This window comes from Kineosporia sp. A_224, from assembly GCF_002198655.1.
In the GTDB taxonomy this organism is placed as follows: domain Bacteria; phylum Actinomycetota; class Actinomycetes; order Actinomycetales; family Kineosporiaceae; genus R-H-3.
Genome location: NZ_MWLN01000194.1, coordinates 1 through 55910, shown reverse-complemented (window position 1 = coordinate 55910; position 55910 = coordinate 1). Strand labels below are relative to the sequence as shown.

Genomic DNA, 55910 nt, shown 5'->3' with positions numbered 1-55910 from the left:
GGCGGCATCACCGTGACGGTCGACTCGATCTCGGCGGGGGTGCTCACGTCTCACATCGTCGGTCGCCGCCGCGCGGATGTGACAGCAGCCTGGCGGGGGACCCCTGACCGGCCCAACGCGCACCGTGCGGCCGTCGCGCAGCGTCGCCGCGTCACCCGGCGGCCGGGTGAGGCCGCGCCGTCCCGGCCGCACCGGGTGACGGCCGCTCAGTGGTGCGCGGCGTGCTCGTGGTCGGCGTGCGCGGCGGACTCGAACTGGAACGTCGAGTGCTCGACGTCGAAGTGCCCGGCGAGGCACGCCTGCACCTCGTCGAGCAGCCGCGGGACGTGGCCGTCGTGGAAGCAGGCGTCGTCGACGACGACGTGCGCGGAGAGCACCGGCAGGCCGGTGGCCACCGTCGAGGCGTGCAGGTCGTGGACACCGAGCACGTGCGGCAGCCCGAGCACGTGGCTGCGCACCTCGGCGAGGTCGACGCCCTTCGGGGTCGTCTCGAGGAGCACGTCGACGGTCTCCCGCAGGAGCTTCCACGTGCGGGGCAGGATGAGCAGGCCGATGACGAGGGAGGCGGCGCCGTCCGCCCGCAGCCAGCCCCCGGCGAGGACCGCGAGCGCCGCGAGGACGACGGCGACCGAGCCCAGCGCGTCGTTGAGCACCTCGAGGAACGCCGCGCGGGTGTTGAGGTTCTCGCCGCGGCGCCCGACGAGCAGCGCGAGCCCGACGAGGTTGCCGAGCAGCCCGACACCGCCGAAGGCGAGCATGAGCGGCGCGTCGACGGCCGGCGGGTCGACGAGCCGCCGCAGCGCCTCGACGACGACGAAGACGCCGACGGCGAGCAGGACGGCGGCCTGCGCGGCGGCCGCGAGCACCTCGGCGCGCCGGAACCCCCACGTGCGCCGGTCGGTCGCCGGCCGGCGCGCCAGCGTCGCCGCGGCGACGGCGAGCCCGAGCCCGGCGACGTCGGTGAGCACGTGCCCGGCATCGGCGAGCAGCGCGAGGCTGCCCGAGACGACGGCCCCGACGACCTCGACCGCGAGGATCGTCACCGACACCGCGAGGACGGCGACCAGCCGGCCGCGCGCGCCGTCCGGCGGCAGGTGGCTGTGGCCGTGCGCGTGCCCGCCGACGGCGCCCCCGCCGTGCCCGCGGTCGGTGCCGTCGTGCTCGTGCCCGTGCTCGTACCCCTGAGCGCCCACCCAGGCATGCTAGGTCGGCTAGCGTCCGTGACCATGACCCGCCGGGGGAGTGTCCTCGTCGTCGAGGACGACACGCGGCTCGCCGCGTCGATCCGGCGTGCCCTCACCTACGACGGGCACCGGGTCCGGGTGGCCGCGGACGGCCCGGCGGGCCTCGCGGCGATCCGCGACGACCCGCCCGACCTCGTCGTCCTCGACGTCATGCTCCCGGGCGTCGACGGCGTGGAGATCTGCCGGCGGGTCCGCGCGGCGGGGGACGACGTCGCGATCCTCATGGTCACCGCGCGGGACGCCGTCCGGGACCGGGTCACCGGGCTCGACGCCGGCGCCGACGACTACCTCGTCAAGCCGTTCGACCACGACGAGCTGCTCGCGCGGGTACGGGCGCTCCTGCGCCGGCGGACGACGTCCGCCGGGCCGGACGCCCCGGACGCCGCGGGTGCCGTCGTCCTGCGGCTGGCCGACCTCGAGCTCGACCCGGCCGCGATGACGGTGCGGCGGGCCGGCGAACCGGTCGACCTCACGACGCAGGAGTTCCGGCTCCTCGAGCACTTCGTCCGGCACCCGCGGGTCGTGCTCTCCCGCGAGCGGCTGCTCGACGCGGTGTGGGGGCTGGACGCGCGGACGGCCTCCAACGTCGTCGACGTGTACGTCGGCTACCTGCGCCGCAAGATCGACGACGGGCACCCGGTGCGGCTGCTGCACACCGTCCGCGGGGCCGGCTACGTGCTGCGGGAGGGCGGGTGAGTGCGCGGTGGCGGCTCGCGGCGCTCGGCACCGTGCTCGCCGCGGGGACGGTCCTGCTCTTCGCGCTGCTCCTCGTGGCGCTCGCCACCGCGGCCGGCCCGCAGGACCAGGACGACGCCCTCGACGCCCTCGCCACGGCGGCCGCCGCCGGGTTCGAGCCCGGCGGCTCGGCGTCCCCGGCGATCGTCACCGACCTCGGGACGTCCCTCGACCCCGCTGTCGTCGTCACCGACCGGACCGGGGAGGTCGTCTACAGCCAGGCCAGGATCGGCGGCAGGCCGCCCCGGGTGCCGCTCTCGCTCGTCGAGGACGCCCTCGCCCGGCAGGTCTCGAAGGCGACCGTGAGCCTGGCCGGGGTCGAGGTCCGGATGGTCGGGCGGGCCCGCCCGGACGGCGTCGCGGTCGCCGTCCAGCAGACGGCCTACGTCGCCGGTCAGCGTCGGGGCCTCTGGGGCGTGGTGCTCCTCGCCGCGGTCTTCACGGCCCTGGCCGGGGCGGTCGCCTCGTGGGTCGTGAGCGGCCGGGCGCTGCGGCCGCTGCGCGACCTCGCGACGACCGTCGGGGAGGTGGCGAGGACCGGCGACCTCGGCCGCCGCCTCGACGTCCCCCGCCGCAGCGACGAGGTCGGGCGGCTGGCCCGCGAGTTCAACGCGATGATGGACCGGATCGCCGACGGCCGGGCCCGGCTCGCCGCCGCGCTGGAGGAGCAGAAGCGCTTCGTCGCGGACGCCTCGCACGAGCTGCGGACCCCGCTCACGACGATCCGCAGCAACGCGGGCTTCCTCGCCGAGCGGCCCGACGCCGAACCCTCCGACCGCGCCGAGGCCGTCGCCGACGTCCGGGCCGAGGCCGACCGGATGAGCCGGCTCGTCGACGACCTCCTCGTGCTCGCCCGGACCGACGCCGTCCCGGAGCCGGCCCGGCGCCCGGTCGACCTCGGGACGCTCGCCGCGGACGTCGCCCGGGTCGCCGGTGCGGCCTGCGAGGTCCGGGTGCCGCCCGGGGCGCCGGCCGTCGTCGTCCTCGGCGACGCGGACCTGCTGCGGCGCGCGGTCGGCTGCGTCGTCGACAACGCGGTCCTCCACGGCGGCGGCGCGCCGGTGCTCGTCACCGTGGCCCGGCCCGACGGGCCGGGCGGCCCCGGGCACTGGGCGGTCGTCACCGTCCGGGACCACGGCCCGGGCTTCCCGCCGGACGCCGTGGGCCGGGTGTTCGAGCGCTTCTACCGCGCCGACCCGGCCCGCTCCGGGCGCGGCAGCGGGCTGGGGCTGTCGATCACGAGCGCGGTGGCCGGGCTGCACGGCGGCGGGGTCGCGGCGCAGAACGCCCCGGACGGCGGGGCCGTCGTCACACTGCACCTGCCGGCCGCGTAGCGGCTCCGGGGGCCGGCCGCCGGCTCTCATCGTCGTCTCATGCCGGCCCAACAGTCGGTTCACCGGCCCCCGCGACCGTCCCGGTATGACCACGACTCCCACCGTTCCCCTCGCGCCGCCGCCGACGGCGCCGCTGCCCCTCGCCGGGCCCGCGCCCTCCGACCGGATGCGCGTCGTCCGGGTGCTCCTCCTCCTCGAGCTCGTCGTCGCCCTCGTGACGACGCTCGAGGCGCTGATCGTCGCCGCGGTCGGCTTCGGCACCCCGGTGCCGGCGGTGCTCACCGGTGCGGTCGCCGTCGTCCTCGCCGTGGCCGCGCGGGACGCCGGCCGCGGCACACCCGGCGCCGTCCGGCGGCGGTGGCTCGTGCTCGCCGTCCAGGTCGTCTTCCTCGCCGCGGCCGGCGTCGACGTCGTCATCGCGATGTTCGAGGGAGTGGCGCCGCTGCTGCTCCCGGCGCTCGTCCGGATCGCGCTCCCCGCAACGGTTCTCGTGCTCCTGCGCGGTGAACGGTGAACCGGCTGGCGCACGGCGGGGGGCACGCGGAGGGCGCGCCCGGCAGCTACGTCGGGTCGCTGCTCTACGACGTCGCCCCCGAGCACGTGCCCGCGCTGGTGGTGCTCGGGCTGCTCCCGCTCGTCGCGGTGCTCGTCCACCGGCTGCCCGCGGCGCTGCCGCCGGTGCCGTGGCTCGGCCGGCGCCGCGCGCTGCCGGCCGAACGGGCGCTCGCGGTGTGGGCGCTCGTCGCGTCGGCCGCCGTCCACGTCGCGCTCGTGCCGACGCACGGGCTCTCGGGCTGGTCCTTCGCCTTCGCCCTCGACGCCGGGCTGCTCGGCTGGGCGGCCCACCGGCTCGTCACGGGCCGCCGGCGGGCCGGCCTGACAGCGGCCCTCGTCCTCGGCGGGTCGCTGCTCGGCCTGCTCGCGGGGCTCGCCGCCGGGCACATGCCGGACCAGGTCGCCATGGCGTGCAAGGTCGTCGAGGTGACCGGGCTGCTCGCCCTCGGCGCACCGATCGGGGCGGGCCGGGCCCGCCGGGTGCTCACGACGTCGGGCGTGGCGGCGGGGACCGCGCTCGTCGTCGTGGGGGTCTGGGCGCTCGGGCTGAGCGCCGGCCACGGGGACGACGGGGACGGGCACCACGCCGGCTCGCCCGCCCTCGGGGTCGCCATGCCGGCCGGGGACGGCGAGGACCCGACGGTCGCGCAGACCGCGGCGGCCGAGGACCTGTACCGCAGCACGGTCCGCTCGCTCGCGCGGTACGCCGACCCGGCGGCCGCGGTCGCCGCCGGGTACAAGGCCACGGGCATCCGGGGCCGCGACTTCCACGCCGACAACCCGGCGTACACCAAGGACGACGCCACGCTCGACCCGGACCGCCCCGAGACGCTCGTCTACGCGGTGCGCGACGACGGCACCCCGGTCCTGCTCGGGGCGATGTACCAGGCCCAGGGGCTGCGCACGCACGGGCCGGCGGTCGGCGGGCCGCTGACGACGTGGCACGCCCACGAGCAGGTCTGCTTCGGGCTGCTGCCGCCGTCGCTCGCCGGCCTCACGTCGCCGCTCGGGGTGTGCCCGGCGGGCTCGGTCACCGTCGCGCTGACCAACGAGATGATCCACGTCTGGACGGTTCCCGGTGCGCCGCAACGGTTCGGGGACCTCGACGAGGGCTGGCTGAAGCAGCACGTCCTCGCGGTGCCGGCGCCCTGACGGGCCGGGACGCGGACGGGCGGTGCACCCTCGGGGTGCGCCGCCCGCCCGTGCGGTCGTCCGGGATCAGCCGGCGGAGATCACCGGCTCAGTGCCCAGGTCGTCCGGGCCAGGGTGTTCTCCTGGCCCGTGAAGCCCTCGAACAGGTCGAACGTGTCGGTGACGAAGTCGACGTCCCGGTCGTCCGCCGTGCCGCCGACACCGTCCGCGCCGACGCCGAAGAGGTTCCCGTAGCCGAAGCCGCCGGCGTCCATGAGCGACGCCTGGTCGTCGGTGTTGTCGGTGTGGAAGCTCCCGAGCGTGTGGCCGACCTCGTGCGAGACGACGTTGCCGACCGCCTGGCCGACGAACCGGACCCGGTTGCTCCGCGGGCCCATGTAGGTGTTGAGCGAGTACGGCGGGCTGTTCTCGACGTCCCCGAGGGTGCCGGGCTCGCTCAGCGCGTCGAGGAGCACGAGTGCGCTCTCCTCGCGGGCGAAGTTGCCCGGGTCGATGGACGGCGCGATGCCGATCGTCGCGACGCCGGCCTCGTCGATCGTGCCGCCGACGACGACCCGCATGACGCCCTTGCGGCCGTACGGGTCCTGCTTCACCTCGTCGCTCGTGACGACGTCGACCGAGACGGTCCGGCTCAGGCCGGAGGCGACGAGGTCCTTCTTCAGGTTCTCGACCACCGTCGCCTTGATCGCGCGGCCCAGCGCCTTGCGGTCACCGGCCTTGATCCCCCAGCTCGACAGGAAGCTCGACAGCGGCGAGAGCGTCGTGACGCCCCGCCCGAAGACCGCGTTCGTGTTGAGCCGCTGACCGTCGTAGTCGAGGAAGAGCGTCTGCCGGACCTTCCCCGTCCCGCCGGGCCGGTACGCCTCGATCTGCAGCGTGTACGGCCCGTCGCCACCGGCGACCTGGACGTAGTACGTGCCCTTCTTCGGCGCGACGGTCTCCGCGACCGCGTTGCCGCCGCCGGGCAGCGGGGTGTTCGTCGGGTAGATCCCCGACGCGTCCTGCGAGGAGCCCATGAGCTCGGTGCCCTTGGCGTCGAGGAGCGTGACGACCTTGCCCGAGCCCGCGACGTTCGTGCCGAGCACGTCGCCGGCGGCCAGGGCGACCTTGTACGTGTCGGTGTCACCCGCGCGGCCGGAGAGGTCGAGCTCGTACTTGCCCTTGGTCACCGTGACCTGGCCGGTGCCGAGGTCGATGATCGTGAAGCCCTGGACGCCGAGGTAGTAGCGGCCGGTGGCCTTGATCGGCGTCTCGATCGACGGGTTGAGGAAGTCCGGGTCGAAGAAGCTGTCGGCCAGGAAGTTCCCCTGCTCGTCGAGGAGGAAGAGGATCGGCTCCAGGTCGCCGCTCGTCGTCCGGAAGTCGGCGTCGAAGATCTGCCCCGCCGTGAGGTCGAGCGCGTAGAGGTCGGCGTCGGTCGCCCCGGGGTCGTCCGGGTTCGGCGGGTTGTCGCCGACGAAGCCGGTCGTCGTCGCGCCGGCGCGGACGTCCGAGACGCCGGTGACGCCGGCGGTCTCGAAGGTGCTGTCGTCCTCGACGTTGGGCTTGATCTTCTCCAGCGTCGGCCTGGGGACCGCAGCCTGGTCGCCGGTGACGTCGGCGGCGTTCTTCGCGGGCCGGCGGGTCCCGAAGCCGGGGATCCGCTGGGCCGTCGCGCGGGTGTCGTTGCCGCCGCGGGTGCCGGCCGGCTCGGACTCGGTGACCGCGCGCCGACCGGAGCCGGTCGGCGGCTTCACGGTGCCCGAGGACCGCCGGCTCTGGGTGGAGACGCCGCCGCCGGTGCCCGCCTGCGCGGCCTCCTTCTCGAGGGCCTCCCTGCGGGCCCAGCCCGCGACGTCCCGGACGCCGGGGCCGGTCGCCAGGCGGGGGTCCGGCCCGACCGTGACGACCTGGCCGTGCCGCGTGTGGATGACGGCCTGCGCGCGCATGGTCTTGAGCCATGCGGGCGCCGGGCCGGCCTTGCGGGCCGCGACGGCCTGGGCCTTCGCCAGGCCCGCTGTGGTGACCCCGTCGGCGGGTGCGCCGGCCGCGGCCAGCGCGACGACCACCAGGGCGCCGACCGTCGTGCCGACGGCGGCGCGCCGTCTGCTGGATCCGATCTTCATGTGTGGTTCCCCCGAGTCCTTCCCCGAGTCCGGACCCGCCCGGGCGAGCGGGCTGCCCGATCCTCCCGTGCGGCGGTGGTCCGGGGGGTGAGAACCGGCGAAGACCTGTCACTGATCGTTCATGTAGGCCTACGTACGGTCGTCTACCGGTGGAGGGTGCCGACCGGTGCCGCAACGTCGAGGGAGAGGGTCGTGCCGAGCCTGCGGACGGCGGCCAGCGGCGCGAGGTCCGGTGCCTCGGCCGCGACCGCCTCGCGGAACCGGTGCTCGGCCAGGGGTGCGAGGGCGTCGAGGAGACGGACGAAGACCGTTGTCGCCTCTGCGCGGGGCCAGTCCGCCGGGAGGAGCGCGGCGGGCAGCGACGGCTCGTCGTCGACGAGACCGCGCCAGGCCTCGAGCGCCTCGGCCCGCAGCCTGAGCGCGGTCCGCGGGGTGACCGTGCCGCCCGCGAGGTCGTCGAGGACGGGGCCGTACGTGCGGGTGAAGCCGCGGTACCGGTCGGCGAGCGTCTCGAGGTTCCAGACCGCCGCCGGGTGCCCGGCGCCGTCCCCGGGGTGCAGGACGGACGAGCGCATGACGGTCGCCTGCTCGACGCCGAGGTCGGCGAGCAGGCGGACGAGTGCGTCGTAGGAGGCGTTGGGCGAGGCCCAGACGCCGTCGTAGAGCGGCCCGAACCCGAGCCTGCGCAGCCCGCCGCGCAGCGCGTGGCGCACCTCGCGCCGGTCCTCCGAGACGGAGAAGGCCACGACGAGCCACAGGCCGTCCCAGGGCTCCTCGACGGGTGCCGTCGACGCGACGAGCGCGTCACGGGTCGCCGCGAGGCCGGCCCGGGCGGGGGGCGACAGGCGGTAGAAGGTGTTCCGGCCGCTCTTGCGCGCGTCGAGCGTGCCGCGCCGCAGCAGCCGGCTCAGAGCCGCCCGGGCGCTCGCCGTCGTCACGTCGAAGTCGCACACGAGGTCCACGAGGCTGGCCGACGGCAGGTGCTCGTCGCGGTCGAGCCAGTAGTCGCCGAGCAGGGTCGCCATGACGTGCTGGGGGTTCGCGCCGCTCTGGCTGCGCGGGAGGCCTCCCGCGTCCTCGCCGGATCCCGGGGACAGCATGGCGGTGCCTCCCTCGACGCGACGGGCCATGTCGCGCGACGGGTTCTGCGGCGAGGAGGGCCGGCCCCGCCGCCGAGCCGTGCTTCTCACGCCTCTGCGGCCTGATGGTAGGCACGGATGATCGTCGTCACGTGGCGCGACCCCTGATATATCTGTCGGCGCCCATGCCGCCGGGCGGGTGCGGGCGCCGGTCACGCCCGGCGGGCGACCTCGTCGACCGCCCAGTGCGCGACCTCGTCGAGCGCCGCGGCGTAGCGGTCGGCGTCGGTGCGCGCCCGCTCCTGGTCCCGCTCCGCGAAGAGCCGCGCCCAGTCCAGCGGCGCCGCACGGACCGGGCTCGCCGGGCCGGTCAGCAGCCGCGCGAACAGGCGTGAGAGCGCGCCGTCCACGAGCCCTACGACGTCGCCGAGGACCACGTTGCGCCCGGCCTGCGCGACGAGCCGCCAGCCCTGGGACCGGTTCTCCGTGAGGGTGACCGGGTCGTCGGCCGGTGCCGTCATGAGGGCGACGATGCGCCGGGCCTCGGCGGGTGTCGCGTGCCGGACCGCGAGCCCGACGAGCGTCGGTGCCAGGTAGGCCCACACCTGGACGGTGTCGAGGACGTCCTGCGGCGTCGTGTCGGTCACGACGTAGCCCGTCCGGGGCAGGGTGAGCACGAGGCGCTCGTGGTCGAGCCGGGCGAGCGCCTCGCGCACGGGCGTGATCCCGAGACCCAGCTCCGCCGACAGCGCGCGCTCGGTGAGCCGTGCGCCGGGCGGGAGCCGGCCGTCGATGATCCGCCGCCGCAGCGCGGCCCAGGCCGCGTCGGTCAGCGAACCGGCGCCCGCGCCGTCCGGCTCGTCGACGCCGGGGCCGGCGTCCTCCAGGCGGGCCAGCAACGGCCGGACGGCGGCCCGGAAGGCCTCGATCTCGGCCGCCGCCCGGCGCGTGGCGCGTTCGGCGTCCCGGGTCGCGAAGAGCTCGGCCCAGGCCGGTGCGGGCAGCGCCGGCAGCGGGGTGCCGTCCGGCAGGACCGCGCGCAGGCGCAGGAGCCCGCCGTCGAGGAGCCGGTACACGTCGGCGAGCAGCCCGTTGCCGGCCTCGGCGGTGATGAGGCTCCAGGCCCGGCTCCGGTTCTCGAGCCCCGCGTGCACGGTCGGCGTGTCCGCCCAGGTGTCGAGGCCGTCGTCCATCAGGGCGCAGATCCGCCGCGCCGCCTCGGCGGACGCGCGGGTCACCGCGAGCGCGACGATCCGCGGCCGGACGACGGCCCACACCTCGAGGCAGTCCCGGACGCCTGTCGCGGTGACCGGGGCGACCCGGTAGCCGCGCCGGGGCATCGTCACGACGAGCCGCTCCCGGTGGAGCTGGGTCAGCGCCTCCCGGACCGGTGTCAGTCCGAGGCCCAGGTCGTCGGCGAGCTCGCGGGCCGTGACGGCCGTACCGGGGGCCAGCTCGCACCGGGTGATCCGCTGCCGCAGCAGTGCGTACGCCTCGTCCGCCCGGGAGAGCGTCGTGCTGCGGCGGTTCGGCACGTGTCGCGCTCCCTGGTCGGCGGTCCGTTGCCGGCTGATGATCAAGGTTATCGAGCCGGGGTGTCGGTGACGGGTCCACCCGGCGCCCGGGCGCAGAATGTGATCGCAAGTTCACCTTCTGTCACAGGCGCGGGCAGGATCGCGCATCGCTGCGCGGGATGTCCTGCGCGGCGGCGTGCAGGCGGCCGGGATCCCGCCTCCTGCTGCGCGGCCCGCGGTGCGGTCTGCGCGGTGGTGTGCCGGCGATCCTGCACCCGGGTGTGTCGCCGGAGCACCCTGACGGCAGTTGCACGGGGCTGTGCAACTGATCCTGCCGCTAGAGGTGGTGATTAACTTGCACATCCCTGTGCATCATTCTAGGGTGTCCGGCATGACGACCTCCCTCTCCGAGACGGCGGGGGCCGTCCTCGTCCGTCGGCGCGACGCGCTCGCGAACCGGATCGCGCTCCTCGACGCCGGGCTCGCGGCCCTCACCCGGGACCCCGACGCCAGCCTGGAGAGCGTCGCCCGTGCGGCGGGCCTGTCCCGCCGCACCGTCTACGGGCACTTCTCCTCGCGCGAGGAGCTCGTCGCGGCGATCGCGACCCGGGCCGGCGACCGGCTCGTCTCCGCCCTCGACGCCGTGGACACCTCCGCCGACGACCCGGCGACCGCACTGGCCCGGTTCGAGCTCGCTGTGTGGCGGGCCGCCGAGCCGTTCCGCTTCCTCGGGGCACTGGCCGCCCGCTCCGAGCACCGCGACCGGGCACTCGAGCGTCTCGACCCGCTGCGGCGCCGCCGGGCCGCCCTCGTCCGGACGGGGCAGGACGAGGGCGTCTTCCGGGGCGACACCGAGGCCGAGGTCCTGGCCCGGGTCGCCGGGCAGGTCGTGCTCGCCGTCCTCGAGGAGGTGCTCGAGGGCACCGTCGACGTCGCGGCCGCCGGCCGGCTCGTCGCGACGAGCGCGCTCGCCGTCGTCGGCGTCGCGCCGGCCAAGGCGGCCCGCTGCGCCGACGCCGCCGCGGACGCCGGCGCCTGACCGCTGCGGGTCAGAGCGCGCGCATCCGGTTGTTGCGCGGGTTGTGCTCGACCTCGGCGAGGCCGAGCTGCTCCATGAGCGGCGGCACGTACATCGCGAACCGGCCGCGCAGGCCCTTCTTGAGCCCGTACCAGCCGCCGACCGGGTTGTCGGCCGCCCGCCCCCAGGCCTCGACGGTCCCGGGCCTGGCGTCCTTCTGCTCGTCGGCGCTGCCCAGCTCCATCCAGTCCCCGTGGGCCTTGAGCATCGCCGCGAGGTCGTCGACGCAGCGCCGGTCGTAGTGCAGGACCGTCTTCCCCACCCGCACGACGACGACGTCGGTGCCGCCGACGGTGTCGAACCAGGCCTCGTACTCGGACGTCAGCGGCGGGGTCCGCAGGGTCCAGGGGTTCTCCGGCGTGCCGGCCTCGACGGTCATCGACGTCCTCTCGTCCGGTCGGGCCGCGACCGGCCCGGACGGACAGCCTGACAGCACGGACCTGACATCTTCTGTCATGTCCCTGCCCTGTTGATCTCCCTCGCGGCCGCTCACGCCATAGGGTCGTGGGGTGCGCGCGGCCCGGCTGCTGACGATGATGCTCACCCTGCAGCGGCGCGGCCGGATGACCGCCCAGGAGCTCGCCGACCTGCTCGAGGTGTCGCCGCGGACGGTGCTGCGCGACGTCGAGGCCCTGAGCGAGGCGGGCCTGCCCGTCGTCACGACGCAGGGCTACGGCGGCGGGATCGCGCTGCTGGACGGCGTCCGCGGGCTCCCCGCCCAGCTCTCCCACGACGCCGCGGAGGCGTTGTGGCTCGTGGGGTTCCCGGCTCTGGCCGCGGCGCTGGGGATGCGCGCCGGCGCGCAGGCGGCCCGGACAGCCGTCGGGGCCGCGCTGCCCGAGGCCGTCCTGCGGACGGCCGCAGCGCTCGAGACCTGGCTGCACGTCGACCTCACCGCGGCGGACGACGCGCTCGACGCGGCCCTCGCCGTCGTCGCCCGGGCCGCCCGGGAGGGGCTGGAGATCTCGGTGCCCGCCGCCGCGGGCGGGCGGGAGGTGCTCGCGCCGCTCGCCCTCGTCCACGCGGGCACCGGCTGGTGGCTGCTGCACACCGCGCGTGCGGGCAGCGTCGTCCGGGCGGTGCCGGTCGCCGGGCTCGGTGAGGTCCGGCTGCTCGGCACGACGTTCACCCGGCCGGAGGGCTTCGACCCGGCACAGGCCTGGGCCGCCCTGGGCCGTGGTCCGGCCGCCGTGCGACCCTGACCCGTATGGGACGTCGGCTCGAGGTCGTCGGGGCGTGCGCGCTCGACTGCCCGGATGCGTGCTCGTGGGTCGTCACCGTCGAGGAGGACGACGCCGGGGGCCGGCGCGCGGTGTCGCTGCGCGGCAACCCGGAGCACCCGTTCACCCGGGGCGGCCTGTGCGCCAAGGTGAACTCCTACCTGGAGTACGCCGCCTCCCCGCGGCGGCTGCTGCACCCGCTGCGCCGCGTCGGGCCCAAGGGCAGCAACGACTTCGAGCAGATCTCCTGGGACGACGCGCTCGACCTCATGGCGTCGAGGGTCCGGGACGCCGTCGAGCGGCACGGCGGCGAGTCGGTCTGGCCGTACTCGGCGACCGGCACGATCAGCGTCCTGCAGGGCTGCTCCGGCTCGGGCGCCCGGCTGTTCAACACCCTCGGCGCGAGCCGGCACGTCGGCAACATCTGCTCGCCCGCCGGCCACGCCGGGATGGGGTTCACCGTCGGTGCGGCCGCGAGCATGGACCCGGCCGACCTGCGGCACTCCGGCACGATCGTGCTCTGGGGCACGAACACCCTCACCTCGAACCTGCACCTGTGGCCCTTCGTCACGCAGGGCCGCGACGCCGGTGCCCCGCTCGTCGTCGTCGACCCGGTCCGCACCCGGACGGCGGCCCGGGCCGACCTGCACCTCGCCCCGCGGCCCGGCACGGACGGCGCCCTCGCGCTCGGCGTCATGGCCGGCCTCGTCGCGCGTGGCGCGGCCGACGAGGAGTACCTCGCGGCGCACGCGCTCGGCTGGGAGGAGTTCCGGGACACGGTGCTCGCGCGGTGGAGCCCGCAGCGCGCGGCCGAGGTCTGCGGCCTCGGTGCCGCCGAGGTCGACGCGTTCGCCGACCTCGTCGCCGCCCGCCGGCCGCTCGGCATCCGCACCCTCATGGGCGTGCAGCGGCACGGCGGTGCGGCGGCCGCCGTCCGGCTCGTGTCCTGCCTGCCGGCCGTCACCGGTGACTACGGCCGCCTCGGCGGCGGGACGGCGTACTCGACGGGCCGCTTCTACGGGTTCGACGACGACGCGCACCAACGGCCCGACCTACGCCCGGCCGGCCCGGGCCGCGGCCTGGTGATGTCCCGGCTCGGCCGCGAGCTGCTGACGCGGAGCGACCCGCCGGTGCAGGTGCTCGTCGTCTGGGCCGGCAACCCCGTCGTCTCCAACCCGGACCAGCGCACGACGCGCGCGGGCCTGGCCCGGGAGGACCTCTTCACCGTCGTCGTCGAGCACACCCTCACCGACACCACGGCGTACGCCGACCTCGTGCTGCCCGGCGCGATGCAGCACGAGCAGCTCGACCTCGTCGACTCCTACTCCCACCTGTACGTGCAGCTCGCCCGGCCCGCGGTGCCGCCGCCGGGGGAGTGCCTCCCGCACACCGAGATCTTCCGCCGGCTCGCCGCCCGGCTCGGCATCACCGACCCCGCGGTGCTCGCGAGCGACGAGGAGCTGCTCCGGGCCGCCATCGGCGACGAGACCCGAGGGATCCCCGGTGTCACGCTGGAGTCGTTGCAGGAGAAGGGCTTCCAGCGGATCGACGTGCCGGAGCCGTTCCTGCCGTTCGCCGAGACGTTCCCGACGCCGTCCGGGCGCTTCGAGTTCGCGAGCGCGACGGCCGAGACGGCAGGGGCCGGCCGGCTGCCGGACTACCGGCCGCCGCACGAGGCGCTGGGCGGCCTCGCGCTCGTCAGCGCGGCGAACCACTACCTCGTGAACTCGACGTTCACCGACTCCCCGAAGCACGCCCGGGCCGGCGACCCGGTCGTCCTCGTGCACCCGAAGGACGCCGCCGAGGCCGGGGTGGCCGACGGGGCGACGGTGCGGGTCGGCAACGACCGGGGCACCTTCGTCGCCGTCGTCACCGTGACGGACGCCGTCCGCCCGGGGGTCGCCGCGACGACGAAGGGGCTGTCCCGCGACCGTTTCCCCGACGGGTCGTCGGTCAACGCGACGACGTCGGACGCGTTGTCGGATCACGGCGGCGGCGCCACGTTCCACGACAACCGGGTGCGGCTCATGCCGCTGGAGGAGCCTGCCCGATAGACAACGGGTCGGGCTCGGCCCGTCCACAGACCGGGGCTGTGGACGACGGTCCCGGGGTGTCGGGAAGCGGTCGTACGGTCCGGCGCGTGACCGCAAAAGACGTAACCCCGGCGATGTGGCCGCGAGGCCAGGGATCGTTCCGGGGTTTTCCCTTCCAGGATCACGGGTCGGTCGGGGCCGGTCAAGCCGCGGTCCTTGCCGGGCCGTCGACATGACCGGCGCCGCGGCGCAGCACTGGGACCAGCAGGTCGTCCTGGAGCGTCTGACCCGCGCGCGGATGGAGTCGTACCTGCGCGCCGCGGGCGGCGGCCTGGGCCCGGCGTTCGCCCGCTACGAGTGGAACGTCGACGTCAGCGCCGCGTTCCTCGGGGTCGTCGGCTCCGCGGAGGTCGTCGTCCGCAACGCCCTGGACGCCCAGCTGTCCGCCTGGGCACGCGCGCGTCACGGCGAGGAGACCTGGTTCGACGTCCTCCCGCTGGACGTCCAGGGTCGTGCGACCCTCACCAAGGCGCGGGACCGGGCGTCCGGCCGGGGCCGGCGGCCGGAGTCCGCCGGGAGAGTCATCGCGGAGCTGCCGCTGGGGTTCTGGAGGTACCTCGTCGCGGTGCGCTACCTGACGACGTTGTGGGTGCCCGCGCTCCACGCGGCGTTCCGTGACGGCCCCGCCGACCTGCGCGCCCGCCGCCGGCTGGTGGAGCGGCACCTCGACCGCCTGCACTTCCTCCGCAACCGCGTGGCGCACCACGAGCCGGTGCACCGGCGCGACCTGCTCGCCGACCACCGGGCGGCCCTCGAGCTCGTCGGATGGGCCTGCCCGGACAGCTCTGCCTGGCTCGCCGCCCGCTCGACCGTCGAGGCGGCGGTCGAGCGGCGTCCGTCTCGGCCCGGCCCGCAGGGGCGGACGAGGGCTACAGGGGGTGGCCCGGCGTGCCGATCAGGGTCGGGATGAGCACCTCGACGACGACCCCTGCCTCGCCCGCCCGCCTGCTGCGTGCCGCGGCGCCGCTCCTCGTGCTCGGCGTGCTCGCCGCCGCCGTGGTGGTCCTGCAGCGGCACCTCGCCGACTACCCGTGGCACCGGCTCGGCGGGGACCTCGCCGCGCTCGGGGCCGGGCCGGTGCTGCTCGCGCTCGGGGCGACCGCGGTCTCGTACGGGGCGATGACCGGCTACGACGCCCTCGCGCTGCGCTACGTGGAGCACCCGCTGCCGTGGCGCCGCTACGCCGCGGCCTCGTTCGTCGCGACCGCGTTCGGCAACTCGCTCGGAGCCTCCGCCGTCGTCGGAGCCGCGCTGCGGGCCAGGGTCTACTCGGCCTGGGCCGTGCCCGGCTTCGCGGTGACCCGGATCATCGGCTTCAACCTCGTGACCCTCGGCCTCGGTTGCGCCCTCCTCCCGGGCGTCGGTGCCGTCGCCGACCCTGCGGTCGTCGGTGCGGCGCTCGGCACCTCGCGGCCGGTCGCGCTCGCCGGCGGGGCCGCGCTGCTCGCGGCCGTCGGCCTGTACGTCGCCTGGTCGGGCGCCGGGCGCCGTCCGGTGACCGTGCGGGACTGGCGGGTCGACCGGCCCTCCCGGCCGCTCGCCCTGGCCCAGGTCGCGCTGTCGACGCTCGAGTGGCTCGCGATGGCCGCCGTCCTCTTCGTGCTCCTGCCCGACGGCACCGGCATCGGCTTCGCGACGTTCGCCCCGCTCTTCGTCGTCGCGACGGTGGCCGGGCTCGTGAGCAACGTGCCCGGCGGCCTCGGTGTCTTCGAGACCGTCCTCCTGCTCGCCCTCGGCGGCGCCGTGCCGCCGGAGCGGCTCGTCACGGCCCTCGTCGCGTACCGGTTCGTCTACTTCCTCCTCCCGCTCGGGGCCGCCGCGGTCGTCCTCGCGGGCCTCGAGCACCGACGCGACCGGGCGGCGCTCGGCAGCCTGCTCGCCCGGGCCGGGCTCCTCACGCCGTCCGTGCTCGCCCTCGGGGTCGGCGGGCTCGGTCTCGTGCTCGTCGTCACCGGGGACGTCCCCGGTGACTCCGCCGCGCCGGACATGACGGCGTTCACCGCGAGCCTCGCGGGGGTGCTGCTCCTGCTCCTCGCCCGCGGGCTGCACCGCCGTCTGCACGGTGCGTGGGTGCTCTCGCTCTCGACCCTCGCCGCCGTGCTCGCCGTGGCGGCGACCCACGACGCACGGGGTGTCGCCGGCACCGCGGCGCTGCTCGTCGTCCTGCTCGTCATGGCCCGCGGAGCCTTCCACCGCACGATGTCCGTGCTCAGCGACCCGCGCGGCTGGGGGTGGTCGCTCACGGTCGCCGCAAGCGTCTCGGTCCTCGTCTGGTGGCACGACCTGTGGACCGGCAGCGCGCTCGTCGACGGCCGGACGGTCATCGCGGCGTCCGCCGCGGGCGACGCCCCCGTCCACGTCCGGGTCGGGCTCGCCGTCGGGCTGGTCGGGGTGGTCCTCGGCGGCAGCCGCCTGCAGGCCCCCGGGCGGGCGGCCCTCACGGCGACGGACGACGAGATGCGCCGGGCGGGGCAGGTGCTCACCCGGTCGACGCACGGCAACGCGTGCCTGCTGTGGACCGGCGACAAGCGGGTGCTCTTCTCCGGCGGCGGGAACGCCCTGCTCATGTACCAGGTGCGGGCCCGCAGCTGGGTCGTCATGTCCGACCCGGTCGGGGACGAGACCGAGTTCGACGACCTGCTCGCCCGCTTCGTCGACGAGGCCGACCGGGCGTGCGGGCGACCGGTGCTCTACAGCGTCCGCGAGGACCTCGCCGACCTCTACCGACGGCACGGCCTGACCCTCGTCAAGCTCGGCGAGGAGGCGACCGTCCCGCTCGCCGGGTTCTCCATGGAGGGCAAGCACCGCGCGAAGCTGCGCTCGGAGTGCCGGGCGAGCACCCGGGCGGGGGTCGAGATCGAGGTCGTGGAGCCGGCGGACGTCGAGGACCTGCTCCCCGAGCTCGCCGCGGTCTCGGACTCCTGGCTCGCCGAGCGCAACGCCCGCGAGAAGCGGTTCTCCCTCGGGGCCTTCGAGCCCGACTACGTCCGGCGCTTCCCCGTCGTCGTCGCCCGCCTCGAGGGCCGGGTCGTCGCGTTCGCGACGCTCTGGACGAGCGGTGCCCGGCACGAGGTGAAGATCGACCTCATGCGCCGGCTCCCCGACGCACCGCGGACCGTCATGAGCCACCTGTTCGTCGAGGCGATGACCTGGTCACGGGACGCGGGCTACGCCTCGTTCAGCCTCGGCATGGCGCCGTTGTCCGGGCTGCGCACCGACGGCACGGGCACGTTCTGGGACCGCGCCGGGCACTTCCTCTGGTCCCACGGCGAACACTTCTACAACTTCCAGGGCCTGCGGCAGTTCAAGGAGCGGTTCGACCCGGTCTGGGAGACCCGCTACGTCGCCTCGCCCGGCGGCCCCGCGCTGCCGGTCATGATGCTCGACGTCGCGGCGCTCGTCGCGGGCGGCGTCAAGGGCCTCGTCGCCCGCTGACCCGCGCCCGCTGACCCGCCCGCCGGCTCGCTCGCTCAGACCGACGACGGCCAGACCGGCGACCGCTTCTCGAGGAACGCGTCGATGCCCTCGGCCGAGTCGGCGCCCGCGAGGTCGGTGACCATGGCGCAGCCGGCGACCTCGTACGCCTCGCCGATCCCGGCGTCGATCTGCGCGTAGAAGGTGCGCTTGCCGTTGGCGACGACCGGCGCGCTGCGGGCCACGACGACGTCGGTGAACCGGGCCACCGCGGCGTCGAGGTCGGCCGCCGCGACGACCCGGTTCACCAGGCCCCAGTCGAGAGCCGTTGCGGCGTCGACCATCTCGCCGGTGAGCAGCAGCTCCATGGCGCGCTTGCGGCCGATGCTCCGGGCGACCCCGACGGCCGGCGTCGAGCAGAAGATCCCGATGTTCACCCCGGGCAGGCCGAAGCGTGCGTCGTCGGTGCACACGGCGAGGTCGCACATCGACACGAGTTGGCACCCGGCGGCGGTGGCGATGCCGTGCACCTTCGCGACGACGGGCTGCGGCAGCTGCGTGAGGCGCAGCATCATCGCGGTGCACGCGTCGAACAGGCCCTGCTGCCAGGCGTCGTCCCCGGTGTGCGCGCGCATCTCGGCGAGGTCGTGCCCGGCGCTGAAGCCCCGCCCGGACCCGGTGAGGACGACGGCCCGCACGCCTGCGTCGTCCGCGACGTCCCGCAGGTGCCCGTCGAGGGCGGCGATCATCGCCGCGGACAACGGGTTGAACCGGCTGCCGCGGTTCATCGCGAGGGTCGCGACACCCCCGGAGTCGGACCGCAGGACGTACGGCTCGTCGGTCGGGGTCTGGCTCATGCGCACCTCGCTGGACGGTTCACTGGAACGACTCGCTCGACCGCGCGCTCTCGCGCAGCACGTTCTTCTGGATCTTCCCCGTGCTCGTCTTCGGCAGCGCGCCGAAGACGACGCTGCGCGGCACCTTGAAGTGGGCGAGGTGCGCGCGGCAGTGCTCGACGAGCTCGTGCTCGGTGGCGGTCGCGCCGTCCCGCAGCTCGACGTACGCCCGCGGGGTCTCGCCCCACTTGGGGTCCGGGGTCGCGACGACGGCGGCGAACGCGACGGCGGTGTGCTGGTAGAGGACGTCCTCGACCTCGACGGAGGAGATGTTCTCGCCGCCGGAGATGATGACGTCCTTGGCCCGGTCCCGGATCTTCACGTACCCGTCCGGCTCACGGACCGCGAGGTCGCCCGAGTGGTACCAGCCGCCGGCGAAGGCCTCCTGCGTCGCGGCCGGGTTCTTCAGGTAGCCCTTCATGACAACGTTGCCGCGGAAGACGATCTCCCCCATCGTCTCGCCGTCCGCCGGGACCTCCTCGCCGGTGTCGGGGTCGAGCACCGTGACGGCGTCCTCGAGCAAGTACCGGACGCCCTGGCGGCCGTTGGCCCGGGCCCGCTCCTCGAGGTCGAGGTCGGCCCACGCGTCCTGCTTCGCCGCGACCGTCGCCGGTCCGTAGACCTCGGTGAGGCCGTACACGTGGGTGAGGTCGATGCCGATCCGCTCCATCGCCGCGATGAGCGAGGCGGGCGGCGGCGCGGCCGCGACCATGGCGCTGATCTGGTGGTCGATGCCGTCACGGAGCTCCGCGGGGGCGTCGACGAGCATCTTGTGCACGATCGGGGCCCCGCAGTAGTGCGTGACCTTCTCCTCCCGGACGAGGCGGTAGATCTCCCGCGCGTCGACCCGGCGCAGGCAGACGCTCGTGCCGGCGTTCGCCGCGAGGGTCCACGGGAAGCACCAGCCGTTGCAGTGGAACATCGGCAGCGTCCACAGGTAGACGCTGTGCCGGGGCATGCTCCACGTGAGGATGTTCCCGACGGCGTTGAGGTGCGCGCCGCGGTGGTGGTAGACGACGCCCTTCGGGTTGCCCGTCGTCCCGCTGGTGTAGTTGAGCGAGATCGCCTGCCACTCGTCGACGGGCTGGGTGCGGCGGTAGCCGGGGTCGCCGCCGGCGAGGAACGCCTCGTACTCGACCGTGCCGATCCGCTCGCCGGCGCCGGTGAACTCGCTGTCGTCGACGTCGACGACGAGCGGGGACACCGACGCGGCCTCGAGCGCCTGCCGGACGACGCCGGAGAACTCCCGGTCGACGAGCAGCACCGTCGCCTCGCCGTGGTCGAGGATGTGGGCGATCGTCGGGGCGTCGAGCCGGGTGTTCACCGCGTTGAGCACGGCCCCGGTCATCGGGACGCCGAAGTGCGCCTCGAGCATCTCCGGGGTGTTCGCGAGGACCGCCGCGACGGTGTCGCCGGGGCCGACGCCGTGCGCCTCGAGCGCGGAGGCGAGGCGGCGGCAGCGGTCGCGGTACTGCGTCCACGTGTAGCGGCGGGCGCCGTGGACGACGGCCGGGCGCTGCGGGTAGACGTCCGCGGCCCAGTCGAGGAAGACGAGCGGGGTGAGGGCCGCGAAGTTGGCGGCCGTCCGTTCGAGCCCGGTGTCGTAGATCCCGCTCATGCCTGCTGCCAGCTCCCGGTCCTCGTCGACGCCTCTGGCTGCGAACAGTAGGCGGCGTGCGAGGGTGGCGGAAGGACCGGCGGCCCGGCGTGGGTCACAGCCGTGGGCACCGCGCACGCGCAGCCGGTCGGTCTGGAGGGGACGTGCTCGACCTGCTCGACTGGCGCCGCCGGGTGGCGGCGCTCTACGCCGACGTGCGCTCCGCCGGCAGCCCGCGGACGGCGCACGACCGGTGGCGGCGCGGCCGGGACGACCTGTTCGCCCACCACCCGCAGAGCCCGCTCACCGACGACGCCCGGGCGGCCTTCACGGGGCTGCCAGTCGCGCCCTACGACCCGGACCTGCGGTTCGACGTCGCCGTCGAGCCCGCCCCCGAGGGGGCCGGGCCCGACGCGTGGACGGCGCGGACCGGCTCCGACGGGGACGTCCCGTTCACCCGGGTCGGCGTCGTCCGGCTGCCGGGCCTCGGCTCCCTCGACGTCTGGTGGCTCGCGTCGTACGGCGGCGGGATCTTCCTGCCGGTCCGGGACGCCGCGCCCGACACGTACGGCGGCGGCCGGTACGTCCTCGACACGGTGAAGGGCGCCGACCTCGGGGGCGACGTCCGGGCCGGCCGGCTCGTCGTCGACCTGAACTTCGCCTACAACCCGTCGTGCGCGTACTCGCCGGCGTGGACCTGCCCGCTGCCGCCGGCCGGCAACACCCTGACGGTGGCCCTCCCGGGCGGCGAGCGCACCCCGCCGTACGCCTGATCCGCGGTCGTGGACCGGATCCCGGGCACGGGCCCCGGATCCGGTCGACCGGGGCGGATCAGCCGCGGGCGAGCACGCGCGGGTGGTCGCGCCAGGCCGGCATCCGCGCCATGTAGGCGAGGGTGGCGGCCTCGAGGTCGGCACGGGGGGCGTCCGGCTCGCGCCGCGCCTGCCACGCGACCATCCGCTCGAAGCGCTCCTCGAACGCCTGGAGGTTGCCCTCGGCGTCCGTGCAGTGGGCGCAGTAGCGCCCGGTCTCGATGGGCATGCCGCAGCTCTCGCAGCCGGTGCTCGTCGTCATGTCGGGGTCCTCCTGCTGGTCGGGTTCTCGTCGGTGGTCTGCCGGTGCTCGTCGTCCGCGGCGACGAGGGCCCGGACGCCGCGCACGAGCGCGGCGCGGTCCTGCGGGGTCATCAAGGCGACGGCGCGGGCGAGCAGGTCGACCGACAGCACCTCGCGGTCCCGGTCGAGGAACGCCAGCCCGTCGTCGGTGAGCCAGACGAGCGTGCGCCGCCCGTTCGCCGGGTCCCGCTCGCGGGCGAGCAGACCCTTCCCGGCGAGCTGGGTGACGATGTCGCTGACGACCGACTGGGCCCGGTCCAGGTGCTGCGCCATCTCGCCCACGGTGAGCGGCCCGGTGTGCGCGAGATGGGTGAGGACGGCGCGCGAGGCCCCGCTGAGCTCGGCGTGCTTGCCGTCGCGCCGGTGGAACCGCAGGTAGGCCTGCTGGTAGGCGCGCTCGAACGCCCGGGCCACACGGACGGCGTCCCGCTCCTCGTCGGGCTCGTCGCCGGCGCCGTCGATCTCCACGGCCGCAAGCCAACGCCCGTGCCGACCCATCGTCAATCCCGATGGGTCGGCCGCCCGATCGGCAGACCTGTTCGGCAGCCCCGTTCGGCTGCCGCGAACGCCCCGCCCGGCGCCTGCCCGGGCCGACCTACCCTGCCCCGATGAGCACCGTCGACAGCGCAGACCTCACCGCACGGGCCGCGGCGATGGAGGCCCGGATCCGCACCTACTTCGACGGCTGCAACGCCGCCGACGTCGAGGGCATGGTCGCCTGCTTCGTCCCGGACGCCGTCCACTACTTCCCGCCGGGGATGTACGGCGGCGCGTGGCGCGGCGCCCGGGTCATCGCCGAGCGGTGGGCCGCGTCGGTCGCGACCCGCGGCTCGGCGTGGACGATCGACCGCCTCGTCTGCGACCCGGCGAGCCACCAGGCCGTCATCGAGTGGAGCCACTTCAAGACCGCCGAGGGCACCGTGCTGCGCGGTGACGAGTGGTACGTCTTCGAGCCGGAGTCCTTGCTCGTCAAGGAGATCCGGGCCTACTACGCCTCGCCGCAGGACCCGTCCCTGGCCCGCCTCGAGCTCGGTGACTTCGACTACGCGGGCCGCGGCTACGCACTGGAGTGCCCGGTCCTGCGGCCGCACCCGTCGCAGCAGGGCTGACGCGCCGCGCTGACGGGAGCGGCCCGGCGCGGCAGACTCGGCGGATGGCGACCTGGGACGACGTCCGCTCGATCGCGCTCGCGCTGCCGGAGGCGGTCGAGGAGACGAGCCGGCGGGGCACGCTGTCGTGGTCGGTGCGACGCAAGGGGTTCGTCTGGGAGCGGCCGCTCGGCAGGGCCGGCACGGCCGAGCTCGGGGACGCGGCCCCCACCGGTCCGGTGCTCGCCGCCATGGTCGACGACCTCGGCGTCCGGCAGGCGTGGATCCAGGCCGACCCGGCGGTGTTCTTCGTCATCGCCCACTTCGCCGGCTACCCCGCCGTCCTCGTCCGCCTCGACGAGATCGCGGTCGGCACCCTGCGCGAGGTCGTCGTCGAGGCCTGGCTCGCGGTGGCCCCGAAGCGGCTGGTGGACACGTTCCTGGCGGCCGGGGAGCACCCGGATGCCGTCGACGACCCCGGGGTCTAGCGTGGCGCGCATGAGCGACATGCGCTACCGCCCGCTCGGGGACAGCGGCCTCGTGGTGTCCGTGGTCGGGCTGGGCTGCAACAACTTCGGCCGCCGGATCGACCTCGAGGCGACCCGCGCCGTCGTCGACGCGGCGCAGGACAGCGGGATCACGCTGCTCGACACCGCCGACACCTACGGCGCGAGCGAGGAGTTCCTCGGCGAGGTGCTCGCGGGCCGTCGTGACGACTTCGTCCTCGCGACGAAGTTCGGCATGGACCTGCACGGCGCGCTCGGGAACGACGGCGGCGCGCGGGCGTCACGGCGGTACGTGCGCAGGGCCGTCGAGCGGTCGCTGCGCCGGCTGCGCACCGACCACGTCGACCTCTACCAGCTGCACCGCCCGGACCTCGTCACCCCGGTCGAGGAGACGCTCTCGGTGCTCACCGACCTCGTCCGAGAGGGCAAGGTCCGGTACATCGGGTCGTCGAACCTCACCGGGTGGGAGGTCGCGGACGCGGACTGGACGGCGCGCACGCACGGCTACGAACGGTTCGTCAGCGCGCAGAACGAGTACAGCCTCGTCGAGCGCGGCGCCGAGGACGACCTCGTCCCCGCGTGCGAGCACTTCGGCATCGGTCTGCTGCCGTACTACCCGCTGGCCAACGGCCTGCTCACGGGCAAGTACCGGCGCGACACCCCGGCCCCCGAGGGCACCCGGCTGCACGGCCGGCAGGACTACATCACCGACGAGCGGCTCGACACCGTGGAGGCGCTCACCGCCTTCGCGGGGCAGCGCGGGATCGGTCTGCTCGACGTCGCGATCGGCGGCCTCGCCGCCCGGCCCGCGGTCGCGTCGGTGATCGCCGGCGCGACCCGCCCCGAGCAGGTCCGGGCGAACGCCGCGGCCGGGGCCTGGCTGCCGACCGGCGACGACCTCGCCGCGCTCGACGCGCTGCTCGACGAGCACTGACGCGGGCCGTCGACCGGGGTGACGTCCGGATCCTGGGACGACCCGTACCGCCGGACGCACCAACGCGGCGGAACCGCGGCGTGTCGGCGCTGGGAGCGCTCTTGTGACGGCCTGCGGTACGGCGGTCCCACGATGCGGACGGCGGACGGCGGACGGCGGTCGGACGGTCGGACGGGCGGTACGGGGCCGCCGGCGGGGGCGGGTACGGCAGACTCGCCGGGTGGCTGACGACCGGGACGACGCGGCGGTCCGGCTCGACCGCCGGGTCGCCGAGGCCGCCGACGCCTGGTTGACCGACCCGCGCGACACCGGGGTGTACGCGCGGCTCGTCGCCGCGGTCACCGAGCGTCGCGCCGTGCTGGACGCCGCGCCCACGGCAGTCGAGGCCGCCGGGCCGGCCGAGGCGGTCGAGGTACCTGCGGACGCCGACCCCGACGACGACCCGGACGACGACCCGGACGACGAGCCCGCCGTCCCGCTGCGACCGGTCGGGGCCGACCTCGTCGGCGACCCGCGGGCGGTCCTCGACCGGCTGCGGCGGGGCTGACGCAACGTCCCGGACGGGTCGGGCGTCTCCTGGGGTGCAGGTGTCCGGCCGCCCTCGAGGCGGCCGGACACCTGACCAGTGGCCGTCCGCGGACTCGAACCGCGGGCCGTCCCGGGCGGGAGGCAGCTTCGAGAGGGTCGTTCTCGACGGGAGTTCTTTCTCCGCTGGACCTCTACGGCCTCCTCCGACGCTAGCCCGCCGGGCCCGGCCGCCGGAACGCGCGAAGGTCCCTGCCCGGGGCGTCCGCGGCTGTCTGGTCGGTCACGCCGGCTCGACGGGCACCCACAGCTCGGCCCGGGCCGTCGTGCCGTCCGCCGACAGCTCGCTGCGGAGCAGCTCCGGCCCCGGCCTGCTCCGCCACGGGTTCGACGGGAACCACTGGGTGAAGACATCCCGCCAGAGCTCCTGGACCACCGCCGGGAACGGGCCCGACGCCGCGAAGACCGCCCACGGCCCGGCCGGGACGTCGAGGCTGTCGAGCCCGGCCTCGGCGTCGGCCGGGCCGCCGTACCGGGCCGCGGCGAACCAGTAGTCGAGCTCGGTGCCCTCGCTGCGCTCCGCGCCGAGACCGTCGCTGACGTTCAGCGGCCCGGCCGGCTCCCCGTCCGCGAGCCCCGCGACCTGCTCCCGGACCTGCGGCGGCAGGCCCCGCAGGAAGGCGACGATCGCCGGGTTCATCCCCTCGTGCACGAGCGGGACCCGGGCCCGCCGCCCGACGAGCCTGAACGGCCCGGGCTCGACGATCCGGTACTCCATGACGGCACTCCCCTCGACGACGACGCGGAAGGAGAGCCGCTGCTGCGCCCGCAGGGCCGCCCCGGTCCGGCGCGCCTCGCCCGGCGTGACGCCGTGCACGGCCCGGAACGCCCGGCCGAACCCCTCCGCGGACCCGTACCCGAACCGCACGGCGATGCCGAGCAGCGGCTCGTCCCCGGCGAGCACCGCCGCGCCGGCCAGGGTGGCCCGCCGGCGCCGGACGTACTCCCCGAGCGGCATGCCGGCCAGCGCCGAGAACATCCGCCGCAGGTGGTGCTCCGAGGTGGCCGCCGCGCGTGCGAGCGCGGTGACGTCCGGGTCCTGCTCCGGGTGCGCCGCGAGCCCGCGCTCGAGCTCGTCGAGCGCCGCGTTGAGCCGGTCCGGCATCGTGGTTCCCCTTTCCTGACCCCTCGACGCTAGGTCAGGGAGCGGACGGCGTCCCGACCGTGCCGGTGCGGGTCCGTTCGGTCGCCCGTCCGGTCGGTCGTGGGGCGAGCCGCTCGACGCGGCCGAGGACGTCGTCCGTGACGACCCGTTCGGCCCCGTACGACGGTGGCTCCGGGATGAACACGGTGAACGAACGGTGAACACAAGTCGAAAAGGGACTCTCGCCTCTTCTTACGGGCACACAACTGCGGGATAACGATGACGAACGTTGTGCGCCGCCGGGCTTCACCCTGCACGTCACCGCTTCGCCCTCCCCGACTCGCCGCCCCTTACCCGGAGGTTCCGGTGGACCTGGTCCTGCTCAGCGTCATCGCTGTCGTCGCCCTCGCTCTCCTCTTCGACTTCTCCAACGGCTTCCACGACGCGGCCAACTCGGTCGCCACCGTCGTGGCCACGAAGGTCATGTCCGCGCGGATGGCCGTCTGGTTCTCCGCGTTCTTCAACTTCGCCGCCTTCTTCTTCGTCGGCACGGCCGTGGCCAACACGGTCGCCAAGGTCGTCAAGCCGGGCATGGAAGGGGTCGGGGTCGTCTTCGCCGCCCTGATCGCCGCGATCGCCTGGAACTACGCGACCTGGTTCGTCGGCATGCCGTCCTCGTCGAGCCACGCGATCATCGGCGGCCTCATCGGTGCCGGCCTCGCGGCCGGCGGCACGGACGCGGTCGACTGGAGCAACGTCAAGAAGGTCGCCTTCGCGATCGTCCTGTCGCCGGCCGTCGCGCTGAGCGTCGCCGTCCTCGCCACCGGGCTCGTGATCCTCATCCAGAAGGCGACCGGCTGGGGGGACGACGCCAAGCCGTTCAAGGGCCTCCAGCTCGTCTCCGCGGCGGCGGTCTCCTTCGGTCACGGCGCGAACGACGCGCAGAAGACCATGGGCGTCATCGCGACCCTGCTCGTCGGCGCCGGGTACCTGTCGACCGACGACCCGGCGAACATCTCGGTCCCGACCTGGGTCGCGCTCCTGGCCTACGGCGCGATCGCGGCCGGCACCGTCTGGGGCGGCTGGCGGATCGTCCACACGATGGGCATGAAGATCACGAACCTCAACGCCCGGACCGGTGTCGCGGCGAACATCGGCGCGACGACGGCGATCTTCGGCGCGACCCAGCTCGGCATCCCGATCTCGACGACGCACGCGGCCGCCTCGTCGGTCGTCGGCGCCGGCATCGGCGGCCGTCGCGGGGTCAACTGGCGGGTCATCGGCGAGATGGTCGTGGCGTGGATCGTCACCCTGCCGTCGACGGCAGCGATCGCCTGGCTCGCCTTCGAGCTGACGAAGCTGCCCTCGCCGGTCAACGTCATCGTCGTCGGCGCCGTCGTCCTCGGCTTCGGCACCTGGATCGTCTGGGCGATGCGCCACAGCATGGGCCACAAGGAGATCGAGGCCGAGCTCGCGACGACCGCAGGGGCCGTCCTCGAGCCGGAGAAGGCCGCCGCCTGACGGCTGTTCCCACCGACGGCGGTCCGCGCGACCGTCGCGACGTCCCGGTCCCGGGCACCCCGTCGGGGTGCCTGGGACCTGTTCGTGGGCGAGGATTCACCGGTGACCGCGCCAGGACCCGCCGACCGGACGCCGGGCGACGTCTGTCTGCAGGGCGGGGCCGAGCTGCGGCCCGGGTGCGAGGCGATGGACGCCGCGATGCTCTGGGCGCACGGGCCGGGGCTCGGGCCGGAGGGGCTGGCCCGACGGGTCGTCGTCGTGCCGTTCGCGGGCCGTCCGGGCCGGGAGCGGGCGGTCGCCGGGGCGAACGCCGACGGCTGGTACCGCCGGCTCGGCGCCCGCGAGGTCGACGTCGTCCTCGACGAGGGCCCCGGCTTCGGCGACCTGCTCGCGCGTCTCACCGGGCCGGACGACGGCACGGACGGCACCCCGGGCGGCCCGCCGGTCCGCCCGCCGCGCGGCGGCGACCTCCTCGTGCTCCCCGGCGGGTCGCCGTCCCGGCTCCTCGGCGCCCTCGCGCCGCACCGGGACGCGCTCGCGGCCGCCCTGGGCCGCGGCGTCGCCGTGAGCGGGGCGAGCGCGGGCGCGATGGTGCTCTGCCGGTGGACGGTGCTGCCCGAGGGTGGCCGGCCCCGCGTCGTCGACGGCCTCGGGCTCGTGCCGGTCGACCTCGTCCTCGTGCACTTCTCCGGCGGCAGCGGGTGGCTCGACGTGGCACGCGGCGTGCTGCCGCCCGACCCGGTCGTGCTCGGGCTGCCCGAGCGGTCCGGTGCGGTGCTCCGGGCGGACGGTCGGGTCGAGGCCGCCGGGGTCGAGAGCTTCACCCGCTTCACGGTCTGAGGACAGTTCGGTCCGGACCGAAGTGTGCCCGGGCTACCGTGGCCCGATGGCGGACGACGTGACTCCCGGCCCCGCGGACCTCTCGGTCCCGGCGCGGGCGATGGCCGAGCCGGCCCGGGCACGGATGCTCGACGCGCTCGTCGACGGCCGGGCCTGGACGGCGTCCGAGCTCGCCCGGGCCGCAGGGGTCGCCGCGTCGACGGCGAGCGGGCACCTCAAGGTCCTCACCGACCACGGGCTCGTCACCGCGACGGCGTCCGGACGGCATCGGTACTTCGCGCTCGCAGGGCCGGACGTCGCGCGCGCCGTCGAGGCGCTCCAGGCGATCGCGCCGAGCCTGCCGGTGCGATCGCTGCGCCAGCAACGGGTCTCGGCCGACCTGCGGGCCGGGCGCACCTGCTACGACCACCTCGCCGGTGACCTCGGGCTGCGCGTCACCGACCTGCTCGTGCACGCCGGCTGCCTGGCCGCCCCCGAGACGGGGCGCGACGTCCCGCTCGCCGAGCCGCTGCCCGCGCACCCCGTCGTCGAGCGGTTCGCCGTCGCGGCCGTCCCGACCGGCGGACGCCGTCCGGTGGCCCGCGGCTGCCTGGACTGGACGGGCCGCCGTCCGCACCTCGCCGGCCGGCTCGGCGCCCACCTGCTCATCGTCTTCCGCGAGAACGACTGGGTCGAGCCGCGGCCCGGGAGCCGGGCGCTGCGCCTCACCGCCGCGGGCGCCGCGGTGCTCTCTGCTCTGGAGTGACCGTCAGCCCTCGAGCGACCACGTGCCCGGCGGGACGGCGAGGGCCTGCACGTCGGCGTACGGCACGGCGGGCGGCAGCGCCGACCCGTCCCGGACGGCGCGCGCCGCGTCGACGGCGGCCCGGAGCGCGGCCCGGTAGGGCAGCGACCCGGTGCTCACCCGGCGCACCCCCAGCGCCGCGAGGTCGTCGACCGACCGGTTCGGGTAGGGCAGCACGTTGAGCGGGACGATGACCGCTGCGGCGAGGGCGGCGATCTGCGCGTCGGTGAGCGGTCCCGGCACGAAGACGCCGTCCGCGCCAGCGTCGACGTAGGCGAGCGCGCGGTCGAGCGTGTCGTCCAGAGGCCCCGGGCCACCGAGCCAGTGGGTGTCGACGCGGGCGTTGACGAAGACGTCCGGGCAGCGCGCCTTCACTGCGGCCACCTTCGCGGCGAGCGCCGCGGCCGGCACGAGGGCGCCGTCCGTGCTGTCCTCGAGGTTGATCCCGGCGACGCCGAGCGAGCCGACGAGCGACGCGACCTCGGCAGGGTCGGCGGCGTAGCCGTCCTCGAGGTCGACCGACACCGGGCAGGGCAGGTCGCTCAGCGCCGCCGCGAGGGCGAGGACGCCGTCGCGGCCGGCGCGCGCGCCGTCGACGAGACCGCGGGCCGCGCAGACGCCCAGGCTCGTCGTCGCGACCGCCGGGAACCCGGCCGAGACGAAGGCCCGCGCCGATGCGACGTCCCACGCGTTGGGCAGCACGAGCGGCCGGGGGCCGTCGTGGAGGACGCCGAACGGCGTCCGCAGCGGCGGGCCGGCTCTCATCGCAGTGCCGCCGTCGCGAGCCGCGGCGCGAGGTCGCGGCCCGGGCAGGCGTGCGGGCCCCGGCCGTACGGCGCGTCCGTCAGGTCGACGAGCACCTCGGTGCCGTCCGGGCCGACCCGCCGCGTGACCGGGACCGGGGGCTCGTGGGAGCCCGTGCGCAGCCGTTCGACGAGCGCGGACGTCGCGGCATGCGCCTGAACGAGCACGCAGACCCGGGCGGCGGCCTGCTCCGACCGGCCGCCGCACGCGGCGACGAGCCGGTCGGCCGCGGCGTCCGCGGCCGCGCTCACCGGCAGGTGCGGCTGGTAGGCGGCGGCGACGAGATCGACGTCCGCCAGCAGCGCGACCGGCAGGCCGAGCGCGTGGAGCACGGCCGCCGTCGGGTGCTGCCCGGCGACGGCCCGGACGTCGAGGCCCTCGAGGAGGACCTCGACGCTGCGCCGCCGCGCGGCGTGCAGCGGCCCGTCGCAGAACCGGACGACGGCGGCCCGCAGGCCGGCGACCCCGCTGGTCGCCGTCGGGTCGGGCAGCGGCGGCACCGTGAAGGCCGGGTCCTCGAGAACGTCGCTCCGGACGGTCGGGTCCGCGGTCGGCGTCGTGGGTGGCATCCCGTCATCCTGGGCCCGGAACGCTTCGGCGGGGCCCGAAGCGTGCAGCACTGGCTACGGTGACCTCCATGCTGACGCTGCCCTCCTTCCGCCTCGAGGCCTTCTTCGCGCAGTGGGAGTTCGCCGCGCGCCACCACCTCACGGCCTCCGACGGGCAGACCGTCACGGTCGGCGAGCTCCTGGAGATCGCGGGCACCGACCCGGCCGAGCTGCTCGGCCTCGAGCTCGGGTACGTGCCGACGACCGGTACGGACGCCCTGCGCGAGGCGGTCGCCGGCACGTTCGCCGGGACGTCGCGGGGCGGCGGGGCGGCCGTCGCGCCGGACGACGTGCTCGCCTTCGCGGGGGCCGAGGAGGCGCTGCTCCTCGCGCTCTCCGAGCTGCTCTCGCCGGGCGACCACGCCGTCGTCACGGTGCCGAACTACCAGGCGATGGAGTCGGTGCCGATCGCGACCGGCGCCGAGGTGACCGGGCTGCCGCTGTGGACCGGCTCGGGGGAGTCGCTGCGCTGGACCCTCGACGTCGACCGGGTCCGGGACGCCCTGCGGCCGGCGACGAAGGTCGTCGCGGTCAACGTGCCGAACAACCCGACCGGGTTCGTCCCCGACCTCGACGCCTGGCTCGCGCTCGCGGCGCTGTGCGAGGAGCGCGGGATCGTCCTGTTCTCCGACGAGGTCTACCGCGGCGTCGAGGCCGACCCGGCCCGCACCCTGCCGCCCGCGGTCGAGGTCTGCGCGACCGGGATGACCCTCGACGTCACGTCGAAGTCCCTCGGCCTGCCGGGGCTGCGGGTCGGCTGGCTCGTGAGCCGTGACCGCGCGCTGCTCGGCCGGATCGAGGCGCGCAAGCACTGGACGAGCATCTGCAACGCCGGCCCCAGCGAGCTGCTCGCGACCCTCGCCGTCCGCAACGCCGGCGCCCTGCGGGCCCGGCTGCGCGCTGTCCTCGACGCGAACACGAAGACCTTCGACGCGTTCTTCGCCGACCACGCGCAGTGGTTCGACTGGCAGGCACCGGACGGCGGCTGCGTCGCCTTCCCGCGCTACCGCGGGCCGGACGGCGTCGAGGAGTTCTGCGCGCGGCTGCTCCACGAGCGGGGCGTGCTCCTGCTGCCCGCCTCGCTCTACGCGAGCGACCTGGCGACGGTGCCGGCCGACCGGTTCCGGATCGGCCTGGGCCGCCGCGACCCGGAGCCGGCCCTCGCCGAGGTCGCGGCGTTCCTCGCGGCGCAGGCGTAGCGCGCGGGCACCGGGTCAGCGCTCCCGGCGCGGCTTGCCCGTCGCCGTCCGCGGCACGTCGTCGACGACCTCGAGGTCCCGCGGCATCTCGGCCCGGGACAGCCTGGGCCGCAACCACTCCCGCAGCTCCTGCGGGCCGAGCGTGGTCCCCGGCCGGCGGCACGCGGTCGCCGCGAGCCGGGTGCCGAACTCGTCGTCCGGCACCGGCCGGACGACGGCGTCGGCGACGTCCGGGTGCGCCTCGATCGCGGCGAGGACCGGCGCCGGGTAGACGTTCTCGCCGCCCGAGACGACCATCTCGTCGTCGCGGCCGTCGAGGAACAGCCGCCCGGCGACGTCGACGTGCCCGAGGTCGCCGGTCGGGACGAGCCCGCCGTCCGGGCTCCAGCCGCCGACGAGGACGCGGCCGGTCGTGCCGCGCGGCACCGGGGCGCCGGCGGCGTCGACCACGCGCAGGGTGACCCCGCGGGGCGGCCGGCCGACGGTGCCGGGGGCGGCCCGCAGGTCCGCCGGGGTCGCGAGCGTGGCCCACGCCGCCTCGGTCGTCCCGAAGAGGTTGAAGACGCGCTCGCCGAACAGCGCCCGGCCGTCCGCGAGGGTCGACGCCGTGAGCGGGGCCGCCCCGCTGACGACCGCCCGCAGCCGGGGGAGGTGCTGCGGCGCAACGGTTCCGTCCGGCTGGCGGGCCGCGGCCGCCATCCGCCGCAGGTGGATCGGCAGGAGGAACACCGCCCGCGCCTCGTGCTCGGCGACGACCTCGAGGAGGCGCTGCGGCGCCAGCCCGGCGGCGAGGACGACCGGGCAGCCGAGGGCCAGGCCGGCGACGAGGTAGACGAGCCCGTACCCGTGGTGCACGGGGGCGGCGACGACGACGGCCTCGCCGGTGCGCATCGGGATCCGGGCGAGGTGGGTCGTCAGCGGCCCGACGAGCACCCGCAGCGGCACATCCCGCGGGACGGCCCGCGGCGTGCCCGTCGTCCCCGACGTGAGCGGGACGACGCGAGGCACCCGGCGCCGCGCCGGCCGGCCGCCGGGGGAGCGCCGGCCCGCCCCGGCCTCCGGCGCAGGGCCCGGCTCCGGCACCGGGGCGCCGTCCGGACCGGGCCGCAGCACCACGGTGACCCCGGCGGTGCGCAGCACCCGCTCGCAGCGGTCGGGCGGCAGGTCCGGGGCGAGCATCACGGCGTCCGCACCGGCGAGGGTCGCCCCGACGAGGCCGACGACGAGGTGCCGGCCGTCGAGCCGGTCGAGCGCGACCCGGTCGCCGGCGCGCACCCCGTCGGCGCGCAGCCGGCGGGCGAGCGTCTGCGCGCCCGCCATGAGGGCGCCGGCGGTGACCGGGCCCTGCACGTCGACGACGACGACCGCGGCGGGGTCGGCCGCCGCGAGCGCAGCGGCCGGTGCCGGGCCGTACCGGACGACGGCCCGCAGCAGCCGGCCGAGCCGGCGCGGCCCGAGCGCGCCGGTCGCGGCGACCACCCGCAGCGGCTCGGTCGCCCGGGCCAGCCGCACGCCCAGGGTCGCGACGGTCTGCGCGGCGTCCGGGGCCAGCCCGGCGGCGAGGACGGCGAGCCGGCCCCACCACGGGTACCAGCGGCCCCGGCGCAGGACGGCCCGGCAGACGACGCCCGCCGCCTCGTCCGCGGTCATCGCGGGCAGGTTGCGGTACTGCGCGGTCGGCGCGCTCATCCGGGTGCGGACGAGCCCGAGGTGCACCGTGCTCACCGTGACGCCGTCCGCCCGCAGCTCGGGGGCCGCCGTCCGCAGCCAGATCTCGAAGGCGCCCTTGGAGGACAGGTACGCCGTCCAGCTCGGGGTCGGCAGGCCGAGCCCGACGGTCGACACGTTGACGACGTGCCCGCGGCCGCGCTCGCGCATCGACGGCAGCAGGTCCAGCAGCAGCCGGACCGGTCCGAGATGGTTGACGCCGATCAGCCGCTCCACGTCGTGGAACCGGCCGGCGCTGTCCGCCACGGAGCGGCGGATCGAGTGCCCCGCGTTGCTCACGACGACGTCGACGCGGCCGTGCTCGGCGAGGACGGCGGCCGCGAGGGCGCCGACGTCCTCCGGCCGCGCGAGGTCGACCGGGTGGACGTGCGCGGCGCCGCCCGCGGCGACGATCTCGCGCCGGACCGCCTCCAGGCGGCCGCGGGTGCGGGCGACGAGGAGCACCGTCGCGCCGGCGGCCCCGAGCCGGCGGGCGGTCGCGGCGCCGATCCCCTCCGAGGCCCCGGTGACGAGGACGACCCGGCCGCCGACGGCGTGCCGCAGCGCGGCCGCGGACGGGTCCCGGCCGGCGTAGCCGGCGAGCACCCGCAGGGCGTGCCGGACCCCGGGGCCGCGCGAGCCGCTGGTCGTCACGGCCCGTGAGCGTAGGCGTGCCGGCGCGCACCGGCGGGGAGCCGATCACGAAAGTTGCGCGGCCGGTGCAATCCTGTGACCGGGGCCGCGCGTCATGCAGGCATGAGCGATGCCTCGGGGGTGGTGGTGCGGCGTCCCTTCGTGGGGCGCCCCGCGACGTCCCGTGCCGGACGGGACACCCCGGCAGGACCACCGCAGTGGTCCGCGTCGGACGACTTCGACGCGTTCGTCGCGGCGCGGGCCGCGACGCTCGTGCGCTCGGCGCGGGGGCTGCTGCGGGACCCGCAGCACGCCGAGGACGTCGTCCAGGACGTGCTCGTCAAGGTGCACCGGCACTGGGACACGATCGTGCGGCAGGAGGTCCCGGACGCCTACGTGCGCCGGATGCTCGTCAACGCGTGCACCTCGTTCTGGCGGCGCGCAGCCCGGCGCGAGCGCTCCGTGCCGGACGACGCGCTGTCGCTCGTCGTGGACCACCGCGGCGCCGCGCCCGACGAGTCGCACCGGGTCGACGAGCGCGAGCTCATGCTCTCCCTGCTGCGGCGGCTGCCCGCCAAGCAGCGCGCCGTCCTCGTCCTGAGGCACTACGAGGGCCTGCCCGACGCCGAGGTGGCCGCCGTCATGGGGACGAGCGTCCAGACCGTCCGGAGCAACGTCCACCGCGGGCTCGCCTCGCTGCGCGCCATGATGACCGAGCACCAGGAGATGCTGCGATGAGCCGCCGGAACCCCTCGCTGCCGCCGGAGGTCGAGGCCGAGGTCGCCGCCCGGCTCGAACGGGCCCTCGCGGGCGGCCTCGACGACGGGCTCGTCGACGTCGCCCGGCTCGCGACCGGGACCCGGGCCGGGATCCGCCGGGCGGCCGTGCGCCGCCGGGTCGCGGTGGCCGCGGCGACGGCTGCGACGTCCGCTCCCGCCTCCGCACCGAACCGGTCCCGCTCCGGGACGCGGACCCCGGACCCCTCGACCTCCGTACCCGCCGCGGACGCCGCCGTCCCGCCGCCGGAGCAGGGGCCGCCCGCGACCGTCGTCCCGCTGACCCGGGTGCTCGGGAGCGACAGCGGGCTGGACGTCGCCTACCGCGTCCCGAGGACCGTGAACTACACCGCCCGGGACTTCCCCCGGCCGCTGCTGCAGCTCCTCGAGGTGGGGGACTACCGCTTCGTCTCCGTCGTCTCCGGCCAGGGCTGCGGGACGTACACCCCGGCCCGGGCCCCCGTCGCCGCGAACTCGTGGTCGTGGGCCGAGGAGGACAGCAACCGGTCCGACCAGCTCACCGTGACGCTCACCGTGACGGGATGGGTGCCGGGGACGGCGTCCGGGCACTTCGCGGAGGTCGTCGACAACACGGGCGTCTGCCGCTGGATGGAGCCGCCCGCACCGGTCTCGGCCCGCCGGCTGGTCGGGGACGAGCGGTGGCTGGCGACGTTCGGGGACGCGAGCAGCGGGGTCGTCCGGGCCGCGGTCCGGGTCGGTGACGTCATCGTCAGCGTCGAGGTCCACGACCCGGCCGGCACCGCCTCCGCGGTCTCGCTCGCCGCGGAGCTCACGAACCTCGCCGCCGGGCGCGTGCAGAGCAGCGGCCTGGTGCGGACCGCGGCGCAGGTCAGCTGACCGGCCCGCCCGGCCCGCCGACGGGACGCCCGCGTAGANGACCGGCCCGCCCGGCCCGGTCCCGTCGGCGGGCGCCTCCGCGGCCGCCTCCGCGAGCACCTGCCGTGCCACCGCGAACGCCGTGTTCGCCGCCGGGACGCCCGCGTAGACCGCGGTGTGCAGGAGCACCTCCTTGATCTCGTCCGGCGTGACGCCGTTGGTCAGCGCGCCGCGGACGTGCAGGGGAAGCTCCTCGGGGCGGTACAGCCCGGCGAGCAGGGCGAGGGTGACGAGGCTGCGCTCCCGCCGGGACAGGCCCGGCCGGCCCCAGACCGCGCCCCAGGCGTACCGGGTGATGTGGTCGACGAAGTCCTCGGTGAACGGGTCCGCGTTCGCGTGCGAGCGGTCCACGTGCGCATCGCCGAGGACGGCCCGGCGGACGGCGTCCCCGCGGGCGAACAGGGCGCCGTCCGGGTCGGTCGCGGGGTCGCGGCGGTCGGGGCTGGGCATCGGGTCTCCTCGGGGCGTGGCGACCGGGCGGGCCGCGCGGCGGGTGGCTCGGCCCGACTCTAGGAGCCGGGCGCCCGCAGGGTTTGCCGGGCGTTGACCCGGCCATACGTGGGCCATACCCGTCTCACAGCGGACGCCCAGACTCCGGACGCACTGTTCTTCCCATGACGACACGACCTCCTCGGATCAGCGGGACCCCCTCCGGCGACGACTCCCGGCCCACCCCGGGCCAGGGGTGGGCCGTCCTCTCCCAGCAGGGCCGGCAGCCCCGGCAGCCCCAGCCCCAGTCCCAGCCGTACGACCCCGCACAGCCGCACCGGCCGCACGTCGGCCACGGTGCGCCGCAGGGCTTCGCCCCGGTCTCGCACCAGCCGCAGCACGCCTACCCGGCCCAGCCCTACGACGCCGCGCACCGCCCGGCCGTCGAGCGCCGGGTCCGCGAGCGGGACGGCGCCCGCCGCCGTGTCGGTGGCGTCACCGCGGCGTTCGCGGTCGCCGCCCTCGTCGGGACCGGTGCCGCCGTCGTCGCCACCTCGGCGAGCGGCGCGACGACCGCCTCGACGTCGTCCGGCACGACCGCGTCGGGCACGTCGTCCGACACCTCGTCGAACGCCTCGTCGAACGCCTCGTCGAACACCTCGTCGAACACCTCGGGCACCACGAGCGGCACGTCCTCGAGCGTGTCCTCGTCGAACCAGAGCAGCGTCGCGTCGACGAGCGGTTCGTGATGACGGCGACCCAGGCCGCCCCGGCGCCCGCCGCCCCGGTGCCCGGGGTCGCCGCCGCGCAGTGGCGCGCCATCGGCTGCGACGTCCGCGTCGTCGTCACCGACCCGGACGCGCTCGACGCGGCGTCCCGGATCGTCACCGAGCACGTCGAGGCGCTCGACCTCGCCGCGAGCCGGTTCCGCCCGGACTCCGACCTCGAGCGCGTGAACGCCGGCGCCGGCCGTCCGGTCGCCGTCGGCCCCCTCTTGCTCGACGCGCTCGAGGTGGCCCTCGACGCGGCCCGCCGCACCGGCGGCGACGTCGACCCGACCCTCGGCGGCGTGCTCGTGGACCTCGGCTACGACCGCACGTTCGCCGCGGTCCCGGGCACCGGCCCCGCCGTGAAGGTCACCGTCCGCCGGTCCGCCGCATGGACCCAGGTCGTCGTCGACCGGGCCGCCGGCACCGTGACCGTCCCCGACGGGGTGCTCCTCGACCTCGGCGCGACCGCCAAGGCGTTCGGCGCGGACCGCGCCGCGGCCGCCGTCCACGCGGCGCTCGGCGTCGGCGTCCTCGTGAGCCTCGGCGGCGACATCGCCGTCGCCGGCGACCTCCCGGTGCTCCCCGAGCCCGACGGCCGCCTCGTCGCCGGGTGGCCGGTGCGCACCCAGGACCGCCCCGGCCCGGCGGACGAGACCCCCGACGGCCCGTCGTCCGTCGTCCTGCTCGGGGGCGGCGGGCTCGCGACGTCCTCGGTCACCGCCCGGCGCTGGGCCCGCGGCGGGCAGGAGATCCACCACGTCATCGACCCGCGGACGTCGATGCCCGCCGTCACGCCCTGGCGCACCGTGAGCGTCGCGGCCGCGTCGTGCGTCGACGCGAACGTCGCGACGACGGCCGCGATCGTCCGCGGCGAGGGCGCCGTCGAGTGGCTCACGTCACTCGGCGTGGCCGCCCGGCTGGTGTCGCTCGACGGGCGTGTGCACGTGCTCGGCGGCTGGCCCGCCGAATGACCTGGTCAGAGCGCTGCCGGGGCCGTCGCGGGTGACGTCGCGGTGACGACCGCGCGCCTCACGGTCGCACCCTGGTAGGCTGAGAGTGACGGTGAGAGCCGTCGGGAAGCGCGGGCATCGTGGTCCGCGCGAGTCGCAGTGTGAATCCTCTTTCCGCACAGCGCCTTCGGGCGTGGTGGTGCATGTCCGCACAGAACCAGGGTGCGGGCGCCAGTCAGGGGTTTGACGTAGCGGCCCCTGCCACGCACCACCAGCGACGGAGTTGTCTTTACATGACCCAGCCCTCCCAGGGCCGGACGCGCACGCCTGCGCGTCCCCGTACCAACCAGTCCTCCTCGAACGGCTCGTACGGCAAGAGCTCGTACAGCACGGGCTCCTACGGCTCGGGCTCCGGCTCGTACGGCTCGTCGTACGGCTCCGGCTCCGGCGGCTCGTCCTCGTACGGCTCCCCGCGTCGCTCCGGCGGCCCGGGCCGCGGTCGCCGCCCGAACGGCGGCACCACGCCCCGCCAGGTCCGCGAGCCCGCCAAGACCGCGCTCGACATCGCGCTCGACGAGGCGCTCGCCGCCCCGGCCCCCGAGCCGCGCACCTTCGCCCAGCTCGGCCTGCCGGAGGTGCTCGTCACGGCGCTCTCGCGCCGCGGCATGGCGGAGCCGTTCGCCATCCAGGCCCGCGCCCTCCCGGACGCGATCGCCGGCCGCGACGTCCTGGGTCGCGCCCAGACCGGCTCCGGCAAGACCCTCGCCTTCGGCCTGCCGATGCTCGCCCGCCTCGCGGACCCGGCCATCGTCGACGCGCCGACCGGCAAGGGCGTCGACTCGGCCCGGCACACCGGCCGCCGCACGCCGCACCGCCCGCGCGGCCTCGTGCTCGTCCCGACCCGCGAGCTCGCGCTCCAGGTCGCGGACGCGCTGTCCCCGCTGGCGAACCCGCTCGGCCTGCGCGTGACGACCGTCTTCGGCGGCTCGTCGTACAAGCGCCAGATCGACGCGCTCACCCGTGGCGTCGACATCGTCATCGCCACCCCGGGCCGGCTCGTCGACCTCATCGACCGCCGGGTGTGCAACCTCGCGGACGTCGAGATCACCGTCCTCGACGAGGCCGACTACATGGCCGACCTCGGCTTCCTCCCCGTCGTGACGAACCTGCTCGGGATGACCCGTGAGGGAGGCCAGCGGCTGCTCTTCTCGGCGACGCTCGACCGCGGTGTCGGCACGCTCGTCGAGAAGTTCCTCACGAACTTCGCCGTCCACGCGGTCGCGCCGGTCTCGTCTCCGGTCGAGGCCATGGACCACAAGGTCTTCACGGTCGGGCGCAACGACAAGCTCGCCGTCGCCGCCGAGGTGGCCGGCCGCCCGGGCCGCACGCTCTTCTTCGTGCGGACCAAGCACGGCGCCGACCGGCTCGCGACCCAGCTGACCCGCTCCGGGGTCGAGGCCGCCGCGATCCACGGCAACCTCGGCCAGGGCGCCCGCCAGCGTGCGCTCGCCGCGTTCAGCGACGGTTCCACCCGGGTGCTCGTCGCGACGGACGTCGCGGCGCGCGGCATCCACGTCGACGACGTCGACCTGGTCGTCCACTTCGACCCGCCGAACGACCACAAGGACTACCTGCACCGCTCGGGCCGCACGGCCCGCGCCGGGGCGAGCGGCACGGTCGTCGCCCTCGTGCTGCCGGAGGAGTCCCGTGCGGTCGAGCAGATCCACCGCGCGGCCAAGGTCGAGCCCGTCGTGACCAGCGTCGCCCCGGGTCACCCCGCGGTCGTCGAGGTCGCGACGTCCGGCGAGCCGGTCGTCGTCAAGCCGCGTGCGGCCGAGCGGGAGCGCCCGGCCGGGCGTCGTCCCGGCAGCGGCCCGCGCCGCACCGGTGGCTACCAGGGCTCGTCCGACCGGTCCACCGGCGGTTACCGGGGCGGCCCGCGCCGCACGGCGTGACCTCCCGGAGCACCTGAGCACCACCCGCACCAGCTGAGCACCGACGGACGCCGGTTCTCGTCGACGCCCGCCGCACACGCGGCGGATGTCCACGAGGACCGGCGTTCTCGCGTGGCAGAGTGTGCGCCATGAGCGATGTTCAGGAGACCCGTGAGCCGGTCTACGACAACCGCGCACAGCTGCAGCAGGTCCAGGAGGGCCTGCTCGACGGCGAGGTCGTGTACGCGGTCTACGACGCGATCGGCGCGGGCACGGGCTTCATCGGTGTCACCGACCGCCGGGTGATCCTGCAGGACAAGAGCTTCGTCGGGAAGAAGGTGGCGATCACCTCGATCCCGTACGCGCGGATCATCTCGGTGAGCGTCGTCTCCGACCGCACGTGGACCGGGGGCTTCTTCTCGACGAGCACGATCGCCGTCGCGACCTCCGAGGGCGTCCACGAGGTGGCCTTCCGTGGCAACGAGAAGGCGCACCACGCGCACAACCTCATCCTGTGGCACATGGTGCGCTGAGCGCGTCACGCAGCGTCAGCACAAAAGGGTTGTCAGGACACATCTCACACGCTTCACCTGCGCGTGGCTGGGTAGTGTCGACAGGGGGTAGTCACCCTCGGTCGCCAGAACCACCCGTCGGGGAGTGAAACCGAGTGCCGGACCAGCACGAGTTCGTCGTCGTCGCCAACCGGCTGCCCGTGGACCGTCGCGAGGAGCCCGACGGGTCGACGTCCTGGCGCCCCTCGCCGGGCGGCCTCGTCGCGGCGCTCGAGCCGGTCATGAAGACCCGGGACGGCGCGTGGGTCGGCTGGACGGGCAGCCCCGACGACACCCTCGAGCCGTTCGACGCCGACGGGATGCACCTCGTCCCGGTGCCGCTGTCCGCCGAGGAGGTCGAGCTCTACTACGAGGGCATGAGCAACGCGACGCTGTGGCCGCTCTACCACGACGTCATCGTCGCCCCGGCCTTCCACCGCACCTGGTGGGACTCCTACGTCACGGTGAACCGGCGGTTCGCGCAGGCCGTCCTGCCGCAGGCCGCGGAGGGCGCGACGGTCTGGGTGCAGGACTACCAGCTCCAGCTCGTCCCGAAGATGCTCCGGGAGGCGCGGCCCGACCTGCGCATCGGGTTCTTCGACCACATCCCGTTCCCGCCGTACGAGATCTTCGCCCAGCTCCCGTGGCGCCGGCAGGTGCTCGAGGGCCTGCTCGGCGCCGACCTGCTCGGCTTCCAGCGGCCGGCCGACGCGAACAACCTGCTGCGGGCGGCCCGCCGCATCGGCATGACGACCCGCGGGGACGCCGTCCTCGTCGACGGCCGCCGGGCCCGCCGCGGCGCCCGGCTCGAGGCGGCCCGGCCGGTCGTGTGCAAGCCCTTCCCGATCTCGGTGGACAGCACCGCCCTGGAGGAGCTCGCCCGCCGGCCCGAGGTCCTCGAGCGGGCCAAGGAGATCCGGGCCGAGCTCGGCGAGCCGGACACCCTCGTCCTCGGCGTCGACCGGCTCGACTACACCAAGGGCATCCAGCACCGGCTCCAGGCGTTCGGCGAGCTGCTCGAGGACGAGCGGCTCACCGTGCCCGGGGCGGTGCTCGTCCAGGTCGCGACGCCGAGCCGGGAGCGGGTCGACGAGTACCAGCGGATCCGGGAGGACGTCGAGTCGACCGTCGGGCGGATCAACGGCAAGCACGGGCAGATCGGCCACCCGGCGGTGCACTACCTGCACCAGACGGTCGACCGGGCCGAGCTGGCGGCGCTCTACCTGGCCGCCGACGTCATGCTCGTCACCCCGCTGCGCGACGGCATGAACCTCGTCGCGAAGGAGTACGTCGCGAGCCGCTGGGACGACGCGGGCACGCTCGTCCTCTCCGAGTTCGCCGGGGCGGCGAACGAGCTCACGAGCGCGTTCGTCGTCAACCCGCACGACATCGACGGGCTCAAGGACGCCGTCATGAGCGCCGTCCGGTGCCCCCCGGCCGAGGCCCGCAAGCGGATGCGCGCGATGCGGCGGACCGTCCTGCGGGACGACGTCGCGCACTGGGCGCGGACCTTCCTGGACTCGCTGCACGACGTCCGCGCCCGGCAGGAGGCCATGACGCCGCCGCCGGACGCCGCCGACCTCGACGCCGCGCTCGAGGCGCTGTCGCACCGCCCGGAGCTCCTCGTGGCGCTCGACTTCGACGGGGTGCTCGCCCCGATCGTCCGCGACCCGGACGCCGCCCGGCCGCTGCCGGCCTCGGCGCAGGCGCTGCACGACCTCGCCGCACTGCCCGGGGTGCACCTCGCGCTCGTCTCCGGCCGGACCCTCGACGACCTGCGCCGGCTCGCCGGCCCGCCGCCGTCCGCCGCCCTCGTCGGCAGCCACGGCGCCCAGGTGGCCGACGAGCACGGCGCCGACGTCGGGGCCGCGACGACGCTCGACGACGTCACCCGTGACCTGCTGGCCCGGGCGTCGGCCGCGCTGCACGCGATCAGCGCCCGCTACCCGGGCACGTTCGTCGAGGACAAGCCCGCGGGGACGGTCTTCCACACCCGGCAGATCGAGCGCCGCGAGGACGCCGAGGCCGCGGCGAGGGAGGCCGCGCAGGGCCCGGGCTCGTGGGCCGGCGTCCGGACGACCCTCGGCAAGGAGGTCGTCGACATGTCGGTCGTCGACATCGACAAGGGGGTCGCGCTCGGCCGCCTGCGCGCCGCGCTGGGCCTGCGGCCGGGCCACGGCGGCGTGCTCTACGTCGGGGACGACGTGACGGACGAGCACGCCTTCGCGGTCCTCGACGACGCGGCCGGGGACGTCACGGTCAAGGTCGGCGAAGGGGTCACGGGCGCGCGGCACCGGGTCGCCGACCCGGAGCAGGTCGCCGACCTCCTCGGCCGTCTTCTCGAGCTCGTGGGGAAGGACCGCGGCACGTCGGCCGCACGATGAACGACGGTGGGTCGGGACGGTGGTGCGGGACGGTCAGCCGACGACCTCGCCGACGATGACCTCGCCGGTGCCGCCGGTGTCCTCGGCGAGGGCCGGCACGCCGAGGTCGCGGACGACCTCGAGGTAGATCGGCTCCTCGTCCAGGCGCCACGTGGGCACGGCCCCGGTGAGCGCGTCCGTGAGCTCGCCGCCGTCGATCCCGACCGGCGGCGTCATGATCGCGCGGAGCAGGACGCTCGCGTCGATCGGCGGCACCGCGACGGGCACGAACGTGCTCGCGGGGACGTCGGCAGGGTCGACGGGGACCGGCTTGAGTGCTGCCGTGCCGTCGACCTGCGGGGTGTCAGCGGTGGAGCGGGTGCCCTTGGCGGCCGCGGCAGGACGCTTCGCAGGCCGCTTCGTGGGACCCGTGGGTCTCCCGGGGCGCGGTGAGCCCCCCGTTGTGCGTGCGGTCATGGTGCCCTCCGTCATGTCGACGCAGGAACGGCGGCTAAGCCGGTTCCACCTCCAGGTTTGCCTGTTTCGCTGGGATACGCCACCCCGTGTGTCCCGGGCAACACGACCTTGAACACGGTATGTCCTGGTTCGCTCGTCACCTCGACGCGGCCGCCGTGCGCCTCGACGACCCCCGCGACGATGGCCAGACCCAGCCCCGTGCCCCCGGCCGAGCGGCCCCGGGAGCTGTCCCCGCGGGCGAACCGGTCGAAGACGGCGGGCAGCAGGTCGGCCGGGATCCCGGGGCCGTCGTCGACCACCTCGACGGTCGCCGTCCCGCCCTCGGACCGCAGCCTGACCTGCACCGTCGTCCCCGCGGGGGTGTGCACGCGGGCGTTCGCGAGGAGGTTCGCGAGCACCTGGTGGAGCCGCGCGTCGTCCCCGAGGACGCGCACCGGGCCGGCCGGCAGGTCGACCTCCCACTCGTGCTCCGGCCCGGCGGCCTGGGCGTCGCTCGTCGCGTCGAGGACGACCTGGACGACGTCGACGGCCTCGGACCGCAGCGCCGGCTTCTCGTCGAGCCGGGCGAGCAGGAGGAGCTCCTCGACGAGGCCGGTCATCCGGGTCGCCTCGGACTCGACCCGGCGGACGGCGTGCGCGACGTCCGGGGGCAGGTCGGTCGACGTCCGCCGGGTCAGCTCGGCGTAGCCGCGGATCGAGGCGAGCGGCGTGCGGAGCTCGTGGCTGGCGTCGGAGACGAAGCGGCGCATCCGGGCCTCGCTCGCCTGCCGGACGGCGAGGGCGCGGGAGACGTGGTCGAGCATCCGGGCGAGCGCCGCGTCGACCGCGCCGACCTCGGTGCGCGGGTCGGCGTCCCGGTCGATGCCGAGGTCGGCCGGGTCGAGGGTGACGTCGCCGCGGTCGAGGGGGAGCTCGGCGACCCGGCCGGCGGCCGCGGCGGTCCGGGCGAGCGGGCGGAGCGCGGCCCGGACGATGACGGTGCCGCCGACCGCCGCGGCGAGCAGGCCGGAGGCGGTGACGATCGTCACGACGACGGCGAGCTGGGCGACGCTGGCGTGGACGTCGGCCAGCGGCAGCGCGGTGACGACGGTGTCGCCGTCCACGGTCCGGACCGCGAGCGCGAGGTAGTCCCCGCGGTCGCCGAGGCGCACCCGGTGCGTGCGGCCGTCGACCGCCACGTCCGCGAGCGAGGCCGCCGCCCGGTCGGGCAGCTGGACGACCCGGCCGTCGCTCGCGAGCACGGCCTGGGACGTCACGGTGCCGTTCTCGATCCGGACGCCGGCGGTGCCGGCCGACTGGCCGCGGACGTTGAGGAAGTCCGGGCCGCGGTCGTCGTCCCGGGCGCCGACGCCGTCCGGCTGGCTCTGCGGGCGGCCGGGCAGGCCGGCCCCGGCGGAACGGGTCGAGGCCGCGCGGACCTGCTCCTCGACCTGGCGGGTGAGGTAGGCGTCGAGCGCGAAGACGCTCACGGCCCCGATGACGGCCGCGACGACGGTGAGCAGGGCGACGACGACGATGACGAGCCGGGTCCGCAGCGTCCAGCGCGAGGGGTGGGCACGGGGGCGGAGGGACGCTGCGGGCACGGCTCACGCGTCCGCGGGCTCGGCGGGGCGCAGCACGTAGCCGGCCCCGCGCAGGGTGTGGATCATCGGCGCGCGGCCGACGTCGATCTTCTTGCGCAGGTAGGAGATGTAGAGCTCGACGACGTTGCCCTGGCCGCCGAAGTCGTAGTTCCAGACCCGGTCGAGGATCTGCGCCTTCGACAGCACCCGGCGCGGGTTGCGCATGAGGTAGCGCAGCAGCTCGAACTCGGTCGCGGTGAGCTGGATGCTCTCGCCGGCCCGGGTCACCTCGTGGCTGTCCTCGTCGAGGGCGAGGTCGCCGACGACGAGCAGGTTGTCGTCCGGGACGGCCGCGAGCGTCGTGCGGCGCAGCAGGCCGCGCAGCCGGGCCACGACCTCCTCGAGGCTGAACGGCTTGGTGACGTAGTCGTCGCCGCCCTCGCTGATCCCGGCGACCCGGTCCTCGACGGCGTCGCGCGCGGTGAGGAAGAGGACGGGCAGCCCGGCGTCGTCGGCGCGCAGCCGGCGCAGCACCTCGAAGCCGTCGAAGTCGGGGAGCATGACGTCGAGGACGACGGCGTCGGGGCGGAACTCGCGGGCGGTCCGGACGGCGGCGTTGCCCGCCGCGGCGGTCCGGACGTCGCAGCCCTCGTACCTGAGCGCCATGGACAGCAGCTCGGTGAGGGACGGCTCGTCGTCGACGACGAGGATGCGCACGGGCGTCCCGTCCACGCGGCGCATCGGACGGCGGCCGGGGCGGGTGGCGGTGGACGTACGGGGCTCGGTCATGGGACGAGCCTGACCTGGTCACCAGCAGGGAGCCTGGGCGCAACCTGGGAGCTTCCTGTGGACCCGTCCGTGCGCGGGCCCGGTAGCCTGCCACCATCCCCGAGCCCGTCCGACGGCGTACGGCAGACCTGGTGGATCCGCACGCCGCACGCCACGACGGGAGCCGCCCGATGACGATCCGCGTCGCACTCGAGCACCGCACGACGTACCGGTTCGACCGGCCGGTGACGGTCCACCCGCACGTGGTCCGGCTGCGCCCCGCGCCGCACTGCCGGACGCCGGTCACCGCGTACAGCCTGCGGGTCAGCCCGGGCGAGCACTTCCTCAACTGGCAGCAGGACGCCTTCGGCAACCACCTCGCGCGGCTCGTCTTCCCCGAGCGGACCCGCGAGCTCGAGGTCGTCGTCGACCTCGTCGCCGACATGACGGTCATCAACCCCTTCGACTTCTTCGTCGAGGACTACGCCGAGCGCTACCCGTTCGACTACCCCGCGGGGGTCAAGGCCGACCTCGAGCCGTACCTGCGCCGGGTCGCCGAGCCCGGTCCCGACGGGACGCCGGACGGCGCGGGCCCGGGCCCGCTCGTGCGGGCCTGGCTCGCGGACGCCGCCCCGGTGCCCGCGGAGGGCCGGCGGATCGTCGACTTCCTCGTCGACGTCAACCAGCGGCTCCAGCGCGACGTCGCGTACAGCGTCCGGATGGAGCCGGGCGTCCAGACCCCCGACCAGACCCTGCGCCTCGCGCTCGGCTCCTGCCGGGACAGCGCCTGGCTGCTCGTGAGCGTCCTGCGCGAGCTCGGGCTGGCCGCGCGGTTCGTCTCCGGCTACCTCGTCCAGCTCGCCCCGGACCTCGTGCCGCACCCGGACGACCCGCTCGGCGGCCCGGGCGGGCCGACGTCCGACTTCACCGACCTGCACGCGTGGACCGAGGTCTACGTCCCCGGCGCCGGCTGGGTCGGGCTCGACCCGACGTCCGGGCTGCTTGCGGGCGAGGGGCACATCCCGCTGTCCGCGACCCCGCACCCCGCGACGTCCGCGCCGATCACGGGCGCGATCGACCCGTGCGAGGTCTCGTTCGACTTCTCGAACACGGTGCGGCGGGTGCACGAGGACGTCCGGGTGACCCGGCCGTACACCGCGGCCCAGTGGGAGCGCATCGACGCCCTCGGCGACCGCGTCGACGGCCTGCTCGAGGTCGGCGACGTCCGGCTGACGATGGGCGGCGAGCCGACGTTCGTCGCGGTCGACGACATGGAGTCGCCGCAGTGGAACACCGACGCCGACGGTCCGCAGAAGCGGGCCCGTGCGGCGGACCTCGCGCAGCGGCTGCGCGGCCGCTGGGCCGCGGGCGGCGTCACCCACCACGGCCAGGGCAAGTGGTACCCGGGCGAGCCGCTGCCGCGGTGGGCGGTCCAGCTCACGTGGCGCCCGGACGGCGAGCCGCTGTGGCGCGACCCGGGCCTGCTCGACGACCCGTGGGGGCCGCCCGTCCCGGCCGTCGAGGACGAGGCGTCGTCCGCCGGGGTGGTCCGGGACCTCGCGGTCGCGATGGCCGCGCGCCTCGGCGTGCCGCGCGACCATGTCGCGCCGGCGTACGAGGACCTGCTCTCCGTGCTGCTCGACGAGGCCCGGCGCCCGGCGGGGCCGCCGCCCGAGGTCGACGCCGACCCCGACGACGAGGCGCTGCGCCGCCCCGACCGGCGGGCCGAGGTCGTCGGCACCTTCGACGTCGACCCCGGGGTGCCCGCGGGCTGGGTCGTGCCGCTCTTCCGCACCGAGGACGGCGAGGTGTGGGGGACGGCGCGCTGGCGGCCCCGCCGGCGGCACCTGTTCCTGCTGCCCGGCTCGAGCCCGCTGGGCCTGCGGCTGCCGCTCGACAGCATCGCCTGGGCGCCGCCGCCGGTGACCCCGGAGGCGGACCCGCTCGCACCCCGCGGCGCGCTGCCGACGGCGTACCCGCCGGGGGCGCACCCGGCCGGCAGCGGTGCGGGCGCCGACGTCCCGCCTGCCGAGGTCGTCGACATCGAGAAGGCGCCCCGGACGGCGCTCACCGTGCAGGAGCGCGACGGCCACGTCTTCGTGTTCCTGCCGCCGCTGGAGTCCCTCGACGACGGCCTCGACCTGCTCTCCCGGGTCGAGGCGGCCGCCCGCGAGGTCGGCGTGCCCGTCGTCCTCGAGGGCTACCCGCTGCCCGGCGACCCCCGGGTGCAGACCCTGTCCGTCACCCCGGACCCCGGCGTCATCGAGGTCAACGTCCAGCCGACCCGGTCCTGGCGCGAGCTCGTCGACCTCACGACGACGCTCTACGACGACGCGCGCGCCGTCCGGCTCGGCACCGAGAAGTTCGACCTCGACGGCGCCCACACCGGGACCGGGGGCGGCAACCACCTGACCCTCGGCGGACCCACGCCGGCCGACTCGCCGTTGCTGCGCCGGCCCGACCTGCTCCGCAGTCTCGTGACGTTCTGGCAGCACCACCCGGCGCTGTCGTACGTGTTCTCCGGGCGCTTCATCGGCCCGACGAGCCAGGCGCCGCGGGTCGACGAGGGCCGGCACGAGACGCTCTACGAGCTGGAGATCGCCTTCGGCGAGCTGAGCCGGATGCTCGCCGAGACCGACGACGACGGCGCCCCGGTCGAGCCGCGGCCGTGGCTCGTCGACCGGCTCCTGCGGCACCTGCTCACCGACATCACCGGCAACACGCACCGCGCCGAGTTCTGCATCGACAAGCTCTACAGCCCGGACTCGGCCCGCGGCCGGCTCGGGCTGCTCGAGCTGCGCGGCTTCGAGATGCCGCCGCACGCGCAGATGGCGCTCGTCCAGGCGCTCCTCGTGCGCTCGCTCGTCGCCCGGTTCTGGGAGACCCCGTACACCGGCCCGCTCGTGCGCTGGGCGCACCGGCTGCACGACCGGTTCCTGCTGCCGGCCTTCGCGGCCGCCGACCTCGCGGAGGTCACCGAGGACCTGCGGGCGCACGGGATCGCCTTCGAGGACTCCTGGCTCGAGCCGTTCCTCGAGTTCCGTTTCCCGCGGCTCGGCGAGGTGGACGTCGCGGGCGTGCACCTAGAGCTGCGGTACGCCGTCGAGCCGTGGCACGTCCTCGGCGAGGAGGCGACCGGCACCGGCACCGCGCGGTACGTCGACTCCTCGGTCGAGAAGGTCCAGGTCGCGGTGACCGGACTCGTCGAGGGCCGGCACGCCGTGACGTGCAACGGCGTCCCGGTGCCGCTCACGCCGACCGCGACGCCCGGCACGAGCGTCGGGGGCATCCGGTACCGGGCGTGGGCGCCGCCGTCCGCGCTGCACCCGACGATCGGCGTCCACTCCCCGCTCGTCGTCGACCTCGTGGACCTGTGGAACGGCCGCTCGCTCGGCGGCTTCACCTACCACGTCGTGCACCCCGGCGGCCGGTCCTACGACACCTACCCGGTCAACGCCGCGTCGGCCGAGGCGCGCCGCGCGGCCCGCTTCACGGCGACCGGCCACACCCCCGGACCGGTGGACGTCGCGGCCTGGCCGTCGTCCCGTGACCTGCTCGGACCCGCCGGAGGGGAGTACCCGTGCACGCTCGACCTGCGTCGAGCGGGCACCATGAAGCCATGACGGCACAGACCAGCGGGCCGGCGCCGTCCTCCCCGGAGGCCGGCGGCGCCGTCGCGGGCTACGTCGGGCACCGCGCCCGGGCGGCCCTCTTCGAGGTCCCCGGGACGGCGCCCGCGGCCGCCCCCGGCGGTGTCTCGCTCGACGAGCTCGTCGGGCCGGACGGCGCGGTCCGGGCCGCGAGCCGCGACCTCGCCGCGAGCGTCGACCTGCTCGGCACCGGCGGTCTGCTGACCCGGCGCGCCCAGGTGCGCCGGCTCGTCGAGGACGACGGCGTCACGTACGGCACGCCCGACGAGGCCCGCGACGGGCTGCGCGACACCGCGCGCCCGGTCCGGCGCTGGCAGCTCGACCCGCTGCCCGTCGTCCTCGACGCCGACGAGTGGGCGGCGCTCGCGCCCGGCGTCCGGCAGCGCGCCGAGCTGCTCGACGCCGTCCTCACCGACCTCTACGGGCCTCGGGTCCTGCTCCGCGAGGGGGTCGTCCCGGCGCAGGTCGTGCTGGCCCACCCGGGGTTCCTCCGGGTCGCCGACCAGGTGCGGGCGACGGCGTCCCGGAGCCTGTTCCTCACCGCGACCGACCTCGGGCGCGGTCCGGACGGCGTCTGGCGGGTGCTCGCGGACCGCACCCAGGCGCCGTCCGGCGCCGGCTACGCGATGGAGAACCGCCGCGTCGTCTCCCGGGTGCTGCCGGGCCTGTACCGGGACACCCCGCTCGAGCGGCTGCGCGCGTTCTTCCACACGGTGCGCGCCGCGCTCCAGGAGGCCGCCCCGGCCGGGGTCGAGGCGCCGCGCGTCGTCCTGCTCACGCCGGGCGCCGCGAGCGAGACGGCCTTCGACCAGGCGTTCCTCGCGACCCTGCTCGGCTACCCGCTCGTCGAGGGCCAGGACCTCACGGTCCGCGACGGCCGGGTCTGGATGCGCTCGGTCGGCCGGCTCGAGCCCGTCGACGTCGTCCTGCGCCGGGTCGACGCCTCGTGGTGCGACCCGCTCGAGCTGCGCCCGGACTCGCGGCTCGGGGTGCCCGGGCTGCTCGAGGCGGCCCGCAGCGGCGCCGTCTCCGTCGTCAACCCGCTCGGCGCCGGGGTCCTGGAGAACCCGGGCCTGGCGCCGTTCCTCGCCGCCGCGTGCCGCGTGCTCCTCGGCGGCGACCCGCTGCTCGAGTCGGTGCCGACGCTCTGGCTCGGGGACGACGCGGCCCGCCGGCACGTCCTGGCCGAGCTCGACCGCTACGTGCTCAAGCCGATCGGCCGCGGCGTCGGCCGCGCGAGCGTCTTCGGCTGGGAGCTCTCCGAGGCGGCCAAGGACGAGCAGCGCCGCCGCGTCGAGGCCGACCCGGGTGCCTGGTGCGCCCAGGAGCCGCTCGACATGAGCACCGCCCCGGTCGTCACGAGCCGCGGGCTGGAGGCCCGCCACCTCGTGCTGCGGACGTTCGCCGTCGCGCAGGGCGGGGAGTACCGGCTCATGGCCGGCGGGCTCGCCCGGGTCGCCGGCCGGGTCGGCAGCCGGTTCGTGTCGAGCTCGGACGGCGCGCTCGCCAAGGACGTCTGGGTGCTCAGCCCGGACGCGACGGGCAGCGGCGCCGGGGCGATCGCCGGGGTCGCCGACAGCCTCACCCTCGCGGCGCCGTCCCCGCTGGCACCCGCGCTCGCGCCGCGCGTCGCCGAGGACCTGTTCTGGCTCGGCCGCTACGCCGAGCGGGCCGAGGACACCGCGCGGCTGCTGCGTGTCGTCGACGACCTCGCCGAGGACCACGGCCGCCGGCCGGAGACGGTCGGCGGGCGGGCGCTCGCGGTGCTGCTCACGGCGACGACGCACGTGACGACGACGTACCCGGGCTTCGTCGCGCTCGACGAGGGCGCGACCCTCGAGCCGCCGCACGGCGAGCTGCTGCGGCTCGTCGTCGACGCGGCCCGGCCCGGCACCCTCGGGTTCGCCGTCCGGCGCACCGCGGAGGTCGCGCACGGGGTCCGCGAGCAGCTCTCCCTCGACACGTGGGTCGTCCTCGGGAGCATCGAGCGGGTCGTCGCGGAGCTGTCAGAGCACGCCGCCGCGGCCGCCCCGGGCGACGAGCCGCCGCTGCAGCCGACGCTGGCCCGGGTGCTCGAGGGCCTGCTCGCGTTCGCCGGCCTCGGCGCCGAGAGCATGGTCCGCGACACCGGCTGGTACTTCATGGACCTCGGCCGCCGGCTCGAGCGCGGACTCCAGCTCGTCAGCGTGCTCCGGGCGGCCCTGGCCCGTAGCCGCGGGGCCGCTGTCGACGCGCTCGTCCTGGAGTCGGTGCTCGTCGCCGGCGAGTCCGTCATCACCTTCCGCCGCCGGCACGCGGCCGGCGGCGCGGCGTACGGCGGAGCACCGGGGGGTGGACCGGGCGGGACCGGCGGCGGCTCGTCGGCCCACGTGGCCGGCGTCCTCGACCTGCTCCTGCTCGACCGGACGAACCCGCGGTCGCTGGTCTACCAGCTCGAACGGGCCGAGGCCGACCTGCGGCACCTGCCCGACCCGCCGCGCAACGCCGTCCTCGACACGGGCCTGCGGGCCGTCGGGGCCCGGCTGCGGGAGGCCGACCCGGCGGCGCTCGCCGCGACCGGGGCCGACGGGGCCCGCGCGGCGCTCAGCGACCTGCTCGACGCGCTCCTGCGGGAGGTCGCGGCGCTCTCGCGGGCCGTGGAGCAGGCGCACTTCGTCCACGCCGCGCCGCTGCGGCCGCTGCCCGTCGCGACCCCGGGGTGGCAGGCGTGAGGACCACGGACCGGGCCCGGACGACGCAGCGCACCTACGAGGTGCGGCACCGGACCCGCTACACGTACAGCGACGACGTCTCGTCGTCCTACGGCCGGGCCTACCTCGTGCCGCGCAGCGCCCCCGGCCAGACCTGCCTCGCGAGCCGGCTCGACGTCGAGCCCGCGGCGGCGGCGTCGAGCGAGAGCGTCGACTTCTACGGCAACCGGTCGGTGTACTTCGAGGTGCACACCCGGCACCGGGTGCTCGACGTGCTCGCGGTGAGCACCGTCGAGGTCGCCCGCGCCGTGCCCGACCTCGGCGCGCTCGACGACCGGTCCTGGGAGCAGGGCGTGCGGGACGTCGCGGCGTCGACCCTGCGGGCCGGTTCGGCCGGTGCGGTCGACGTCGAGGCGCGGGACATGCTCCTGGAGTCCCCGCAGGTCGGCCGCGGCGGGGACGCCGCGGCGTACGCGGCCGGGGTGTTCGTGCCGGGGCGGCCGCTCGGGGAGGCGCTCGGCGCGCTCGTGAGCACGATCCACCGCGACTTCACGTACAAGTCGGGGTCGACGAGCGTCTCGACGACCCTCGACGAGGTGCTCCGCAAGCGCGAGGGCGTCTGCCAGGACTTCGCCCACCTCGCCGTCGCGTGCCTGCGCGGCATCGGGCTGCCGGCCCGGTACGTCAGCGGCTACCTCGAGACCGAGCCGCCGCCGGGGAAGGCGAAGCTGCAGGGGGCGGACGCCTCGCACGCCTGGGTGTCCGTGCTCGTGCCGGACCTGGGCTGGGTCGACCTCGACCCGACGAACGACCAGGCCGCGGACAGCCGGTACGTCGTCACGGCGTGGGGCCGGGACTACACCGACGTCCCGCCGCTCAAGGGCGTCATCTTCACCGAGGCGACGAAGAGCACGCTGAAGGTCGAGGTCGACGTGGTGCGGGTGGACGGGTGAGCGACGAGCCGGTGACCGACGAGCCGGTGACCGACGAGCCGGTGACCGACGACGTGTGGGACGGCTACTACACGACGGTCTCGTCGCGGGAGCCGCGGGACACCCTCGTGAGCGCGCTCGCGGCGTTCGACGCGGACGACGCGCAGAACCCTTCCGGCGCAACGGGTCGGCACGCTGTGGACCTCGCGTGCGGCGACGGCACCGACACTCTCGCGCTGCTCGCGCGCGGCTGGTCGGTGACGGCCGTCGACGGCTCGCCGGCGTTCCCGGCGCACCTGCTGCCTCGGGTGCCGGCGGCGGCGCTCGACCGGGTCGAGATCCGGGTCGAGGACTTCCGGACGGCGGCCCTGCCGCCGTGCGACCTCGCGCACGCCGGCTTCGCGCTCTTCTTCTGCCCGCCCGAGGACTTCGACGCGCTGTGGCAGCGCGTCCGCGGCGCGCTGCGTCCGGGCGGCCGGGTCGCGTGCCACCTCCTCGGCCCCAAGGACACCTGGGCCACCGAGGGCCTCGGGGACGGCACCCGCACGACCTGGCAGGACCGGGCCGCGGTCGACGCGCTCCTCGACGGCCTCGTCGTCGAGCGGCTCGAGGAGACCGACGAGGACGGCTGGTCGTACGCGGGGGAGAAGCACTGGCACCTGTGGCGGGTGCTCGCGCGCCGTCCGGGCTGACCGCCGTCCGGGCCGACCGCCGTCCGGACCGACCGCCGTCCGGACCGTCCCGTCGACGGAGCGTGACGGCCCGCTGGGCCGGTGAGGCGACCCCGGTCAAGCGGCCCGCGGCCGGCGCCGATCTTCGTGGGGACGGCGGAGCCGGACGAGGGGACCACGGATGGGTGCGCGAGCAGGTCGCGCGGCGGTGCTGCTGTGCGCCGTCGCCGTCGTGGTGCCGGTCGTCGGCGGCGCGCCCGCGGCCGTGGCCGCGGTCCCGCCCGCCGCGCCGGCCGCGGTCGACTGGACCGTGACGACGGTCGACCCGGCGGGCCGCCCGAGCATCAGCCGGCTCACCGGGACGACCCCCGTGGAGGCCGCGGGCGTCGTCCGGACCCTGCGGTACGCGGGCTACCGGACGACCGTGGAACGCAGCGTGACGATCCGCCCGGCCGGGCTGTCGAACGACACCTGGCGCCCGGCGCAGTGGCACCTCACGAAGTACAAGGCGGAGTCGGTCTGGGCGAAGCACCCCGGCACGGGGGTCGTCGTCGCGGTCATCGACTCCGGTGTGGACCGGACCGTGACCGACTTCGCCGGGATCCTGCTGCCGGGCAAGGACTACTTCAACGCCGGCGGGGACGGCGGGGTCGACCTCATCGGGCACGGCACCGCGGTCGCGGGGTTCCTCGGGGCGAAGGCGAACAACGGGTCGGCCGGGGCCGGGCTGGCGCAGGGCGTGAAGATCCGGTCGTTCCGGGTGTTCGACCGGGGCAGCGGGAACGACGCGATCCTCGCGGCAGCCATCGTCGACGCCGTGGACTCCGGGGCTGACGTCATCAACATGTCGCTCGGCGGCCCAGGGCTGTCGACGGCGCTGCGGACGGCGCTCGACTACGCGATCGCGAAGGACGTCGTCCTCGTCGCCGCGGCGGGGAACGACGGCGAGAAGGGGTCCCCGGTCCACTACCCGGGGGCCTACCCCGGTGTCATCACCGTGGCAGCGACCGGGTTCGACGACACCGTGGCCCCGTTCTCCACCCGCTCCCCGCGGATGGACGTCGCGGCGCCGGGCTGGGACGTCACGTCCGTGGCCCCGAGGAACGGCCGTACCGACGGATCGGGCACGAGCTACGCCAGCCCGATCGTCGCGGCGACCGCCGCCCTGCTGCGCGCCCAGCACCCGGCGTGGAAGGCCGAGCAGGTCGCCAAGCAAATCACCTCGACCGCGTTCGACATCGGCGCCAAGGGGTTCGACGTCTCGTCGGGCTACGGGCTCCTCGACGTGCAGCGCGCCCTCGGGGACGGCTGCGGGCTGCCCTGCGCGCAGCCCGAGCCGGCCGGGCTGGTCGTCGCGGTGAAGGTCCCGGCGTACGTGCGCCGCGGCGGCCTCGTCACCGGCTTCGTCAGCGTCACGTACGACAAGCGGCCCGTCGGTGCGACGCCGGTCCGGCTGTGCGTGACGGACACCCGCAGGGTCTGCACCGCCGTCCGGACGAACGCCGCCGGCCGGGTGCCGCTGAGCCGCTTCATGACGAGCCCGACGCTGCGGGTCGAGGCGACCGCGGACGTGGCCGGTCAGTACGACGGCGACGTCGTCGACGTGCTCGACGGGCTCCAGGTGCGGGTGCGGGTGGTCTCGGGGCGCGTCCTCGTCGCCGCGCCGGAGGCGTCGGGGCAGACGGCGAGGCTCTGGCGGTGGGACGGCTCGGCCTGGGTCGACCACGGCATCAGGACGCTCTCCGCGGACCACGACGCGGTGTGGGCCGGGCTCGTCCGGCCGGCCTCCTACCGGCTCGACGTCGGCGCCGGCGGCGGGGCGCCGGCCCGCATCGTCAACCCGGTGTGGGTGCCCTGAGGCACCCTTGTGCGGGCCACCCCCGGGGCCGCTGGGCCTGCGGGGGTCCCGGCGGCGGGTAGCGTCGACGCTCGTGCGTGCCTTCTCCTGCGGTGTCTGCGGCAACCTTCTCGTCGCCGAGAACTCGGTGTGCGTTTCGTGCGGCACCGCCCAGGGGTTCTCGCCGGCGGTCATGCGGTTCGTGCCGGTGGACGTGGCGTCGGGGATGGCGTCGGGGAGCGCCGTGCAGTGCGCGAACCTCGCCGCGGCGGGGTGCAACTGGCTCGTCGACGACGGCCACGCCGGGCGGCTGTGCGTGTCGTGCCGGCTCACCCGGACCAGGCCGAACGACGAGGACGCCGCCGCCGTCGCCGTCTGGGCGTCGACCGAGTCGGCCAAGCGCCGGCTCGTCTACCAGCTCCTCGACCTCGGCCTCCCCGTCGTGCCGCGTTCGGACGACGCCCGCGGGCTCGCGTTCGACCTGCTGTCGAGCGCCCGGTCGCCCGTCGTCACCGGCCACGCGGACGGCGTCGTGACCATCGACCTCGCCGAGGGCCACGACGCGCACCGCGAGGCGATGCGGGTGCAGATGGGGGAGCCGTACCGCACGATGCTCGGCCACCTGCGGCACGAGGTCGGCCACTACTACTGGCAGGTGCTCGTCCGCGGCAACGGTCTCGTCGGCAACGGTCTCGCCGGAGGTCAGGGCCCGGCGTCCGAGAGCCCTGCGCTGCAACGGTTCCGGCACGTGTTCGGTGACGAGCGGTCCGACTACCGACAGGCTCTGCGGCGGCACTACGCCACGGGGCCGCCCCGCGGCTGGGCTGCCGGTCACGTCTCCGCCTACGCCACGGCCCATCCCTGGGAGGACTGGGCCGAGACCTTCGCGCACTACCTGCACATCCGCGACACGCTCCAGTCGGCCGCGGCCTACGGCATGGTCGTGACCGGCCCCGAGGAGCCCGGGCCGGGCGTGGACCTCGTCGCGCTGCCGCTCGAGGACGCCGCCGCCGGCGACACGATCGGGTCGGTCGTCGGGACGTGGCTGCCGTTGACGTACGCGTTGAACGCGGTGAACCGGAGCATGGGGAAGGGGGACCTGTACCCGTTCGTGCTGACGCCGCCGGTGATCTCGAAGCTGGGGGTCGTGCATGATCTCGTGGTCGGGGTTCGGGTCTAGGTTCTTGGTTCCTAGTTCCTTGTTCCGCTGGTGGTCGGGGGCTGGTGGG

The 55910-nt window shown here is 75.8% G+C and carries 50 protein-coding genes (1 of these 50 running past the window's edge); 31 read left to right on the top strand and 19 right to left on the bottom strand.

The features are described 5' to 3' along the window. On the bottom strand, window positions 1–47 hold the 5' portion of the coding sequence (locus EDJALFJO_RS22210; protein ID WP_088288499.1) for a hypothetical protein. It extends 469 nt beyond the left edge of the window; only the first 47 of its 516 coding nucleotides appear in the window; its start codon is at window positions 45–47; its stop codon lies beyond the left edge, outside the window. A gap of 159 nt (window positions 48–206) precedes the next feature. Then, window positions 207–1193 carry a cation diffusion facilitator family transporter gene (locus EDJALFJO_RS22205; RefSeq protein ID WP_088288498.1) on the bottom strand — a complete coding sequence of 329 codons (987 nt, stop codon included), beginning with the start codon at window positions 1191–1193 and terminating at the stop codon, window positions 207–209. Between the two features lie 33 nt (window positions 1194–1226). On the opposite strand from EDJALFJO_RS22205, the gene EDJALFJO_RS22200 reads away from it, so the two are divergent. From EDJALFJO_RS22200 to EDJALFJO_RS22185, 4 genes are all read left to right on the top strand, one after another. Further along, window positions 1227–1940, top strand: a complete 714-nt coding sequence (locus tag EDJALFJO_RS22200; protein ID WP_088288497.1) for a response regulator transcription factor — start codon at window positions 1227–1229, stop codon at window positions 1938–1940. After that, window positions 1937–3313, top strand: coding sequence for a cell wall metabolism sensor histidine kinase WalK (locus EDJALFJO_RS22195; RefSeq protein WP_088288496.1), 1377 nt, complete (start codon window positions 1937–1939; stop codon window positions 3311–3313). Before EDJALFJO_RS22200 ends, EDJALFJO_RS22195 begins: the two co-directional genes overlap by 4 nt. Before the next feature lie 85 nt (window positions 3314–3398). After that, window positions 3399–3827, top strand: a complete 429-nt coding sequence (locus tag EDJALFJO_RS22190) for a hypothetical protein (RefSeq protein WP_088288495.1) — start codon at window positions 3399–3401, stop codon at window positions 3825–3827. Next, a complete protein-coding gene (locus tag EDJALFJO_RS22185; RefSeq protein WP_088288494.1) occupies window positions 3824–5020 on the top strand; it encodes a hypothetical protein in 1197 nt (398 codons plus the stop codon). Before EDJALFJO_RS22190 ends, EDJALFJO_RS22185 begins: the two co-directional genes overlap by 4 nt. An 80-nt stretch (window positions 5021–5100) precedes the next feature. Here the strand turns inward: EDJALFJO_RS22185 and EDJALFJO_RS22180 are convergent, their stop codons facing one another. The 3 genes from EDJALFJO_RS22180 to EDJALFJO_RS22170 all read right to left on the bottom strand — a co-directional run bounded on the left by EDJALFJO_RS22180 (window position 5101) and on the right by EDJALFJO_RS22170 (window position 9739). Next, window positions 5101–7125, bottom strand: coding sequence for a pre-peptidase C-terminal domain-containing protein (locus EDJALFJO_RS22180; protein WP_088288493.1), 2025 nt, complete (start codon window positions 7123–7125; stop codon window positions 5101–5103). Between the two features lie 143 nt (window positions 7126–7268). Further along, window positions 7269–8225 carry a PaaX family transcriptional regulator C-terminal domain-containing protein gene (locus EDJALFJO_RS22175; protein ID WP_158220526.1) on the bottom strand — a complete coding sequence of 319 codons (957 nt, stop codon included), beginning with the start codon at window positions 8223–8225 and terminating at the stop codon, window positions 7269–7271. A 191-nt stretch (window positions 8226–8416) separates the two neighbouring features. Continuing rightward, complete coding sequence (locus tag EDJALFJO_RS22170) at window positions 8417–9739, bottom strand: GntR family transcriptional regulator (RefSeq protein ID WP_143448702.1); 1323 nt, start codon at window positions 9737–9739, stop codon at window positions 8417–8419. A gap of 370 nt (window positions 9740–10109) precedes the next feature. Between EDJALFJO_RS22170 and EDJALFJO_RS22165 the strand changes: the two genes are divergently transcribed. Next, complete coding sequence (locus tag EDJALFJO_RS22165) at window positions 10110–10757, top strand: TetR/AcrR family transcriptional regulator (RefSeq protein ID WP_143448701.1); 648 nt, start codon at window positions 10110–10112, stop codon at window positions 10755–10757. A gap of 10 nt (window positions 10758–10767) precedes the next feature. Here the strand turns inward: EDJALFJO_RS22165 and EDJALFJO_RS22160 are convergent, their stop codons facing one another. After that, entirely contained in the window at window positions 10768–11175 is a 408-nt protein-coding gene (locus tag EDJALFJO_RS22160) for a DUF6855 family protein (RefSeq protein WP_088288489.1), read from the bottom strand. A 130-nt stretch (window positions 11176–11305) separates the two neighbouring features. Here EDJALFJO_RS22160 and EDJALFJO_RS22155 point away from each other — a divergent pair, with 130 nt between their 5' ends. The 4 genes from EDJALFJO_RS22155 to mprF all read left to right on the top strand — a co-directional run bounded on the left by EDJALFJO_RS22155 (window position 11306) and on the right by mprF (window position 17544). After that, complete coding sequence (locus EDJALFJO_RS22155) at window positions 11306–11998, top strand: YafY family protein (RefSeq protein ID WP_088288488.1); 693 nt, start codon at window positions 11306–11308, stop codon at window positions 11996–11998. A gap of 5 nt (window positions 11999–12003) precedes the next feature. Next, window positions 12004–14070 carry a molybdopterin-dependent oxidoreductase gene (locus EDJALFJO_RS22150; protein WP_088288487.1) on the top strand — a complete coding sequence of 689 codons (2067 nt, stop codon included), beginning with the start codon at window positions 12004–12006 and terminating at the stop codon, window positions 14068–14070. A gap of 211 nt (window positions 14071–14281) precedes the next feature. Further along, window positions 14282–15019, top strand: a complete 738-nt coding sequence (locus EDJALFJO_RS22145) for a hypothetical protein (RefSeq protein ID WP_198950542.1) — start codon at window positions 14282–14284, stop codon at window positions 15017–15019. Next, the gene (gene mprF / locus EDJALFJO_RS22140) at window positions 14998–17544 is read left to right on the top strand and encodes a bifunctional lysylphosphatidylglycerol flippase/synthetase MprF (protein ID WP_233149976.1); all 2547 of its coding nucleotides are present in this window, start codon (window positions 14998–15000) and stop codon (window positions 17542–17544) included. The genes EDJALFJO_RS22145 and mprF overlap by 22 nt, the downstream gene beginning before the upstream one ends. A gap of 35 nt (window positions 17545–17579) precedes the next feature. On the opposite strand, the gene EDJALFJO_RS22135 is transcribed toward mprF, so the two are convergent. Together EDJALFJO_RS22135 and EDJALFJO_RS22130 are read right to left on the bottom strand one after the other, a co-directional pair. Next, the gene (locus EDJALFJO_RS22135; protein WP_088288486.1) at window positions 17580–18380 is read right to left on the bottom strand and encodes an enoyl-CoA hydratase; all 801 of its coding nucleotides are present in this window, start codon (window positions 18378–18380) and stop codon (window positions 17580–17582) included. Between the two features lie 19 nt (window positions 18381–18399). Continuing rightward, on the bottom strand, window positions 18400–20037 hold the full coding sequence (locus EDJALFJO_RS22130) for an acyl-CoA synthetase (RefSeq protein ID WP_088288485.1): 1638 nt from the start codon (window positions 20035–20037) through the stop codon (window positions 18400–18402). A gap of 143 nt (window positions 20038–20180) precedes the next feature. Between EDJALFJO_RS22130 and EDJALFJO_RS22125 the strand changes: the two genes are divergently transcribed. Continuing rightward, a complete protein-coding gene (locus EDJALFJO_RS22125) occupies window positions 20181–20789 on the top strand; it encodes a DUF1684 domain-containing protein (protein WP_088288484.1) in 609 nt (202 codons plus the stop codon). 58 nt (window positions 20790–20847) lie between these two features. Here EDJALFJO_RS22125 and EDJALFJO_RS22120 read toward each other — a convergent pair whose 3' ends face one another. Together EDJALFJO_RS22120 and EDJALFJO_RS22115 are read right to left on the bottom strand one after the other, a co-directional pair. Next, on the bottom strand, window positions 20848–21090 hold the full coding sequence (locus EDJALFJO_RS22120; RefSeq protein ID WP_088288483.1) for a hypothetical protein: 243 nt from the start codon (window positions 21088–21090) through the stop codon (window positions 20848–20850). Continuing rightward, window positions 21087–21599: a MarR family winged helix-turn-helix transcriptional regulator gene (locus tag EDJALFJO_RS22115; protein ID WP_158220525.1), complete on the bottom strand. Its 513-nt coding sequence runs from the start codon at window positions 21597–21599 to the stop codon at window positions 21087–21089. The genes EDJALFJO_RS22120 and EDJALFJO_RS22115 overlap by 4 nt, the downstream gene beginning before the upstream one ends. Window positions 21600–21739: 140 nt before the next feature. On the opposite strand from EDJALFJO_RS22115, the gene EDJALFJO_RS22110 reads away from it, so the two are divergent. From EDJALFJO_RS22110 to EDJALFJO_RS22095, 4 genes are all read left to right on the top strand, one after another. Further along, window positions 21740–22240 (top strand): nuclear transport factor 2 family protein, encoded by a 501-nt coding sequence (locus EDJALFJO_RS22110; RefSeq protein WP_088288481.1) that lies wholly within the window; start codon window positions 21740–21742, stop codon window positions 22238–22240. Window positions 22241–22284: 44 nt separating this feature from the next. Next, window positions 22285–22707: an MmcQ/YjbR family DNA-binding protein gene (locus tag EDJALFJO_RS22105; RefSeq protein WP_088288480.1), complete on the top strand. Its 423-nt coding sequence runs from the start codon at window positions 22285–22287 to the stop codon at window positions 22705–22707. A 19-nt stretch (window positions 22708–22726) separates the two neighbouring features. Further along, window positions 22727–23659 carry an aldo/keto reductase gene (locus EDJALFJO_RS22100; protein ID WP_088288560.1) on the top strand — a complete coding sequence of 311 codons (933 nt, stop codon included), beginning with the start codon at window positions 22727–22729 and terminating at the stop codon, window positions 23657–23659. 220 nt (window positions 23660–23879) lie between these two features. Then, window positions 23880–24206: a hypothetical protein gene (locus EDJALFJO_RS22095; RefSeq protein WP_088288479.1), complete on the top strand. Its 327-nt coding sequence runs from the start codon at window positions 23880–23882 to the stop codon at window positions 24204–24206. 261 nt (window positions 24207–24467) lie between these two features. Here EDJALFJO_RS22095 and EDJALFJO_RS22090 read toward each other — a convergent pair whose 3' ends face one another. Both EDJALFJO_RS22090 and EDJALFJO_RS34500 read right to left on the bottom strand, forming a co-directional pair. Further along, window positions 24468–25349 carry an AraC family transcriptional regulator gene (locus EDJALFJO_RS22090; protein WP_088288478.1) on the bottom strand — a complete coding sequence of 294 codons (882 nt, stop codon included), beginning with the start codon at window positions 25347–25349 and terminating at the stop codon, window positions 24468–24470. A gap of 34 nt (window positions 25350–25383) precedes the next feature. After that, window positions 25384–25533 carry a hypothetical protein gene (locus tag EDJALFJO_RS34500; protein ID WP_158220524.1) on the bottom strand — a complete coding sequence of 50 codons (150 nt, stop codon included), beginning with the start codon at window positions 25531–25533 and terminating at the stop codon, window positions 25384–25386. Window positions 25534–25694: 161 nt separating this feature from the next. Between EDJALFJO_RS34500 and EDJALFJO_RS22085 the strand changes: the two genes are divergently transcribed. The 3 genes from EDJALFJO_RS22085 to EDJALFJO_RS22075 all read left to right on the top strand — a co-directional run bounded on the left by EDJALFJO_RS22085 (window position 25695) and on the right by EDJALFJO_RS22075 (window position 28434). After that, complete coding sequence (locus EDJALFJO_RS22085) at window positions 25695–26849, top strand: inorganic phosphate transporter (protein WP_198950540.1); 1155 nt, start codon at window positions 25695–25697, stop codon at window positions 26847–26849. A 102-nt stretch (window positions 26850–26951) separates the two neighbouring features. Further along, entirely contained in the window at window positions 26952–27689 is a 738-nt protein-coding gene (locus tag EDJALFJO_RS22080; RefSeq protein ID WP_088288476.1) for a hypothetical protein, read from the top strand. Between the two features lie 46 nt (window positions 27690–27735). Continuing rightward, window positions 27736–28434, top strand: a complete 699-nt coding sequence (locus tag EDJALFJO_RS22075; RefSeq protein ID WP_088288559.1) for a helix-turn-helix transcriptional regulator — start codon at window positions 27736–27738, stop codon at window positions 28432–28434. A gap of 3 nt (window positions 28435–28437) precedes the next feature. Here the strand turns inward: EDJALFJO_RS22075 and EDJALFJO_RS22070 are convergent, their stop codons facing one another. After that, a complete protein-coding gene (locus tag EDJALFJO_RS22070; RefSeq protein ID WP_088288475.1) occupies window positions 28438–29238 on the bottom strand; it encodes an isocitrate lyase/phosphoenolpyruvate mutase family protein in 801 nt (266 codons plus the stop codon). Beyond that, window positions 29235–29846, bottom strand: a complete 612-nt coding sequence (locus tag EDJALFJO_RS22065; RefSeq protein WP_088288474.1) for a hypothetical protein — start codon at window positions 29844–29846, stop codon at window positions 29235–29237. Before EDJALFJO_RS22065 ends, EDJALFJO_RS22070 begins: the two co-directional genes overlap by 4 nt. 68 nt (window positions 29847–29914) lie before the next feature. On the opposite strand from EDJALFJO_RS22065, the gene EDJALFJO_RS22060 reads away from it, so the two are divergent. Next, the gene (locus tag EDJALFJO_RS22060; protein ID WP_088288473.1) at window positions 29915–31084 is read left to right on the top strand and encodes an aminotransferase class I/II-fold pyridoxal phosphate-dependent enzyme; all 1170 of its coding nucleotides are present in this window, start codon (window positions 29915–29917) and stop codon (window positions 31082–31084) included. A 15-nt stretch (window positions 31085–31099) separates the two neighbouring features. On the opposite strand, the gene EDJALFJO_RS22055 is transcribed toward EDJALFJO_RS22060, so the two are convergent. Beyond that, window positions 31100–33445, bottom strand: coding sequence for an SDR family NAD(P)-dependent oxidoreductase (locus tag EDJALFJO_RS22055; RefSeq protein WP_088288472.1), 2346 nt, complete (start codon window positions 33443–33445; stop codon window positions 31100–31102). Between the two features lie 102 nt (window positions 33446–33547). Here EDJALFJO_RS22055 and EDJALFJO_RS22050 point away from each other — a divergent pair, with 102 nt between their 5' ends. Together EDJALFJO_RS22050 and EDJALFJO_RS22045 are read left to right on the top strand one after the other, a co-directional pair. Continuing rightward, window positions 33548–34162, top strand: a complete 615-nt coding sequence (locus EDJALFJO_RS22050; protein WP_088288471.1) for a SigE family RNA polymerase sigma factor — start codon at window positions 33548–33550, stop codon at window positions 34160–34162. Continuing rightward, on the top strand, window positions 34159–35058 hold the full coding sequence (locus tag EDJALFJO_RS22045; RefSeq protein WP_088288470.1) for a hypothetical protein: 900 nt from the start codon (window positions 34159–34161) through the stop codon (window positions 35056–35058). The genes EDJALFJO_RS22050 and EDJALFJO_RS22045 overlap by 4 nt, the downstream gene beginning before the upstream one ends. Before the next feature lie 39 nt (window positions 35059–35097). On the opposite strand, the gene pcaC is transcribed toward EDJALFJO_RS22045, so the two are convergent. Next, window positions 35098–35547, bottom strand: a 450-nt coding sequence (gene pcaC, locus EDJALFJO_RS35750; RefSeq protein WP_233149975.1) for a 4-carboxymuconolactone decarboxylase, incomplete at its 3' end; no start/stop codon positions are given. A 164-nt stretch (window positions 35548–35711) separates the two neighbouring features. Here pcaC and EDJALFJO_RS22035 point away from each other — a divergent pair. The 5 genes from EDJALFJO_RS22035 (at window position 35712) to EDJALFJO_RS22015 (ending at window position 42115) form a co-directional block, all read left to right on the top strand. Next, window positions 35712–36275, top strand: a complete 564-nt coding sequence (locus EDJALFJO_RS22035) for a hypothetical protein (protein WP_088288469.1) — start codon at window positions 35712–35714, stop codon at window positions 36273–36275. Beyond that, entirely contained in the window at window positions 36275–37267 is a 993-nt protein-coding gene (locus tag EDJALFJO_RS22030; protein ID WP_088288558.1) for an FAD:protein FMN transferase, read from the top strand. Before EDJALFJO_RS22035 ends, EDJALFJO_RS22030 begins: the two co-directional genes overlap by 1 nt. Window positions 37268–37539: 272 nt before the next feature. Continuing rightward, window positions 37540–39201 (top strand): DEAD/DEAH box helicase, encoded by a 1662-nt coding sequence (locus EDJALFJO_RS22025; protein ID WP_088288468.1) that lies wholly within the window; start codon window positions 37540–37542, stop codon window positions 39199–39201. Window positions 39202–39329: 128 nt separating this feature from the next. Then, window positions 39330–39713, top strand: a complete 384-nt coding sequence (locus EDJALFJO_RS22020) for a PH domain-containing protein (RefSeq protein ID WP_088288467.1) — start codon at window positions 39330–39332, stop codon at window positions 39711–39713. Window positions 39714–39847: 134 nt separating this feature from the next. Next, window positions 39848–42115, top strand: a complete 2268-nt coding sequence (locus EDJALFJO_RS22015) for a bifunctional alpha,alpha-trehalose-phosphate synthase (UDP-forming)/trehalose-phosphatase (protein WP_088288466.1) — start codon at window positions 39848–39850, stop codon at window positions 42113–42115. 33 nt (window positions 42116–42148) lie between these two features. Here EDJALFJO_RS22015 and EDJALFJO_RS22010 read toward each other — a convergent pair whose 3' ends face one another. Genes EDJALFJO_RS22010 through EDJALFJO_RS22000 form a run of 3 tightly spaced genes read right to left on the bottom strand, consistent with a single transcriptional unit; the run spans window position 42149 to window position 44922 of the window. Next, window positions 42149–42571 (bottom strand): hypothetical protein, encoded by a 423-nt coding sequence (locus EDJALFJO_RS22010; protein WP_143448700.1) that lies wholly within the window; start codon window positions 42569–42571, stop codon window positions 42149–42151. 11 nt (window positions 42572–42582) lie between these two features. Beyond that, the gene (locus EDJALFJO_RS22005) at window positions 42583–44154 is read right to left on the bottom strand and encodes a cell wall metabolism sensor histidine kinase WalK (protein WP_088288464.1); all 1572 of its coding nucleotides are present in this window, start codon (window positions 44152–44154) and stop codon (window positions 42583–42585) included. 3 nt (window positions 44155–44157) lie between these two features. Continuing rightward, window positions 44158–44922, bottom strand: a complete 765-nt coding sequence (locus EDJALFJO_RS22000; RefSeq protein ID WP_369812569.1) for a response regulator transcription factor — start codon at window positions 44920–44922, stop codon at window positions 44158–44160. 170 nt (window positions 44923–45092) lie between these two features. Here EDJALFJO_RS22000 and EDJALFJO_RS21995 point away from each other — a divergent pair, with 170 nt between their 5' ends. The 6 genes from EDJALFJO_RS21995 to EDJALFJO_RS21970 all read left to right on the top strand — a co-directional run bounded on the left by EDJALFJO_RS21995 (window position 45093) and on the right by EDJALFJO_RS21970 (window position 55861). Then, window positions 45093–48524 (top strand): DUF2126 domain-containing protein, encoded by a 3432-nt coding sequence (locus EDJALFJO_RS21995; RefSeq protein ID WP_088288463.1) that lies wholly within the window; start codon window positions 45093–45095, stop codon window positions 48522–48524. Further along, the gene (locus EDJALFJO_RS21990) at window positions 48521–51262 is read left to right on the top strand and encodes a circularly permuted type 2 ATP-grasp protein (protein ID WP_088288462.1); all 2742 of its coding nucleotides are present in this window, start codon (window positions 48521–48523) and stop codon (window positions 51260–51262) included. Before EDJALFJO_RS21995 ends, EDJALFJO_RS21990 begins: the two co-directional genes overlap by 4 nt. After that, window positions 51259–52194 (top strand): transglutaminase family protein, encoded by a 936-nt coding sequence (locus tag EDJALFJO_RS21985; protein ID WP_088288556.1) that lies wholly within the window; start codon window positions 51259–51261, stop codon window positions 52192–52194. Before EDJALFJO_RS21990 ends, EDJALFJO_RS21985 begins: the two co-directional genes overlap by 4 nt. Then, entirely contained in the window at window positions 52191–52865 is a 675-nt protein-coding gene (locus EDJALFJO_RS21980) for a trans-aconitate 2-methyltransferase (RefSeq protein ID WP_158220523.1), read from the top strand. Before EDJALFJO_RS21985 ends, EDJALFJO_RS21980 begins: the two co-directional genes overlap by 4 nt. A gap of 160 nt (window positions 52866–53025) precedes the next feature. Further along, entirely contained in the window at window positions 53026–54702 is a 1677-nt protein-coding gene (locus EDJALFJO_RS21975; RefSeq protein WP_088288460.1) for a S8 family serine peptidase, read from the top strand. 73 nt (window positions 54703–54775) lie between these two features. Next, complete coding sequence (locus EDJALFJO_RS21970) at window positions 54776–55861, top strand: putative zinc-binding metallopeptidase (protein ID WP_088288459.1); 1086 nt, start codon at window positions 54776–54778, stop codon at window positions 55859–55861. Window positions 55862–55910: the final 49 nt, after the last annotated feature.

Bases quoted from the DNA above. Each gene is read 5' to 3' on its own strand.
- EDJALFJO_RS22190 (WP_088288495.1), top strand. From the start codon at position 3,399: ATGACCACGACTCCCACCGTTCCCCTCGCGCCGCCGCCGACGGCGCCG.
- EDJALFJO_RS22035 (WP_088288469.1), top strand. From the start codon at position 35,712: ATGACGACACGACCTCCTCGGATCAGCGGGACCCCCTCCGGCGACGAC.
- EDJALFJO_RS22075 (WP_088288559.1), top strand. From the start codon at position 27,736: ATGGCGGACGACGTGACTCCCGGCCCCGCGGACCTCTCGGTCCCGGCG.
- EDJALFJO_RS22105 (WP_088288480.1), top strand. From the start codon at position 22,285: ATGGCGACCTGGGACGACGTCCGCTCGATCGCGCTCGCGCTGCCGGAG.
- EDJALFJO_RS21975 (WP_088288460.1), top strand. From the start codon at position 53,026: ATGGGTGCGCGAGCAGGTCGCGCGGCGGTGCTGCTGTGCGCCGTCGCC.
- EDJALFJO_RS22090 (WP_088288478.1), bottom strand. From the start codon at position 25,349: ATGCCGGACCGGCTCAACGCGGCGCTCGACGAGCTCGAGCGCGGGCTC.
- EDJALFJO_RS22050 (WP_088288471.1), top strand. From the start codon at position 33,548: ATGAGCGATGCCTCGGGGGTGGTGGTGCGGCGTCCCTTCGTGGGGCGC.
- EDJALFJO_RS22065 (WP_088288474.1), bottom strand. From the start codon at position 29,846: ATGCCACCCACGACGCCGACCGCGGACCCGACCGTCCGGAGCGACGTT.
- EDJALFJO_RS21990 (WP_088288462.1), top strand. From the start codon at position 48,521: ATGACGGCACAGACCAGCGGGCCGGCGCCGTCCTCCCCGGAGGCCGGC.
- EDJALFJO_RS22110 (WP_088288481.1), top strand. From the start codon at position 21,740: ATGAGCACCGTCGACAGCGCAGACCTCACCGCACGGGCCGCGGCGATG.
- EDJALFJO_RS22100 (WP_088288560.1), top strand. From the start codon at position 22,727: ATGCGCTACCGCCCGCTCGGGGACAGCGGCCTCGTGGTGTCCGTGGTC.
- EDJALFJO_RS22130 (WP_088288485.1), bottom strand. From the start codon at position 20,037: ATGAGCGGGATCTACGACACCGGGCTCGAACGGACGGCCGCCAACTTC.
- EDJALFJO_RS22160 (WP_088288489.1), bottom strand. From the start codon at position 11,175: ATGACCGTCGAGGCCGGCACGCCGGAGAACCCCTGGACCCTGCGGACC.
- EDJALFJO_RS22030 (WP_088288558.1), top strand. From the start codon at position 36,275: ATGACGGCGACCCAGGCCGCCCCGGCGCCCGCCGCCCCGGTGCCCGGG.
- EDJALFJO_RS22150 (WP_088288487.1), top strand. From the start codon at position 12,004: ATGGGACGTCGGCTCGAGGTCGTCGGGGCGTGCGCGCTCGACTGCCCG.
- EDJALFJO_RS21995 (WP_088288463.1), top strand. From the start codon at position 45,093: ATGACGATCCGCGTCGCACTCGAGCACCGCACGACGTACCGGTTCGAC.
- EDJALFJO_RS22145 (WP_198950542.1), top strand. From the start codon at position 14,282: ATGACCGGCGCCGCGGCGCAGCACTGGGACCAGCAGGTCGTCCTGGAG.
- EDJALFJO_RS22025 (WP_088288468.1), top strand. From the start codon at position 37,540: ATGACCCAGCCCTCCCAGGGCCGGACGCGCACGCCTGCGCGTCCCCGT.
- EDJALFJO_RS22070 (WP_088288475.1), bottom strand. From the start codon at position 29,238: ATGAGAGCCGGCCCGCCGCTGCGGACGCCGTTCGGCGTCCTCCACGAC.
- EDJALFJO_RS22165 (WP_143448701.1), top strand. From the start codon at position 10,110: ATGACGACCTCCCTCTCCGAGACGGCGGGGGCCGTCCTCGTCCGTCGG.
- EDJALFJO_RS22020 (WP_088288467.1), top strand. From the start codon at position 39,330: ATGAGCGATGTTCAGGAGACCCGTGAGCCGGTCTACGACAACCGCGCA.
- EDJALFJO_RS22060 (WP_088288473.1), top strand. From the start codon at position 29,915: ATGCTGACGCTGCCCTCCTTCCGCCTCGAGGCCTTCTTCGCGCAGTGG.
- EDJALFJO_RS22120 (WP_088288483.1), bottom strand. From the start codon at position 21,090: ATGACGACGAGCACCGGCTGCGAGAGCTGCGGCATGCCCATCGAGACC.
- EDJALFJO_RS22180 (WP_088288493.1), bottom strand. From the start codon at position 7,125: ATGAAGATCGGATCCAGCAGACGGCGCGCCGCCGTCGGCACGACGGTC.
- EDJALFJO_RS22045 (WP_088288470.1), top strand. From the start codon at position 34,159: ATGAGCCGCCGGAACCCCTCGCTGCCGCCGGAGGTCGAGGCCGAGGTC.
- EDJALFJO_RS22200 (WP_088288497.1), top strand. From the start codon at position 1,227: ATGACCCGCCGGGGGAGTGTCCTCGTCGTCGAGGACGACACGCGGCTC.
- EDJALFJO_RS22175 (WP_158220526.1), bottom strand. From the start codon at position 8,225: ATGCTGTCCCCGGGATCCGGCGAGGACGCGGGAGGCCTCCCGCGCAGC.
- EDJALFJO_RS22010 (WP_143448700.1), bottom strand. From the start codon at position 42,571: ATGACCGCACGCACAACGGGGGGCTCACCGCGCCCCGGGAGACCCACG.
- EDJALFJO_RS22135 (WP_088288486.1), bottom strand. From the start codon at position 18,380: ATGAGCCAGACCCCGACCGACGAGCCGTACGTCCTGCGGTCCGACTCC.
- EDJALFJO_RS22000 (WP_369812569.1), bottom strand. From the start codon at position 44,922: ATGACCGAGCCCCGTACGTCCACCGCCACCCGCCCCGGCCGCCGTCCG.